Below are 57,671 nucleotides of genomic sequence, written 5' to 3' on the forward strand. Positions count from 1 at the left end.
GGGGCGTGGTAACCTTTGGGTAGCGATGTCTGAGGAAACGCCCAACCAACCCGAACCGCCGCACCGCGTCATGATCGTGGTGGGGTCGCACCTGCGTGCCGAGGAGGCCGACCGGCCGCTCGCGTACCGGATGGTTGAAGAGATCGAAGAGTGGAAAGAGCGGCATGAGGCGAAGCTCGGCGTTGAGATCGAGCCCATCGTCTGCACCGATCTCTGGTACCTGAATCACGAAGACCTGCGTTCCCTACCCACGATCTGCATCGGAGGGCCAGGAGTGAATGCTTTGTCGGCCTACCTCGCTCAGCACCTGTCCGATGAAAACCGCGAAGCGGATGTGCTGTTACAGATCGACCCCGATTTCACGGACTTGCAGGCGTGCATCTGGGGAACCGACCACGAACTCACGTCTCACGGCTTGCAGCTTTTTGTTGATCGGTATCTCGACGCCTATCTCCGTGCCGTGGCCACGCAGGTCGAGCCGCGGGCGGAGTGAGAAGCGGCCCGGCAAGCGGATGGATCCTGAAAGGGCGCGGCGTATCTGAGCCGACTCGGTGACGATAGGTTTTCAGTACACTACTCCAGCGATCGGGTCAGTTACCTCGACGCCTGGAGTTTTGAATCATGGCACGCTTTCACCTGCTACTTGTCTGCACCGGCAACACCTGTCGCTCGCCGATGGCCGAGGTGTTGGCGAAGAAGATCCTCGAAGACCAGCCGGGTGTGGTGGTTGGCTCGGCGGGGGTTTTTGCGGGGCCTGGCCAACCCGCGAGCGCCGAAGCCGTCGAGGCCATGAAGGCGATGGGGCTCGACCTCAGCCAGCACCGCTCTCAGCCGTTAACGCCCGAACTCCTGGAACAGGTCGATCAGATCTACACCATGACCGAGTCCCATCGTCAGGCGGTCTTGGCACAAGCCCCCGGGGCGATCGACAAGGTTCAACGGCTAGATCTGGACGGCGACATCAGCGACCCGTTCGGTGCAAGTCTTCCGGTGTATCAAGAAACCGCCGAGCAGATCAAGCGGGCTCTGGAAGCCAGACTCAAGCAGTAGCCGGGGCGGGAAAACCAGCGCATCTTGTCGTCTCGATGGAATCGGGGTGCGGCTTTCGTCCTGCGCGTTTATGATGGAACCTTATTCCACGGAACCGCCTGACTATGCCTGATTCTGCCCACCGCGTCCGCCTCGAAGGCGTCGATTTCTCCACCGCATTCCCGACGCTGCGGCTGTTTGAATCTTTTCGGATGGCGCTGCAGCCTTCGAAAATTCTTTTGGGGCTGCTGATGCTCCTGCTGATTTATTTCGGCGGGGTGGGCCTGGACTTTATCTGGGGTGAACAGCAAGGCGACAACGGCCGGACCTACCGCATCTTCGAGTCCACGCTCAATCTGGAGCTGGCTTACTTCCACGCGTTAATCAACTCTGCGGCGAGCCTGGACCTTGGACTGGCTGCGCTGTCGAACCCCGCGTCGACCAGCCCGGGCATGATCGGGGCGCTCCACGGGATGATCGTGGATGCGCCCGCAAAAGTCTGGGCACAGCACCCCGCCTTCTTTGTGATCCTCGTCTCCTACGTCCTCACCATCAAGATGGTGCTTGGCGGAGCGATCGCCCGGCTCGCGGCGACTCAGGCCTGCGGCGGGATAAACGTGGGCCTCTTCGAAACGGCACGATTCACCGGTCCCCGCGTGGTCTGGTACGTGGTGTCTCCGCTGATCCCGCTTTTCGTCGCGGGGGTTATCTGGCTCGTGCTGGCGGTGTCGGGTTGGGTCTTGTTCAACCTGCCGGGGCTGAACGTGATCGGCGGATTGCTGTTCTGGCTGATGCTGTTTGGCGGGTTTGTGGCGGCGTGCTGCGTGGTGTTCGCCGCGTTGGGCTCGGGGATGTTGCCGTCGGCGCTCGCGGTCGAAGGCACCGATGCGTTTGACGTGGTGTCTCGAGTCTTCACCTTCCTGCTGTACCGCCCGGTGCGTTACCTGATCCTCACGGCGGTCATGCTGGTCTACGGCGCTTTCACCTATCTCATCGTGGGCTTGATTGTGTTCCTGACCCTGTGGTTCACCCGCTCCGCCGCGGGCATCTGGGTGGACGGCTTTGATCAGCTGCTTCCGGTGGCTCAACTCGGCCAGCCTCTGGGGGCACTCGACACCGAAGGCCTGTCGACCTCCGAGAAAGCCACGTCGTGGCTGATCCGCGTCTGGTCGGCGCTCTTGTTTGGCGTCTCCATCGCTTACGCCGCCAGCTACTTCTTTACGGCTCAGACGTGGCTTTACCTGCTGCTCCGCCGTGATGTCGACGGCACCGACTTCGAGGAATACGCGGCGGAAGAAGATGCGGGGCGAACCGTCGTCCCGTCCTCGGCGACGGCCAGTGAAAAGATCGATCCCGATGGGCCCGGCGACACCGGCAGCCAAGACGATGCGGATGCATAACCCCACGCGCCGCGGTTTCCTGGCGGGTTGGTTGTTCCTTCTGGTCAGCCTTGGATTGATGTCCTGCGGCGAGCCGCGGGAAGCCGGTTTCTCCGACGATCAGCTCCGCATTGTTTCGCTTGCCCCCGCCATCACGCACACGCTCAATGAAATCGGCTTGCGCGACGCGATCGTCGCGGTGGGCGAGGGCGATGAACTGGCGGCTTTGGGGACGCCCAGCCTCGGCCGGTATGTCGATCTGGACCTTGAGCGACTGGCCACGTTGGCTCCGACACATGTGCTTGCCATGACCGGGCAGGCCGGTCTGCCCGAAGGTGTGAATCGGATGGCCGGGCAGGGGCGTTTTGTGTTGGTGGACCTGGCGTATCCGGGTGGCGTGGAGAGCAGCATCGGATTTATCGATGAGGTCGGCGCAGCCATCGACCGGGAGGACCGCACGTCACCGTTGACGCAGGGCATGCGAGAACGCCTGGCGGCGATCGCGGAGCTGACCGCGGAGCGTGAGCGTCCGAGGGCGCTAATGGTTTTTAATCTGGAACGCGTCATGGCGTCGGGGCCAAACACGGTCAACGACGCGTTGCTGCAGATCGCGGGAGGAGAAAACGCCGCTTCGGAAGCGACCGTGACCGCGCCGGTTTACGACCGCGAGGCCTTGCGGGCGTTGGCCCCCGAAGTCATCTTCTTGCTCATGCCCGGCGAGCCGCCCCTCGACGGGGCGGACGATCCCCGGCTGTCGGGATTGCGTGGCTTGGGCATCCCGGCCGTGGAGAACGAACGGGTGTATCTGCTCAACGACCCGGCGGTGCTGATCCCCGGCCCGTCGATGGTCTATACGGCGGTGTCGATGGCGGTTGCCTTGCACCCTGACCTTGCGGAACCGATCGCGGAGGTTTTCCGTGACCACCCGTGACCGTCCATCGGACTTCAAAGTGCTCGCGGCTTTGCTGGGCGTGTTTCTGCTGGCCGCGGCGTTGCGTCTGTTGATTGGCACTTCGTCTTTGGGGTTGCCCGGCGGGGATGCAGGATGGGAAGTGTTGGCTCTGCGTGGTGATCGACTGGTGACCGCGTCACTCGTTGGCGCCGCCTTGGCGGTTGCGGGGGTCGCGTTGCAGGCGTTGCTGCGGAACCCCTTGGCGGAGCCGTTCATCCTGGGGCTGTCGACTGGGGCGGCGGCGGGGATGGTGGGGCAGCGTCTGCTGGCCGCGGCACTCGGGGTCTCGTTGGGATTCGGTTTCGGTGGGGCGGCGTTGGGGGCGGGGGTATGCATGATGATCGTGTACCTCGCCAGCCAACGGCACGGGGTGCTGGACCCGTTGGGGCTGTTGTTGACGGGGGTGGTGCTGAGCACGATCAGCGGAGCGTTGATCATGCTCGCGGTGCATCTTCGGCCGGATCTGCTCCGCGTGGAATTGAGCCAGTGGATGATGGGGTATCTCAGTGAGGATCGCGGGGCGGTGGTGTCGTGGGGGCGTGGCCTGCTCGACCGGGATGCGGGTTGGCGGGTCGGCTTGCCCTGGGTGTTTTTCGTGGTGGCGGGAATCTTCGGGCTGGGGCTGGGGTATCTGCTGCGTCAGGCCAAGGCGATGGACCTCGCGACGCTGTCGAGCGTTGAGGCGCGGGCGTTGGGGGTGAACCTCCACCGCTTGCGGCGGGGCTTGTTTGGTGTGTCGTGTCTTCTTGCAGCCGGTGCGGTGGTGCTGGCGGGGCCGATTGCGTTCGTGGGCCTGGTGTGTCCTCACGTCGCCAGGCTGCTCGTTGGGCCGAGGCACCGCGGGTTGCTCTGGAGCTCGGCGTTGCTGGGCGCGACGCTGGTAATCCTGGCCGACACGGTCGGAGCCGAGCTGGCGCGTCGTCTGGGCGTGGGGGTGGTTCCGCTGGGTGTGTTCACCGCGATCGTTGGCGGCGGTGCTTTTCTCTGGATGCTAAGACCGCACCTCGGGCGTGGGGTCGAGTGAGCGGGAAGAACGATCCGCAAGTTTGGGTTAGCATAATCCGCGATGACCGAATCAGATAAGACGCATCATGCCGCTGACCGACTGATCGAGGCGTGCCGTAGCAAAGGCGCCCCGGTGTGTGTGGGTATCGATCCCGTGTTGAACAAGTTGCCCGATAGCCTCGGCGGTCTCGAGCCGATCGCGGCGATCGAGAAGTTTTCGCTGGAAGTGATCGAGGCCGTGGCCGAGCACGTCCCGGCGATCAAGCCGCAGATCGCGTGCTTCGAGCGCTACGGCAGCGAAGGCTACGCGGTGTACGAGCGGGTGGCCACCGCGGGTCGCGAGGCGGGCTTGTTCGTCATCGGCGACGCCAAACGCGGCGACATCGGCACCAGCTCGGCGCACTACGCCTCGGGCCTGCTGGTGGGCGAGGAAGACAGCGCGGTGGGTTGCGATGCCCTGACCGTGAACACCTACCTCGGCATGGACGGCATCGAGCCGTTCTTCAAAGCGGCAGCGGCCACGGGCAAAGGGCTGTTTGCTCTGGTCCGGACGTCCAACCCCGGCGGCGACAAGCTCCAGGGGCTCCGGCTGGAAGATGGCCGGAGCGTCGCGGAGGCGGTGGCGGATCAGGTGGCCGATCTGGGGTGTGGTGAACTCGGCTCCAGCGGGTACTCCCTGCTGGGCGCGGTGGTGGGTGCGACCAAGCCCGAGGACGCCGTGTCGCTGCGGCAACGCATGCCCCAGCAGATTTTCCTGGTCCCCGGCTTCGGGGCGCAGGGCGGTTCGGCGGACGACGTGCGGGCCTGCTTCAAGCCCGACGGAACGGGGGCGATCATCACGGCGAGCCGTTCGGTGATCTACGCCTACAACCCGGCCGACACCGATTGGCCCGACGCGGTGACCCAGGCGGCGATTGACTTGAAACGGCAGATCGCCGAAATCCTGTCCTGACGCGGGTTGTCGAGTCAATGAGTTCGCAGCCTGCCCCGCTTATGCGACTCCTCCGCCTTCGATTCTCAACAACGAACAACTGCCATCTGCCATACTTGTTGTCGGCAAGTCCCGCCCGAACCCAGTTAACCCGTGAGGAATTCAATGCATTCCATGTTCAACGATCTTCTGACTGCTGTTCCGATCACCGCCGCTTTGAGTGGCAACCTGATCGCCACCTTGATCTTCGTCGCGATTCTCGTGGTCCTCGGTTTCATCGTGATCGGGATGTACAACAAGCTGGTGTCTTTCCGTGAGCGGAGCAAGAACGCGTTCGCCCAGATCGATGTCCAACTCGAACGGCGTTACGACCTGATCCCCAACCTCGTCGAGACCGCCAAGGGCTACATGGCCCACGAAAAGGAAACCCTTGAATCCGTGATGGCGGCCCGCGCCTCGGCGACCCAGGCCCGTGTCCACGTCGGCGGCGACCCCAGCAACATGGCGGCCATGGGCGAGCTCGCCTCGGCGGAAGGCGCTCTCACCGGTGCGCTCGGGCGCCTGATGGCCGTGGCCGAGGCCTACCCGGACCTCAAGGCCAACCAGAACATGATGCAGCTCACCGAAGAGCTGACCGCGACGGAAAACAAGGTCGCCTTCGCTCGCCAGGGCTACAACGACGCCGCGACCCGGTACAACGAGTACAAGCAGCAGTTCCCGCCGGTGCTCATCGCCAACATCTTCGGCTTCAGCGACTCGGCGTATCTCGATCTGGACGACAGCCCCGAGAAACGCGAAGCGGTCAAGGTTCAGTTTTAATCCGACGCCGCACCCGAGCCTATGGACTTTTTTGATCACCAGGATGTCGCCCGCAAGAAGACCGGCCGGCTGGTCTTGCTGATGTTCCTCGCGGTGGTTTCCATCATCGCGCTGATCTACGGCGTGGTGCTGATCGCTGCGATCCAGCTCCAGGGGCAGTCGGTTTCGTCGGGCGCAAACGGCGTGCACAGCTTCGGCACACCCGACTTGCCCTACCTCACGCTCCTGGGTGCCACCGCGGTCGGCGTGCTTGTCGTGGTGGGTAGCGGCTCGCTCTTCAAGACCAGTCAACTCTCGGCGGGCGGCCGGGTGGTGGCCGAGTCGATGGGTGGGCGGGTGATCGAGACAGACACGACCGATCCCGACGAGCGGCGGGTGCTCAACGTGGTCCACGAGATGGCGATCGCGTCGGGGGCACCGGTGCCCGCGGTCTACATCATGGATCAGGAAAACGCGATTAACGCCTTTGCTGCGGGATGGTCGCTCGACGACGCCGTGATCGGCGTCACACGCGGCTGCGTGCAGCAGCTTACCCGTGATGAATTGCAGGGCGTGATCGCTCACGAGTTCAGCCACATCCTCAACGGCGATATGCGGATCAACCTCCGCCTGGTGGGCGTGATCTTCGGGATCCTCGTCATCAGCGTGATCGGCGGGGTGGTGATGCGGTCGATCTTCTACTCCGGCGGAACCCGGCGACGCAGCAGCAACAACAAAGACGGCGGCGGGGCGGTCATCGCGATCTTCCTGCTGGGCCTGGCGATGTACATCATCGGCTACGTCGGCGTGTTCTTCGGCCGGCTGATCCAGGCGGCGATCTCACGGCAGCGGGAATTCCTGGCCGACGCCTCGGCCGTGCAGTTCACCCGCAACCCCGACGGCATCGCGGGAGCGCTCAAACGCATCGGGGGATATTCCGCGGGCAGCAAGATGCAGAGCGCCCACGCCATCGAACACAGCCACATGTTCTTCGGCAGCGCCGTGACGAGCTACCTCGGCGGTGCGTTGGCAACCCACCCGCCCCTGCCCGAACGTATCCGACGGATCGATCCGAGTTGGGAAGGCGGATACCCCGAAGAGCGGCACATCGCTCAGCACTGCGAAAGCCTCGCGGCAGGAGCCGCGGGTTTTGCTGGGGCTTCGGTGGCGGATGAAAAGCCCAGCCAACCGAGCGCGGCGATGGGGTTCTCGCCAAGCGAAGGCACGGCTTCGGCGTTTGAGCAGATCGGCGCCTTGACCCCCTCGCACATCCATCACGCTCAGCATCTGATCGATGCGATGCCCAATGTCCTGCGTTCTGCGGCACAGACCTCGACCGGTGCACAGGCGGTGATCTTCGCACTGCTTCTGGATCGCAAGGACGGCGGGACCCGGGCCAACCAGCTTGCGTATCTCGATGCCAAGTCGCTCGGGCCGGTCGCGGCTTTGACTCATCGGTTGGCGGAACCGGCCGGCGAGCTGAAGACCGAGATGCGTTTGCCGCTGGTCGATCTGGCCCTGCCCGCACTGTCCCGGCTGCAGCCCCAGGCCTTGGAGCAATGGTTCGTCCACCTCGATGCGCTGGTCGCGGCCGACCAGCGGTTGGATTTGTTCGAGTGGGCTTTGCGGCAGGTGGTTTGGCGCCATCTGGCCGCGCCGTCTCGTGGCGGCGGGGGCAAGAAAAAGCTCGCGTCCGGTCGGAACGCGTTGTCCGTGGTCTTGTCGGTCCTCTCGCGGGTCGGGGCGGGTAACGCGCGGGATGCGTCGCGGGCCTTCGAGGCGGCGGCGGAGCACGTCCCCCAGCTGGGGCTCGAACTGTTGCCCTCAGAGAGCGTTTCGATGTCACGGCTGACCGAAGCGGTGGACGAGCTCTCGGGCCTGGAGCCCAAGTCCCAGCGGCTGGCGATCGAGGCGTGCGCCTCCGCGATCGCCTCGGATCGCCAGGTGACCGCACGGGAAAGCGAGCTGTTCCGGGCGGTCGTGGAAACGCTCGGGGTGCCGGTTCCTCCGCTGCTCCCGGGGCAGAAACTCATCTGACAGGCCGAACGCAAAGTTGGGCTTGGGGCGTGTCGCGTGGGGGAGGTGAATCCTTTAGAATCAGGCGATTCGCTGGCGGTGCCGGGGTCTTTCCCGGCAGACATTCTCGCACCCCAAGGTCTATGCCCATGAACACCCCGGTCTTTTCTTCACTCTGCCTGACGGGTCTGCTGACCCTGTCGTTTGGATGCAGCCAAGTCAACCGTCTCTACGAGCAAGACACCGGCGAGATGGCCGAGGTCCCCGGTCCGCCGCCCGCAGAGACCTCCTCGCAGTACGCTGCGGAAGAGGATGTGGCGTTCATCGAGCCGATGGACGCGGGTGATGAGGACGCGATGCTTTCCGACGATGTGGATGCGATCGAGCCGCTGCCCGAACCCGAGCCCGCGGCCCCCCGCACCTACACCATCCAGAAGGGCGACTCCTTCTGGAAGATCGCCAAATCGGTCTACGGCGACCCGATGCGCATGAAAGACATCGAAGCGGCCAACCCCGATATCGACCCCAAAAAACTGAAAATCGGCGACGAAATCATTCTGCCCGAGTGATTCCCGACCGAGGGCGTTGCAGTGCGGTCTGAACGTATTGCCCTGTCGGCTACCCCGGGTGCCAGCCCCGTCGAGACGGGGCTGGCAATACGATACTCAGCAAGTAAACTATTTAAGTTCGCTGTGCCCGCTTCGTGTATCTCAGTTTGCCACGAACATACGACTGTCTTCTGCCGCGTCAGGCATCCGCCACCCAATCCTGCCATCTCTTCTTGAACAGGCTCACACATGCAAACCGTTGACTGGATCATCATCGCCGCCTTTGGTCTCCTGCTGGTCGGCATCGTGATCTTCACCAACCGTATCACCAAATCGGTGGCGGGCTTTCTCTCTTCCGAACGATGCGCAGGACGGTACCTCTTAACCATCGCCAACTCGATGGCCTTCTGCTCGGCGATCGGCATCGTCGGCGGCTTCGAAGGCACCTACCGCAACGGCATCACCAGCATCTGGTGGGGCATGCTCATGATGCCCATCGGGACCATCCTCGCGCTGACCGGGTGGGTCACCTATCGCTACCGCCAGACACGATCGCTGACGATGGCGCAGTTCCTCGAGAAGCGCTACAGCCGTAAGTTCCGGATCTTCGCGGGCTTCGTTGCGTTTATCTCGGGCATGCTCAACTGCGCGGTCTTCCCGCTCGTGACCGCGCACTTCCTGGTCTACTTCCTCGATCTGCCGCAGGTGACGTATTTCACGCTCGGGCCATGGGAGTGCGGCACGCACTTCTTGGTCATGCTGGTGATGGTGAGCCTCGGTGTGATCCTGGCGATCTCTGGCGGCCAGATCACCATCATGGTCACCGACTTCTTCCAAGGCACGATCGGCACGGTCGCTCTGCTGGCGATGATTGCGCTGCTGCTCTCGACCGTGGGCTGGTCGACCTTGATGACCACACTCAAGGCCTCGGAAGACATCCGGGTCCTGGAGACCACCGGTGGCGACCAGCTGGAATATCCGGTGTGGTATCAAGAGCGGGTCGCCCCCGTGCGGGAACACCACGCGGCGCTCGAGGCGGCGATGCCCGGTGTGTTTGAGGTGCTCCGTGACAACCCAGAGGTCTTCGATGCGTTGGGCCAGGGCGTGGAAGAAGCCCGCGTGCTGGCGGCCGAGAAACGCGAGCTGGACCTGGTCGGCCTCGAACTGGCCGCAGCAGACTACGAAGAAGACGCGGACCTGGCGAAAGCCCTTGAGACCGGGGTCGCTGAGGCCAAAGCCGTTGCTTTGGACAACGCGAACGCGTTGTTGGCCGACGATGACGCGGAAAACGACTCGAAGGCCGAGGCGCTTCTTACCTTGGCGAATGGCTCGGCGGTCCTGACCCAGGCCGCGCGGAGTTACCGCTCCACACGGCTGCTGGTCAACGAAGACTACCCCGACATGGTGCGGATCCTCGAGCGGGCTGAAGACGCTTCGATGATGAACCCGTCGAAGCTCGGCAACGAGGGAGCGTTCAGCGTGCCGTTCTTCATCATGATGGGCCTGATCATGATCAGTCAGGTCGGCGTGTGGCAGGGCGGATCGGGCTATCTCACTGCGGCACGCACGCCTCACGAAGGACGGATGGGCGGCATCCTCAGCGGCTGGCGTTGGATGACCATCACGCTCGGCAGCGTCGCGGCGGTCACGCTCATCTACTGCACGATATGGAACGCAAATTACGTCCAGGAGCAGCAGGCGATCCAGGAGGCCGCGCAAGCTATCCAAGACCCGCTGCTGCAGAGTCAACAGTTTGTGCCGACGGCTCTGGGCATTGTCTTGCCCGCCGGTCTTATGGGTTTGTTTGCTGTCTTCATGATCGGCGCATCGATCTCGACCGACGACTCCGCTTACCACTCCTGGGGTTCGATCTTCCTGCAGGACGTGGTCATGCCGTTCCGCAAGAAGCCGTTCTCGACCAAAGAACACCTGCTCTACCTGCGGCTGGCGATTATTGGTGTCGGGTTGTTTGCGCTGTTCTTTAGTTCGCTATGGCGGCTGACTGACTTCATCAACATGTGGTTCCAGATCACCGGGGCGATCTACACCGGCGGGGCGATGTGCGCGATCGTTGGCGGCCTCTATTGGCGTCGTGGCACCACGGCGGGGGCCTGGGCGGGCATGCTGGTAGGCAGTTCGCTATCGCTCTACGCAATCTATTTCCTCAACGGTCGCAACCTCGTCGCCGAGGGCATCAACCTCTTTGGGCTGATCCACCTGGAGCTGAAGAACATCCCGATCCTCAGTGTTGTGCAGAGCACCGAGGTACCCTACAAGGTGCCTCGCTGGATCATCGGCGTTGGGGGGGAGCCGATCAACGGCCTGCACTTGGCGGTGATGAACATCCTGATCTCGATCGGTGTGTACACCTTGGTGTCGACGCTGACCTGCCGCGTCCCGACGAATCTCGACAAACTGCTGCACCGCGGTGAGTACGCGATCGATGACGACAAGACCGCCGCCGCCAAGGAAGCCGAGAAATCCGGCAAGCGGCGTAACATCCTTCGCATGATCGGGATCACGGACGAGTTCTCCAAGTTTGACGTGTTCCTGTACTGCCTCTCGATCACATGGACTGCCATGCTCTCGATTAGCTTTCTGTCGATCACCACATGGTTCTTGTTCTTCCAGAGTGCCGAAGAACGTAACAACAGCGCTGAAGCCTGGTATACGGGTTGGGCCTGGCTGCTGGGGATTCAGGGGCTCATGGCGGTGATCACCGGTATTTGGTACGCCTGCGGCGGCGCACGCGACCTGGTCCGGCTGGTGCGTGCGGTTCAGGGCAAGGCGGTTGACGAGGCCGATGATGGTTTCGAGCAAACCAAACCCGCGTTCGAGAAAGAGTGATATTTGTTCTTAGTCAAGGAGTCGCTTGATGCTTAGCTCAAACGGTTTGAAATGGATTGCCGGGGTCTTGTGTGCTGCGGTCTTGCCGACGACGGCGGTGGCGGAACCCGCCGACGAGGTGGTGTTGAAGATCGACCCGTCGATCCAGCGTTCGATTGGGGGCATCAGTGCGTTGGACCGCGACGCGGTCTTCGCGATGTGCGACCCGGGAACGGGATTCGACAAACGGATCGACTCGCCGGACCGCATGAAGTTCCTCCTGAGTGAGTTGAACGTGTCGTTCGGCCGCCGACTCGGCCCGATCAACGGAGTTGTGAAGTGGGGGCCGGGTGTGGATGAAGATCCCAGCCGACCGGGCTTTGCGGATATCGCGAAGCTCGAGCAATCGCTCAAACCAGACCAGCCGGGTGATCTGTTCCGAGGCCTGTCGGGCGGCAGGCTGGACGTTGTCGCCCACGGCAACCACAACGCCTACCCCGAGTTCATGGGCCAAGTCACCACGGACGCCGCTCAGGAAGGGCACAAAGCGCAGTATCTGCCGGAGAACATCGAGGCCGCCGCCGAGCTCGCCGCGGTTGTTTTTGAGCAGAGCTATACCGATTTCGACCGCCCCCATTACTTCGAGCCCGTGAACGAGCCGCACTGGTCGTTCTACAGCGATCCGCACATGGCCAACTGGCACATGAAGACGATGGAGGCGGTCAAGAAACGCACGCCCGAGGTGTTGGTCGGCGGGCCCTGCTCCAGCGTCGCGTATTTCTACAAGCGCAACTTCGGAGCGTTTGGTGGGCTTAAGACCTTCATGGAGCACACCGAAGGCAAGATGGACTTCTACTCGTTCCACGTGTACGACTACCTGCGTTGGGAAAACGAAGAAGTGACAGGCCGAATCACCGGCGGCCTGCCCATCGAGGGCGTCCTGGACCTCGTCCAGTCCCACTCGTATCACACCTACGGGCAAGAGTTCCCCCTGGTGATCTCCGAGCACGGCGGATACTTCCTGGAAGGCGTTGTCCCGGAAATCGCTGCGAAGTATCTGCCCCCGGGTGAAGGCTTCGATCACACGATGCGTGTGCGGTCGATCGCGTCGCACGTGCTGGTCAGCGCGGCGATTGCGAACACGCTGTCTTTCCTGGAACACCCCCACGTCGTCAAGAAAGCGGTGCCGTTCATCTTGCTCGAGTCGATGAACTGGGACCCCGAGTACTACTCGACCGCCTACGTGCCCTACAACTTCACGGACAAGAACAATTGGGTCGAGTCGCGCAACCTCGACTTCTACCGTTTCTTCCGCGACCTCAAGGGTGAGCGTCTCTGGATTGATGGAGGTGACCCCGACCTGCAAGCGGTTGCATTTATCGAAGGTTCGATCATCCGCGTGGTAGTCAACAACCTAAGCGATGAGCCGCATACCCTGTCGCTGCAGTTGCCCGGCACAGAAGATCATGCGATCCGTCGTTATGGGCGCAACGACGACTACACCCCTTCGCTGAAAGAATCTTCGTTGTCGTCGCTGGAAGGCATCCAGATCGCTGGCCGTGAAGCCGTCGTGATTGCCTCGGTTCTGGGGGAAGAAGTCGAAGCCCAAGCCACCATCAACGAGGTTCCGTTCTACGCCGAGGACATCCAGGTCGTGGCCGAGCCCGGCAAGCCGATGCGTTTTGGCGTCGAAGTCGATTCTCCCGAGAAGGTGGTCAAGGCGACCTTGCGTATCGGTGTGACGCGTCCCCCGACGGCGAGCCCCGATATACGGGTGAAGATCAACGGCCGGGAGGTTGACGTGCCGCTGGAGGATTCCGCGGGGCGTTATACCAACGCGGATGAATACGCCTCGACCAAGATCATTTCGATCGACCCCGGCCTGCTGAAGGCCAAGAATCGGGTGATCGTCGCGTTCCCCGATGAGCAGGGCGGTGCCATCGGGACGGTGGTGATCCGTGCGGGTTACAAGCAGTGATGCGCGGCGAGAATCAGGCTCGACCATTGCCGGTTTGTGTAGAATGTTGACCGGATGTGCGGCAGGGATGTCGCCGTCCGAAATCCCTGTCCGCGTTTGAGTTGCGGCTTGGTTTCCTCACATCTCTGTTGTTCAGAAGTTCATTCATGCCCACGACCAAGCCCAACATCTTGTTCATCATGTCGGACGACCACGGCGCTAATGCCATCAGCGCTTACGGCTCGCGTCTCGCTTCGGTGTTTCAGACTCCCAACCTGGATCGCATCGCGCGTGAAGGGGTACGGCTGAACAATTGCCATTGCGGCAACGCCATCTGCACGCCGAGCCGGGCGACGATCTTCACCGGGCAACACAGCCACATCAACGGGGTCCGCACGCTCAGCGATTCGCTGGATACCGAGGCAACGACCTACCCCAAGATGATGCAGGCGGCGGGCTACCAAACCGCCATCTTCGGGAAGTGGCACGTCCACAGCGAGCCGCAGGGATTCGATCAGTACTACGTGCTCCCAGGGCAGGGCTACTACTCCAACCCCTTCTTCATCGGCCCCGATCACGACTGGGGCGAGAGCTACAGCCACAGCGACCCCGGCGGCGACCGTCACGAAGGCTATGTGACCGACCTGGTTACCGACTTCACGCTCGACTACCTCAAGAACGTGGACAAAGATCGCCCGTTCATGGTGTGCTGCCACCACAAAGCCCCGCACGACGACTTCGAATACCACCCGCGCCACGAGTACATGTTTGACGGCGTCACCATCCCCGAGCCAGACAACCTCTGGGAAGACCACAGCCGCCGTGACCCGTGCACCCGCCATTACGGCACTTCCGTTTCGGACCGCAACCCGTTCCGCAACGCGATCATCCGCATGAGCCAGCCCGACTACGTCACGGGGCAGCTCGACGTGACCGGCCTCGACGCGGAAGGGCGGACCAAGGCCGCCTACCAGAAGTATCTGAAAGACTACATGCGGACCTGTGCCGCGATCGACGAAAACGTCGGGCGTCTCCTGGACTACCTGGACGGATCGGGTCTCGCGGAGAACACGCTGGTCGTTTACACCTCGGACCAAGGCATGTTCCTGGGCGAGCACGATTACATCGACAAGCGTTGGATCTACGAAGAGGCGTTGCAGATGCCGATGCTGGTGCGTCTGCCCGGAGAGATCCCCGCGGGTTCGCAGAACCAAGACCTGATCACCAACGTGGACTTTGCGAGTACGCTGCTGGATTACGCCGGGATTGCATCCGACCCGGGCATGCAGGGTCGATCGTTCCGTAGCAACCTCCAGGGGCAGACGCCGGAGGATTGGACCGATGCGATCTACTATCGCTATTGGATGCACATGACCCACCACCACAACCCCGCGCACTACGGCATCCGCACACAGCGCTACAAGCTCATCCACTTCTACGGCCTCCCCCTCGACGCGACCGATGCGTTGCCGTATTCGACGCCGCCGGGCTGGGAGCTTTACGACCTGGAGAAGGACCCGGACGAAAACCACAACGTCTACAGCGATCCGGAATACGCAGACGTGGTGGAGAAACTTAAGGCCAGGTTGTTCGAGCTCAAGGCCGAGCTTGGTGATGAGGACGAGAAGTATCCCGAGGTCATGGCGCTGCCCACGCGCTGAGCGATCTTTCCGTTATTCAAAAGTCATTCTGACCGTATCAATTTTTTCTTGGAGACGACTATGCGACGTTTCGTGATATGTGTTTTGGCTACGGCGTTGAGTCCCTTGGCCGCCGCGGAGTTGGAGCCGGTTCAATTGACCGTCTCACCCGATACGGTCCGCTCGATCGGCGGGATCACCACCCTCGAGCGTGAGAAGTACATCACGATCCACGCCACCCCCGGCGAGCCGGACATCACCGAAGAGCAGCGTATCTACATCGAAGAGGAACTCGAAGCCCACTACGGCCGCGACGGCGGTGTGCAGTCGGGTCAGCTCCAAGTGACCCCCGCCGACCCCGCCAACCCACGGATGCCCGACGTGGCTTTCCTCAAAGAAGCCGGGGCCAGCGCCATCGCCGAACGTGCAGCGATGCCCGAGCGGTACCGGCCCGAGTCGATGCGCGAAGTGGTGCTTTGTACCCACCCCGAATGGATGATGGGGATCGAGAGCAACGACTACGCCGAATTCGGCCCGAAATCTGCCGAGGCCGCAGCCGAGTTCTGCGCCAACTTCCTCAAATACTTCTACACCGATGAGGACCGCCCCAAGTATTACGAGGTGTTTAACGAACCTTTTGTGAAGTCGAAGAAGATCGGAACCAACGTCGAAGAAATGTCCCACCAGCACGTGGTCACCGCACGGCGAATCAAGGAGCTGACCCCCGATGTCTTGGTGGGTGGCTACTCGGCCGCCTGGGCCGAGGTCGAGGCACGGAACTTCGAACACTGGAACAACTGGCAGAAGGCCTTCATGGACATCGCCGGGGACGACATGGATTTCTTCGCGACGCACCTGTATGACGGCGTCAACGTCAAGGGCACCCACGCCGAACGCACGGGCAGCAACATCGTGGCGATCATGGACCTGATCGACGCGTACAGCTACATCAAGTGGGGCGTGGCCAAGCCACAGATGATTTCGGAGTACGGCAGGATCATCAAGCCGCAGACCGACAAGGAATGGCCGAACCGCCTGAAACGGGAAGTCCCGGTGCTGGGCTCGTTCAATGGCATGCTTATGATGTATCTGGACCACCCCGACCGGATGCTCAAGACGGTGCCCTACATCCTCGGGGTGGGCAGCTGGACCTACGGCATCGAGGGCGGGATGCGGAGCACCGAGGAAGCGCCTTCGGACTTCCTGCTGTTTCGCCGCAGCGGCGACAACTACGTCACCACAGGGCTCGAGTTGTTCTACCGCTTCTGGAAGGGTATCGATGGCGAACGCCGACTGACCACGGTCAGTGACCCCGACATCCGCAGCCATTACTTCGCCGACGGCTTGCGCCATACCCTGGTGCTCCACAACATGGACACCGAAGAACGGGCGGTCGCGCTGGATGGTTTTGATGGGTTGGACATCGCCAAGGTTACCCTGCGTCGTTTGACGGCTGAGAACGAGGCGCCGCTACTTTCGGAGCAAACACTCTTCGGCCTCCCGGACGAGATTTCGATCGGCGTGGGCCAAGCCGCAGCACTGCTCATCGATCTGCGCAGCCCTTACGAAGCCGAGCGTGTGCAGACCGAGACGCGGGTTTATGCTTCGGAATACCTGAAAGCGATCGAAGCTGGCCAGCCGATCGAGTTTGTCTTCGAAGGCCTGCCTGCCGGTGAGGGCGACGCTGTTCTCCGCTTGGCCATCGGCCGTGTCCCCGGGCTGTCGTTGCAGCCCAAGGTAGAAGTCAACGGCCAAACGCTTGAGGTGCCGGTCGATTGGTCGGGTGGCGATCAGGCCGGCCGTCCGACGTTCTTCGGCCTGATCGAGGTGCCGGTGCCCGGCGATCTGCTCGATGACGCCGCCACGACTTTCACGCTGACCTTCCCTGATGCGGGTGGCAAAGTGGCGTCGGCGGTGCTGCGGGTTGACCGCGTCACCACCAAGTAATGATGTGTGGGCTTCATGTCCCACACTACCGTTCGTGTAGATAGGATTGCAGGTGTTCCGTGAATCGGAACGCTTGTTTTATCTTCGCAAAACTTACATCCTCCAAGAGGTTCATATGTCTGGTTCATCCCCTAACGCTGACTCTGCATCGCCGACGAATGTCCTGGTTTTTATCGCGGATGACATGACCTACCGGGCCATCGGTTCGCTGAACAACCCCGAGGTAGAGACGCCGAACCTCGACCGCCTGATCGCGCGGGGGACGACGTTTACCCACGCCCACCACCAGGGGTCTTGGCAGGGGGCGGTGTGCATGCCCAGCCGCGCGATGCTGCATACCGGGCGGATGCTCTATCACTGCGGGGGCGAGGCTTGTGGCGATTACCCGCTGCTGGGCCAGGAATTCGGGCGGCAGGGTTACGACACTTACATGGTCGGGAAGTGGCACAACTTCGAAGCATCCCAAAAGCGAAGTTTCAAAAAGATCGGCGACAACGATCAGGGCGGGATGTTCTACTCCTCGACCTTCAACTTCAGCAAGCTCCATCCCGATGGCGACCTGACCCAGTCCGCGTATCTGCGCCCTTCGCCGGGCAATGTCTGGGAGCCGGATGACCGCGGCCGCGCGGGCCATTGGCTTGAGCACGAAGCAGATCCCACCGGCTACGAGCACAGCAGTACCCGGTGGACCCGGAACCTCATCGATTATCTGAAGGTTCAGAGCGAGTACCCCGAGCAGCCGTTCCTGGCTTACTGCGCGTTCCATGCTCCCCACGATCCCCGCCAAGCGCCGACGGAGTACCTCGAGAAGTATTCGTTAGAGGATGTCGAGCTGCCGCCCAACTACGCCCCCGAGCACCCGTTTGACCAGGGGGATTTCAAGTTGCGCGACGAGCAGCTCGCGCCTTGGCCTAGGACCGAGCACGTGGTGAAGGTACACCGCCAGGAATACCACGCGATCCTCACCCACATGGACATGGAGCTCGGGCGTGTGCTCGACACGCTCGATGCGAACGGCCAGGCCGAGAACACCCTGATCGTCTTCACGGCGGACCACGGCCTGGCGGTCGGTGAGCACGGGCTCATGGGCAAACAGAACATGTACGACCACTCGGTCCGGGTCCCGTTGATCTTCGCCGGGCCGGGCGTCCCGCAGGGCAAGATCTGTGACGCGTTGGTGTACCAGCACAGCGTGTACGCTACCGTGGCGGAACTCACCGGCGTTGCGGCTCCCGATACCGTGCAGTTCCCTTCATTGGCGCCGCTGATCCGAGGCGACGCCGGGGCCGAGCCGCCGCACGACACCGTCTTCTCATGCTACCGGCACTTCCAACGCATGTGCCGCAACCACACCCACAAGCTGGTGCTTTATCCGCACCTCGGGCGTTGGCAGTTGTTCCACAACGCCGAAGACCCGTTCGAGACCGATGACCTGGCGCTCCACCCCGATGCGGTCGAGGCGTATCGCGATGTGTATGAGCCGTTGTTTGCGGCGTTACGCGGCTGGCAGCAGGCGGTGGGGGACCAGATGTACCTGCAGCCGAGCGATTACGGGCTCGGCTGAGTTGGCCGCTCAGGCGATGCCTGTGTCGATCGACTCTGATTGTGCGCAGGTGGGCTTCACGAGTCGGCGGGAGCGGGTCCCATCGAATCCCGGACCGCGAGGTCGGGTTTGATTAGGATGCGCTCGCGTTCGCTTTGCTGATCGCCTTCTTTGATGCGCTGCAGCAGAAGCGAGGCGGCGCGGCCACCGATTTCTTCGGGGAGTTGGTGGAGCGTGGTCAGTTTGGGGTCAAGCAGGGTCGCGATGGGGTTGTCCGCGAAGCCGACGACCGAGAGGTCGCCGGGGATGCTGAGGCCCATTTCCTTCGCGGCGCGATACACGCCTCGGGCCAGCTGGTCCATCGTGACGAAGATGGCGGTCGGGCGCGGGTTCAACGTCAGCATCTTCATCGCCGCGTCGTACCCATCGATGTCAAAACGCCAGGGCTCGGAGATGCTGACACATGTGGCGTGACGGTGTTCCGCGACGCGCTTCTCGAAACCTTCCCGCCGGAAGTACATGCCGTCCGGGAACGATCCGGTGGTGATCACGCCCAGGTGTTTGTGGTTTGCTTCGAGCAGGGCGTCGGCCGCCATCTGGGCGCCGCCGATATCGTCGGTGCCCACAAAGTCGATGTGGTGGGTCTCGGCCTGGGGCTCAACATCGACCGAGACCACGGGCACGTTACGATCCAACGCCTCGTTGAGGTGCCGCTCCCACAGCGCCTCGGCAGAGGGGCGGAGCAGAATGCCGTCGACGCGTCGGTCGATCAGCGAGTGGATCTGATCGAGAACCGGCGTCACCTTGCTGGGCATCAGCACGATCGGGACATAGTTGGCTGTCGACAGGTTGTCGTGGATCCCGTTGAACAGCCGGGCGTTGAACGCGTCTTGCATGAAATTCATCAGCACGCCCACGGTCATGGTCCGGCCCTTCTGGATCCCGTGAACCAAAAGGTTGGGGCGGTAGCCCATTTCGTTGGCGATTTTCAAGATGCGCTTGCGGGTTTCATCCGAGATGCGTCCGGAGCTGCCCATGGCGATGGAAACAGCCGCCTGGCTAACTTTTGCGCGTTCTGCGATGTCTTTTAAGGTAATCGGCATAGAAATGTGAATGTGAGGATAGAGAAAGGCACAGAAGCTTAAGCAACGCTTAAGGTGCCATCTCACATTCTAGCGAAGAAATCGCTTGTGTGTTAAGGATTTATGTCGATTTCGATAAAGTTTTAAGCAAATTCAATGCGCAACGGCCACGCCAGATCACCCGGCAGGGGGCTCGGGGGTTGTACGTGCAGGCCGTCCGGCTGGAGCGACCACTCGACTTTGTCGTTGTAGCCGAGCAGGGTGACATCGGCGATGGACTCGCCCGACAGGCTCTTGGCGACCCAGGGTTTGCCGCCCGAGGGGCGCCCCAGCGAGATGGCGTACACCACATTGTCGCGTTGCGTGTAACGGAAGTCCTCTGCGCCGAAGCTGATTTTCTGTTGCAAGCCCATCTCGCCTTCGCCGATCTGAGTCGGCCCTTCGCCGAACACGCGCCAGGGCCGGGTGCCGTAGATCGCCTCGCCGCAGGTGTTGAGCCACTTGCCGACCTGTTCGACGGTCCAATGGGTTTCGTCGTCGAGCGAGCCATCGGGGCGCTGGGTGTAGTTCAGGAGAAGGTTGCCGTTCTTACTCACGATGTCCGCGAGCATGTGGATGATCTCAGCGGGGGTCTTGTACTTGCTGGAGGGGTTCCAGAACCACGGCCCGGAGGAGGTGTCGGTCTGCCAAGGCTCGTCGATGATGCTGCCCAGCACGCCGTGCTCCAGGTCTTCGATGCCCGCCCCGGCTTGATATTGGCCGAGATACTTGTCGAACCCGGGGCGACGCCCGGGGACGTTCTTGTAGGTATAGACGCCGTCGGCGGCCTGGTTGTAGAAGTGGGCCATCACATCGAGACCAGCCTGCTCGAAGATCCCGCCATCGGTATAGAACATGTCCGGCTGGAACTGATCGATCGCGTCGATCATCCGCGCCTTCCAATTCTCAACAAAAAACGGCGAAGGGTTCTGGGGATAAGCGGCTTCCGTGTCGTCGTGGGGCTCGAAGTACAGGCTGGCGTTCGCCGGGTCGTTGCCGTCGTAGGGGACCCCGGCGTAGGGGCCGGTGGAGTCGGCGCCCTTATTGGTGTTGAACCAGCCGTAGCTCCAGGTGAGGTGCTCGGAGAAACCAAAACGCAGCCCCGCGTTGCGAGAGGCCTTGGCGTATTCGCCGAGGATGTCGCGCTTGGGGCCGCGGTTAACCGAGTTCCAGGGGTGGTGTTTAGAGTTAAACAGGTCGAAGTTGTCGCAGTGTGAAAGCATGCCCATGAAGTACTTCGCGCCGTTGTCGGCGTAGAAGCCGATGAGCTCTTCGGTGTCGAGCTTCGACGCGGTCCACTTCTCGATGATGTCCTTGTAGCCCACCTTGGAGGGGTGGCCGTAGGTCCGGCAGTGGTACCGGTATTCGGGCTGGTCTTCCATGTACATGAACCGGGCGTACCAGTCGCCCTGACCGGGCACCGCTTGGGGGCCCCAGTGTGACCACACCCCGAACTTCGCATCACGGAACCAGTCGGGGCAGGAGAAGCGGGAGATCAGGGAAGGCCAATCGGCCGCGATGGGGGAGGTGGGCTGAGCCATGGGGTTTCTCGTGAGTTCAAGGGGATGCAATAAGGGGCAAGATCATACTTGGGATGCCGTTGAGATGATAGTCTAATTTCAAATACGACAAAATATTTTTACAAGTAAAATCTAGGCAGGGCGGGCCAGAACGGGGTTCTGGGCGAGGGTGTCGAGAGTTTTGAAAGCCAGATCGCCCGACAAATACGGGGTAACATACGCTCAGAATCCATCGGCATCGATCTGTTTTGTCTCCGCAGAGGTTCCAACATGACTACCCGTGATTCGTCCCCGTGTTGCTCTGTTTGTCATGCGGCGATTGTCTTTTGTTTATTGCTTATCTTCGGCACCGCTCCTATGTCCGCTCAGCCCAACACCCCTCCTCAAGCTCCCGCCACCCAACGCCCCAACATCGTCTGGGTCATCACCGACGACCAGGGGTACGGTGACCTGTCCTGCACCTCGAACCCCGTGGTCAAGACGCCGCAGATCGATCGCTTCTACGAAGACGCGATCCGTCTCACCGACTTCCACGTCGGCCCCACCTGTGCCCCCACCCGGGCCGGGCTGCTGACGGGGCTGTACTCGGGCAGCACCGGGGTCTGGCACACGATCGGCGGCCGCTCGATTATCCGGCAGTCCATCACGATGCTGCCCGAAGTGCTGCGTGACGGCGGCTACGCCACCGCGATGTTCGGCAAGTGGCACCTGGGCGACAACTACCCCTACCGCCCCCACGACCGCGGCTTCGAAACCGTCATCCACCACCCCGCGGGCGGCATCGGCCAGCAGCCCGACTTCTGGGGCAACGACTACTTCGACGACACGTACCTTGTGAACAACGAGCCGCGCAAGTTCGAGGGGTATTGCACCGACGTCTGGTTCGATCAGGCCGGGAAGTTCATCGAAGACCATGTGACGAACAACTCCGAAGAGCCGTTCTTCTGCTACATCGCGCCCAACGCCCCGCACGGCCCGTACAACGTCCCGCCCGGATACGCTGACCCGTACGCGGGGAAAGTCCCGGACCACGTGGCACGCTTCTACGGCATGATCACGAACATCGACGAGAATTTCGCGCAGCTCCGTGAGTTGCTCCAGCGGCTGGCGATCGAAGACAACACCATCGTGATTTTCATGACCGACAACGGCTCGTCCTGCCCGATGATCGACCGCAAGACCGGGGCGCCCGAGCCGGGCTTCAACGGGGGGCTCCGGGGCGGCAAAGGATCGCCCTACGACGGCGGCCACCGCGTGCCGGTTTTCATCCGCTGGCCAGACGGCGGCCTGACGGGGGGGCGGGACGTCGAGGCGTTGACCGCGAACATCGACGTGATGCCCACGCTGCTGGACCTGTGCGGCGTCGAGGCGTCACGGCCGCTGGACATGGACGGGCACAGCCTCCGCGGATTGCTCTACGGCAACGTGAAGTTGGAGGATGTGGAGTCCCGGGTCGTGGTCACCGATTCCCAGCGTGTCTTGGAACCGGTCAAGTGGAAAGACAGCGCGGTGATGACCCGGCGTTGGCGTCTGATCCAAGGCGATAAGCTCTTCGACATCCTGGAAGACCGGGCCCAGCAGAACAACCTGGCTGCGGAGTTCCCCGAGGTCGTCGAACAACTCCGGCAGGAGTACGAGGCGTGGTGGGCTCACGTATACGCGGGGTCGGAGAAGCCGATCCCGTTGCCGGTGGGTGACCCCGAGGGGCCCAAGACGGTGCAGCTGAACTCGCACGACTGGCGATACGCCGATTCGCAGAACGATGTGGTCTGGAACCAGAAACAGGTCCGGCAGGGCGTGGCGTACACCGGCTTCTGGGAAGTGGATGTCGTCACTGCGGGCCGGTATCAAGTCGAGCTGCGGCGTTGGCCACGCGAAGACCGCGAGCACATCGCGCCGCCCGGCGATCCCGGCAACGAGCCGTTGGTGTGGAACAAGAGCGACATCGACCCCAGCTACCTCGACTGGTACTCGGGCGACACGCCGCTCGACATCGCCCAGGCGTCGCTCGTGGTGGGCGAACAGCAATTGACCCAAGCCGTCACGGATAAGCAGGGGATTTCGGTCTTCGAAATCGATCTGCCCGAGGGCTTCACTCACATGCGTGCGGAGTTCGAGCTAGCGGGCGGCGAGTCGCTCGGGGCGTACTACGTCTATGTCACCCGGCAATCGGATGCCGGTAAGTAAAACGAATCACGCTCTTGGCGTTGCATCATTCAGCAGACGGTGGGAGTGACGAGTCCTTGGGCCGATGGTCCATGTCTAAATAGCCATACGCCGCGGGCAAATCGAGGCTGGCGATCTGCGGGCCCAGAGCTCGAAAGAGCCTTTGGAACGAGAGCTGATTCGTATCGATTGCTTGACGTAGGTGCGGCAGGAGCGAGGTGTGGTACAGCCCTGGGAAAGGCTCGAATCGGCCCGAGTTCAGATAGACCGCCGCCATTCGATCTTCCGTGGCGAGGTCAATCAGGGGTGCGATCAGGTCGGCCGAGCCGTGGATCAAGTCGCAGCTGCTCAGCAGGACCCAGCAGGGTGAGTTGTCATCTCGAACGTCGTCTGCGTGAAGAAGGGCGGTCATCAGGCCCGCCAGCGGACCCGCGTTGCTCACCGCGTCGGCGATGGTGGGATAACCCAGATCATCGTAAGCGCCCGCGCTGCGGGCGACGATGGTGGTCGACGCGCTGAACGGTTCGAGAGTTGTGGCGACCCGGCGCAGCATCGCTTGCCCCGCGACAAGGTGCCGGGCTTTGTCCGAGCCAAAGCGTCGGCTCTCGCCACCGGCGAGGATGTAGTGAGGGAATCGTGTCGAGCGCGACGTCATACAACAGATTGTAGATCGCGGTGGATCGCACGGGCGGCCGCGAGCCCTTCATGGATCGCCCAAACCACCAGCGAGGCACCGCGTCGGCAATCACCAGCAACGTAGACGTTTTGATTCGCACTGCGATAGTCCTGGTCGGTGAGTCGGCCGCGCTTGTCCGTCTCCAGGCCGAACGCCGCGGCGAGCGGGGGGGTGTCGTGTCCAACAAAACCGATCGCCAGCAGGACCAGGTCCGCGGGGAGGATGCTCTTGGTCTGGTCAGCCAGATTTAGAACTTCCACGCCGCTTACTCCGCCGGGGTTAGACGGGATTGGCGTATCGCCCACCATACTCAGCGGCTGGACCTGGTACTCACGCGGGTCGCGACCGAAGCGGGTGACGCCCTCGGCGTGTGCGTAGTCGAGCGTGTAGGTGTTCGGTGGGCCGGGCCAGGGGGCTGTATCCGGGCGTTCATCCGGGGGTTGTTCCCGGCGGGTGATGTTGAGTAGCGAACGACAGCCTTGGCGTAACGCGGTGCCGATACAGTCGGCGCCGGTGTCGCCGCCGCCGATGACGATGACATCTTTACCGGCCGCATCCAGATCGGGCGCGGGGCCCGATGCGTCGAGGTGTTGGCGGGCCGAGGCGGTCAGGTAGTCCATCGCGTTGATCACGCCCGGCAGGTCCATCCCGGGGACATCAAGCGATCGGGCGCGTTGGGCGCCGACGGCAAGGAGAACCGAATCGAAATCGCGGGTCAGTTGCTGGGGATTGATGTCTTGGCCGATGTTGGCGTTGAGTCGGAAGTTCACGCCGGAGCGCATCATCAGGTCGATGCGTCGAAACACCACCGACTTGTCCAGCTTCATGTTCGGCACGCCGTAGGTGAGCAGCCCGCCGGGCCGGTCCGAGCGCTCGAACACGGTGACCTCGTGGCCGAGTCGACACAAGGTGTCTGCGGCGGCCAGCCCCGCGGGGCCCGAACCGATGACCGCGACGCGTTTGCCCGTAGGCGCGGGGGCGACCGCCGGAATAACCCAGCCTTCGTCAAACGCCCGGTCGATGATCGCGCGTTCGATGCCTTTGATCTGGACGGGTTTTTCGTTGATGCCGAGGATGCAGGCGTCCTGGCACGGCGCGGGGCAGACGCGGCTGGTGAACTCGGGGAACGGGTTGGTTTCGCTCAGCCGATGGTACGCTTCTTTCCACCGATCCAAACGAACCAATTCGTTCCACTCGGGGATCTTGTTCTGGATCGGGCACCCCTGACCGTATCCCGAGTCGGGCATACAGAACGCTGCGCCGCAATTGAAACATCGCTCACCCTCGGCCTTGGCGGCTTCGGGGCTCGCCTCGGTGTAGACCTCGTAGTAATCGTTCAATCGGATCGCCGAGTCACGCGAAGGCATGACCGTAAATTCGGCTATCTGGTGATTGGGCGATTTGGTGATGGGCATGTTGGGGTCGAATCAGAATCAGGTGGCGCGGATGCCAATCGGATGGATTAATTCCAATCGCCAATTCGCTAAATCACGAAATCGCAAAATAATCAATACACGTCCCGCTGGTAGCGGTGTTCATCCACGAGTTTGTCCATGTAGGCCTGCACCCCGGCCTCATCGAACTGGCCTTGCTCGGCGATGATGTCGCGCAGAGCCTTGTCGACGTCGCCCGCCATGCGCGAGGCATCGCCGCAGATGTAGAAGTGGCCGCCATTCTCGAACCAGGCGAAGACCTCGGCGGCGTTCTTCCGCATGAGGTCCTGGACGTAGACTTTTTCGTCCCCGTCACGCGACCAGGCGAGGCTGAGTTTGCTCAGCGTGCCGTCGGCCTGCATCTCCGCGAGCTGTTCGCGGTAGAGGAAGTCGGTCGCTTCGTGCTGGTCGCCGAAGAACAACCAGCTCTCGCCGACCTCAGCCCCCGCGGCCTTGCGGGCCTGGCGTTCTTCGAGGAAGGCGCGGAACGGCGCGATGCCGGTGCCGGGGCCGCACATGATGACCGGCGCGGTGTCGTTGTCGGTGAGGTGGAAGTGGGGGGCTTTGTGGACGTAGACCCCAACCCGTCCGCCGAAGCCGCAGCGGTCGGCGAGGAAGGTCGAGGCGACGCCCTTGCGGTCGCTGCCTTCGAGCTTGTACCGGACCGCGCCCACGGTGAGGTGGACCTCGCCGGGGTGGGCCTTGGGGCTGGAGGCGATGGAGTAAAGCCGGGGCTGGAGCGGACGCAACGCGTCGGCCAGCCCCTGGGCGGGGACCTGGGGCTCCCACTTACGCAGGGCATCGATCAGGTGCAGCCCCTTGACGTCTTCAACCGAACCCTCGATGCCCAGCGCATCCAGGGTGCTCTGCGTCAGGGTGACGACGTCGAGCTTGGCCTGCAACGCGAGGCGGATCGGGCAGGTCTCGCCCTTGAGCAGGATGCGGTTGGTGCCGGTGATGCCGGTGAGGGCGAGGATTTCCTCGACGAGGATCGGGTCGTTGCTCGGCCAGAGGCCCAGGGCGTCGCCGACCTCGTACTCCAGGCCCGAGCCCGAGAGCAGGATTTCGACGTGGTTGACTTCCTTGGACGAGCCTTCGCCGTTGAGGTTTTCGACGTGCAGGACCGGAGCAAAGTACGGGTTGTTCTTGTCCCATCCGCCGACGGCGTGTCCGTCGTCTTCATCCTCTTCGAGGCCGACGGGCAAGTCGCCCGCCGCGTCGATCAGCGTTTGGCTGGCGAAGAGTGATTCGGTCCAGCCGGCGTAGTCGTCTTCGTAGGCGACATCACACTCCACGCGGTCGGCGATGCGGGTTGCGCCGAGCTCGGACAGGCGGTCGTCGATGTCGTTGCCCGCTTTGCAGAAGTGGGTGTAGCTGCGGTCGCCCATGGAGCAGACGCTGTACTCGAGGTGGGCCAGGTCGGGGGCGTCGTCGGCCATGAGCTTCGCGGTGAACTTCATCGCGTTGTCCGGCGGGTCGCCCTCGCCGAAGGTCGAGCAGATGATCAGCAGGTGCTTGATGTTGGCGATCTCGTCGAAGTCAAAGCTGTCGAGGGCCGCGACATCGGGGCCGAAGCCCTGGGTGCGGGCTTTCTTGCGGAGCTGCTTGGCGAGGGCTTCGCTGTTGCCCGACTGCGAGCCGTAGAGGATCGTCATCGGTGCGCCGGGCGCATCGGGCTGAGCCGCAGCGGCCTGGGCGTTCTTGACCGAGACGAGTCCGGACAAGAAGCCTTCGACGAACTTCTGCTGCTCGGGGTTGAACGGGGCTTCGCCGGGAAGCGTGATCGGTTGGGGGGGAGTGGCGGTACTCATGAGGAGGTCACCTCCGCGAGGGGGGCGTCTTTCAGGAAGAGTTGTTTGAGGGCGTCGTCGTCGTGACGGCGGGTGAAGCTGAGGAAGGTCTCGTCGTCTTCGCGGTTTTCAAGGTAGGTACCGATGACGCCTTCGAGGAAGGGGTTGAGTTCGTCGTAGGCGACCGGGCCGGTGAGGGGGCGGGCGATGCCCTGGTCGTGATCGCTGCCGCCGCCGAGCACGACGTTGTAGGCCTCCCGGCCGTCTTCGGTGGACGCACCGACCAGGCCGATGTCGCCGATGTAGTGCTGGGCACAGCTGTGGGTGCACCCGGTGAGGTGGATATTGATCGGCGAGTCGAGCTCGAACTTGGTTTGCAGGTGTTCGACGGCGGCCTGGCCGTGCTCTTTGGTGTGGGCCGAGGCGAACTGACAGGCGAACTTGCCGGTGCAGGCGACGACGCCCGCGGCGAACGACGAGGCGGACACGTCGAGGCCCAAAGCGTTGAGGTCGGCGATGGCCGCATCCACCTGATCCGCGGGGACGTGGGGGATGAGTACGTTCTGCCAGACGGTAAGGCGGATGTCGCCTTGGCCGTACTTTTTCGAGATCGCTGCGATACCGCGCATCTGCTCGGGCGAGAGCCGGCCTAGCCAGAGCGACACGCCGAGGAAGCGGAGGTCTTCGCCGTCGGGGCCCGGTGCTTGCGGGTGCACGCCGATGTGCATCTGGCGGTCGATCGGGCCGCGGGGGTGGGTCGCATCCTCGGGGAGACGCAGGAGTTTGAACGGCAGGCGTTCTTCCACGGTCTCGGTGAACTTGGTGTGGCCCCAGTCGTCGAGGACGTATTTGAGGCGGGCCTTCTTGCGGTTGGTGCGGTCGCCGTTCTCGGTGAACACGTCGAGGGTGGCGATCGCGAAGTCGTTCATCTGGTCGGGCGTGCAGGCGAAGCCGGACGAGATCGCGAAGTCGTGGTGCCCGGTGATCCCGCCGAGCAGGATGCGGATGACGATGCCGTCGGGGCAGGCTGCGGCGACCTCGGGGTTGGCCGCGAGGTATTCATCGGTGAGCTTGTGGGCGACGAAGCCGATGTCGTTGGTGTCGACCACGGCCGAGATCACGCCGCCGCCGTCGAAGGCGATGTTGAACTTGCGCGGGATGCCGTGCAGCGAAGGCGTGTTGAGGATGTGCAGGTGCAACGCCTTGGCGTAGGGCGAGAGGTCCATCAGCTCCTGCGGATCGAACCCGGCCGTGGGGTTGGCGGTGATGTTGCGGACGCTGTCGGCCCCCGAGCCCTTGCAGGTCAGGCCCAGGTCATAAAGACCTTCGAGCAGGTTGATGATGTTCTGCGGCTGGATCTCGCGGACCTGGAGGTTGCCCCGCGTGGTGACGTGGGCGTAACCACCGGCAAGGTTCTCGGCGAGGTCGCCCAGGCCCTCAAACTGATTGGCGGTCAGCTTGCAGGCAGGGATGCGCATCCGGCACATGAAGCCGGGCTGCGCGGGTTGGACATTAAAGAGGCCATGGTGCTTGAACATGAAGGTGTCGCCACCCTCGGGCATCTTGGCCTCGGCGGCGTGGGCACGCAGCTTGGGCCACATCTCGTCGGGGTGCTCGGCGAGCTTGAGCTGTTCCTGGGTGCACAGGTCTTCGAGCGGGGTGCCGAACACCGAGATGCGAGCGCCGTTTACATTCCCGCCGTCGCCTGTCTCGTCAGCGTGCGCAGCTTTATAGACCGTGTTGAGGTCCATCTGGTCGAGCATGGAGGCGAGATAGTCACGTTGCTCATCGGTGAACCCATCGAGGGGGGCGTGAGCGAGTGAAGATTTGCCGTCACAAGGCATGACGTTCTCCTGAAAGCATGGGCGACGCGGTGTGAATCAAGTAGGGGTGAGTCGCCGTTTCCATATGAAATACAAAGTCCGACCTCGAAAATGCATTCGGGGTCGGACGCCGTTGTCCTGTAGGGATGTCTAACGTCGGGATTGTAGTGCAATCGTTGTGCCAATCGATACCCCAATTCAGCGAAGTGCGTCCACGCCGCGGTAAGCGTCGAAAACGGTCGAACGGCTCTTCCGTGGGGTGACAAACAACTAGGCAGTTTCGATGCCTCGTTGAGTGACTGCTGCGAAAATGCGCATCGCTTGGGCGTACTCGTCGAAACCATGCCCAAACAATTTCAACCGAGCTTGAACACGACAAATCGGAATAAATGCGGGCTAAATCACGCGGTTTGGCTCTGATCCACTGCGCGACGGCCCGGCAATTTTCGCGACGATGACGGATTGGCACACCGCTTGCCACGTGTCCCTCGGCCACACGAAGTTTGTGTGGACCCTGCCTACCTTGCATTCAGGACAAAGGCGTCCTGCAGTCGGACTCGTTCCGTCTCTGAACGCCTCTGTTGCGATTCACGACCTCTCGACTCCGGCGAACAAGGCCAAGCTAACGCAACCCTGCTGCCCAGCTTTCCCTATTTTCCCTGGAGTTTGTCACTATGTCCGAATCGTCCGTCACCCGCCGACGCCCCATGTGGGCCCGCACCCGCCAGCTGTTTTCTACGCTGGCGCTTGTCGCTGCCGTGGTTTCCCCCGCCGCCGCTCAAGAAACCGAGCCGCTCGATGTCGAGAAGGATGAGCTGAAGTTCGGCTTCATCAAGCTCACCGACTGTGCCCCCATCGTGATCGCCAAAGAAAAAGGCTACTTCGAAGACGAAGGCCTCTCGGTCGAAGTCATCGCCCAGCCCAACTGGAAGACCCTGCTCGACAATGTGATCTCCGGCGAACTGGACGGCGCTCACATGCTGTCGGGTCAGCCCATCGCCGCGACCATCGGCTTCGGCACCAAGGCGCACATCATCACCGCCTTCACCATGGACCTCAACGGCAACGGCATCACCGTGTCGAACTCCATCTGGGAACAGATGCAAGAGAACGACTCGGCTCTCGATATGCCCCAGCCCTCGCACCCCATCACCGCTGAAGGTCTCAAGCCGATCGTTCAGGAATACATCGACGACGGCAAGAAGCTGCAGATGGGCATGGTCTTCCCCGTGTCGACCCACAACTACGAAATCCGCTACTGGCTCGCCGCCGCGGGCATCCACCCCGGCATGTACACCGCGACCGACATCGGCGGCCGTACCGACGCCGAAGTCGAACTCTCCGTCACCCCGCCCCCGATGATGCCCGCGACCCTCGAGTCCGGCAACATCCAGGGCTACTGCGTCGGTGAGCCGTGGAACCAGCAAGCCGTCGCCAAGGGCATCGGCGTGCCGGTGACCACCAACTACGACATCTGGAAGAACAACCCCGAGAAGGTCTTCGGCGTGTCCAAGAAGTGGGCCGACGAAAACCCGCAGACCATGCTCGCCGTCACCAAGGCACTGATCAAGGCCGGTAAGTGGCTCGACGAAACCGACGCCGATGGCAACTTGGTCAACCGTGTCGAAGCCGCTCAGATCCTCTCGCGTCCCGACTACGTCGGTGCAGACTTCGACGTCATCAAGAACTCGATGACCGGCACCTTCATCTTCCAGAAGACCGACGTCCGCGAGATGCCCGACTTCAACGTGTTCTTCAAGTACCACTGCACCTACCCCTGGTACTCGGACGGCATCTGGTTCCTGACGCAAATGCGTCGCTGGGGCCAAGTCACCGAAGCCAAGCCTGCTGAGTGGTACCACGAGCAAGCCAAGGAAGTGTACAAGCCCGCGATCTACCTCGAAGCCGCGAAGCTCCTGCTCGAAGAAGGCTTCATCGAAGAGGCTGACGTGCCGTGGGACACCGATGGCTACAAGCCCGCCACCGCCGAGTTCATCGACGGTATCGAGTACGACGGCAAGGACCCCCTGGGCTACCTCGCCAAGCACGCGATCGGCCACAAAGACTAATTCGACTTTCCTAACCGCGCTCCGCCGTGTTTAACGGCACGCCGGGGCTTTTCCCAAACCCGACTCACTGCCCGCCTCCTGAGACCCCGCCATGCTCAAGAAACTCAAAACCATCCTCCTCAAGATCGTCGACTTGACCGCCCTAGGCTTTCTCGAGCCTTACGTGCGACTGTGCTACGGCGAAGAACCCAAGAAGCAGCTTAAGCTGATTGCTCAATTCAGTGCCGTTCCCATCGCGGCCATCGCCTTGTTCATCACGATCTGGGCAATCCTTGCTCCTATGCACAAAACCAAGTCGGGTAGCGTCCCTACGCCGATGCAAACGCTGAGTGCCTGGAATTCCATCCAGAATCAACACGATCAAGAAAATGCTAAGGCCGAAGCGTACAACCTGACCGGCGAAGCCCGGCTCGAAGTGGTTGCGGCGGCTGAAGCCCGTCAGGCCGAACTCGTGCCTTTGGTTGCCGAAGCAAACAAAGGCGTGGACGATGCCCGTGAGGCTGAAGCGGCCGAGAAGGCCGAGCGGATTGCTCCGCTGCAAGCCAAGCTCGACGAGATGAAGGAAGCCGCCGACACCGAGGAGGAGGCCCGGCTCAGCGAGATTGAGGCCCGTGCGGAGGCACTCGACACGAGCGATGCCGCGGCCCGCGACCAACTCAAGGCCGACTATCTCGCCTTCGACGCCTGGGAAGAAGAACAGAAGGACGCCCAGAGTGATCTGAAGGGAGCGATCAAGCTGATCCAGGACGAGAAGACCCCCGAAGTTACCGCGGCGTTGTTGTTGCAGAAGCAGCGCAACGACGAAAAGCAGTTCATCGACAAGCTGATTGAGGTCGCCGGTGAAGACAGCCGTGAGCTGTCACTGGCCGAGACCGAAGCCAAGCTCTCCGAGCTGGAGGTTGCCTACGCGGGGGCCAGCGGCGCGGATACCTTTAAGACCCTGAAGAAGATCGTCCGCGAACAGAATAAGCTCGCCAAGACCGAGGACCGCATCTACGCCAAGCCTTGGACGCTGCCGATGCAGATCTTCCGTTCGATCCTGTGTGTGTTCGCGGGCTTCCTGGTGGGTGTGGCGATTGCGGTGCCGATCGGCGTCTGCTGCGGCCTGTCGCGGACTTTCATGGCGGCGATGACCCCGTTCATTGCTTTGTTCAAGCCGGTGTCGCCGATCGTTTGGCTCCTGATCTTCATGATCGTCGTGGGCGGCTTCTTCCCCGACCCCGACAAGAGCGTGGTGCTCGAATCGCTCACCGCCTTCACCAACTGGATCACCGGATGGATCCCGTTTGTTGGCGACATGGTGACCGACTTCGACATCAACATCGCCTTCATCGCCTCGGCATTGACGGTCTCGATGTGCTCACTCTGGGCGACCATGGTCAACACCGCGCTGGGTGTCGCCTCGGTGGACAAGGACCACATCAACGTCGCCAAGGTGCTGCGTCTGGGCTTCTTCAGCCGTCTGTTCAAGATCGTGCTCCCCTCGGCCCTGCCGCTGGTGTTCGCGGGCATGCGGATTTCGTTGGGGGTCGGCTGGATGGTGCTGATCGCCGCCGAGCTGCTCGCCTCGTCCGAAGGTTTGGGTAAGTTCACCTGGGACCAGTTCAACAACGGGGCGACCGACTCGTTCGCCAAGATCGTCTGCATGGTCTTCGTGGTCGGCATCATCGGCCTGATCCTCGACCGCATCATGATCATCTTCCAACGCCTCGTGAGCTTCGAAGGCTCGGTCGCGACGATCTGATCATATCGACGTTCCCCCGTTAGCCCCGGGCTCTGCCCGGGGGCGCACTACCACGAATTACCGCCCCCGGGCAACCCCGCGGACAAAGGAAAGAAATGGCTTACCTCGAATTACAAAACGTCAGCAAGGGCTACGGCCCGCCGAGCAACCGCTACGAGGTGCTCGAAAACGTGAACCTGTCGATCGAGAAAAACGAGTTCGTTGCCGTCATCGGTTTTTCGGGCTCGGGCAAGAGCACGCTGATGTCCCTTCTCGCCGGGCTCGAAAAGCCCGACACGGGCAAGGTCATACTCGACGGCGAAGAAGTCGCCCAGCCCGGCCCTCGCCTGGGCATCATGTTCCAGAACTACTCGCTGCTGCCCTGGCTTTCGGTCGCGGGCAACCTCGAGATCGCGGTGAAGCAGGTCTTTCCCGAGATGCCGAAGAAGGAACGGGCCGAGTACATCCAGCACTACATCGACATGGTCACGCTGACCAACTCGGAATACAAGAAACCCGCCGAGCTTTCCGGCGGCATGCGTCAGCGTTTGTCGCTCGCCCGGACCCTGGCGATGAAGCCAGACGTGCTGCTCCTCGATGAGCCGCTCTCGGCGCTCGACGCGATCACGCGTTCGGTCCTTCAGGACGAGATCATCCGCATCTGGGAAGAAGACCGCCGGACCGTGGTGATGATCACCAACGACGTCGACGAAGCCGCGCTCATGGCCGACCGGATAGTTCCGCTGACGCCCGGCCCCTCGGCCACCCTGGCCCACTCCTACCCCGTTGAGCTCGAACGTCCCCGTGACCGCACGACCCTCAACTTCAACCCCGACTTCAAGAAGCTCCGCCACGAGGTCTCGGGCTTCCTGATGAGCCTGAACGAAGACGCCAAGAGCCTCAAGTTCAACAACGAGCTCACCCTCCCCGACCTCCAGCCCAAAGACTTCCGCACCCACTACACCACGGTCGGTTAGATATTTGGCGATTTGGTGATCGAGTGATTTGGCTAATGTCAAGCAAGTTACCGATCTCGTTCGCCGCAAATAAAGCTCCGTACCTGACAACAATCGCTATATCACCCAATCGCGAAATCACCAAATGGAACAGCTCCAACCTAGTGCAGCCAACCAAGCCGCTCGCGACGCCAAGTACGTCGAGATCGTCAACCTGGTCAAGGCCTACCCCAACCCCCTCGGCGACCCGATCAAGGTGGTTGACGGCTACAACCTCACCATCAAGAAGGGCGATCTCATTTCCGTGATCGGCCACTCGGGCTGCGGTAAATCGACCGTGCTCATGATGCTCGCCGGCCTCAACCCGATCACCTCCGGCGACGTGCTTGTTGAAGGCGAAGTCATCGAGGGCCCCGGCCCCGATCGTTCGGTGGTCTTCCAGGCACCCTGCCTCCTTCCGTGGATGACTTCGTTCCAGAACGTCATGCTCGGCGTGAAACGCTGCTACCCCCACGGCACCAAGCAGGAACGCAAAGAGATCGTCGAGTACTACCTGAACCTCGTCGGCCTGTCCGACTCGATGCACAAGTACCCCCGCGAGATGTCCGGCGGCATGCAGCAGCGTGTGGGTATCGCCCGGGCGATCGCGTTGCGGCCCAAGCTCCTGCTGCTGGACGAACCGTTCGGCCGTCTCGACTCGCTGACCCGGATGGACCTGCAGGACACCATCCTGGGCATCCTCGACAAAGAACGCATCACCACCATGCTCATCACCCACGATGTGGATGAGGCGGTGTACATGGCCGACCGCGTCTGCATGATGACCAACGGCCCGCGGGCTAAGGTCGGGCAGGTGCTCGATGTTCCATTCGAGCGTCCCCGCAAACGCCAGGAGATCCTCGCCTCCGACCTGTTCTACGACCTGCGTGGCAGCCTCGTCGACTTCCTCGCGAAAAACGAGAAGGAAAAGCCCGGCGACAAGCCCAAGGTCGTCGAGCCGCAAGAAGACGTTTTCGAGTCGCCGAGTGTGACGAACGAAACCTTCAAGCAGAAGGACACCGAGTTGCAGTTGTTTGCCGCGATGCCAGCGCACGCCTAAGGCTCTTCCATATTTTTGTTTGATGAGTTGCCCACGATCATGATCCAGAGCCCACCCATGACCCAGACCCTCCTCGCCGCAGCCGAGCTGTGGCGTCCCAACACCCAGTCGAGCACGATCGATTTTCAAGCCGGCTTCTACGGTGAGTGCGAAACGCTGCGGGGGGTTCCCTCGCAGAGCGCCATCGCCCTGGATCAGGGGCCGCTTGGCCAGGTCGCGTCGACCGGTCAGCCGATGATCATCGAAGAGCTGTCGGAGTTGGGGTTCCTGGTGGCCGAAGCGGCCGAAGCCCACGGCCTCGGTGCCGCGGCGTTGCTGCCCAGCTACACCCAGGGCAAAGTCGAGTCCATCCTTCTGATGTATTTCCGCCGAGGTGCCGACGCCAAGTGTGCGGTGGAGCTTTGGGCGGGCACCAAGGGGCGGTTTGAACTCAGCCTCGATCAGTCGTTCCACCTGGGGCTGGACCGTTTCGCACGCATCAGCCATTACGTGAACTTCCCCAAGGGCGCGGGGCTCCCGGGTCAGTGCTGGGAGACCGCGTTGCCCAGCATCGTGCCGGACCTGGCCACGGCCAAGGGTTTTCTGCGTTCTTCCGGCGCCGAGAGCGATGGGCTCGCGGTCGGACTGGGGCTGCCGATCATGCAGCGGACCGAGCTGCGGTCCGTGTTCCTGATGCTCTCCTCGGCGGCAACGCCGATCGCGAGGGTGCACGAAATCTGGATGGAAGACCCCGAGAAGCCCGGCGTCCTGACGCGGAGCCAGGGCGTCTACGGCGGATTGGTCGACCTGGCCAACGCCAGCAACGAATTGGTGTTCGCGGTTAGCGACAAAGACGGGCTGCCTGCCCGGGCGTGGTCCTCGGAGCAACCGGTGCTGCTCGACGGGATCGAAGCCATGAGCGAGGCCGGCCTTAAGCGTTTCGATGCGGTCCGCGATGCCGGCCTGAGTTACGCGCTGGCTTACCCTGTGGTGGTGGTGGACAGTGTCCGTGCGGTGGTGCTCTTGATGGGTTAATGGTGATTACGTCGCTCAACGTTATCCCGGATGTCGACTATGCTCCCGACACAGCGGAGCACATGACACGCGCAACCTGCCCGTATTGCGGCGTGGGCTGTGTCGTCGAGGTCAAGGTGCAGGGCGGACAGATGAAGTCGATCCACGCAGATGTGGAGGCGGCACCGAACTTCGGCATGATGTGCCCGAAGGGCGCGTTGCTGTTCAAGTCCGATGATGCTTCCCGGCGTCTGACCGAGCCGATGATCCGGGATGAGAAGGGCGGGCCGCTTCGCCCGGCGACCTGGGCCGAGGCGATCCGCAAGGTGGCTGATGGCATCAAGGACACGCTGACGCAACGCGGGCCCGACGCGGTGGCGTGGTACGGCTCGGGCCAGCTCGACACCGAGGCGTCGTTTCTATTCACCAAGCTGTTCAAGGGCTATCTGGGCAGCAACCACACCGATACCAACAGCCGTCTGTGCATGAGCAGTGCGGTGGCGGGCTATGTTCGTAGCTTCGGCAGCGACGGGCCGCCGACGTGCTACGAAGACATGGACCTGGCCGACACGTTTTTCCTGATCGGGGCGAACATGACGGCGAACCACCCGGTGCTGTTCAACCGCATCCGTCGGCGTCGCGCCACACACGAGGGCACGCGGATCATTGTCGTCGATCCCCGGCGGAGCAAGACCGCGGAGTTCGCGGACCTCCACCTGGCGGTGAAGCCCGGCGGGGATGTCGCACTGCTTCGGCTGCTGGCCAAAGCCGCGCTGGACCGTGGCGACCTCGATCTGGATTACATCGAGCAGAGCGTTGAAGGGTTTGCCGAGTTGAAGCAGCAGCTCGATGAGCTGGACGTCGACGCGATGCTGGACGCTTGCGGCGTGCCCGCAGCGGACATCGAGCAGGCGGCGGAGTGGATGGGCGGCGGCCGCAAGCTGTTGAGCTGCTACTGCATGGGGACCAACCAGAGCAGCCGGGGGACCGACAAGAACACCGCGCTGATCGACCTGCACCTCATGCTGGGCCAGGTCGGCAAGCCGGGGGCGGGGCCGTTCTCGCTCACGGGGCAACCCAACGCGATGGGCGGCCGCGAGGTGGGCTACCTCGCTCACCAGCTCCCGGGGTACCGCAAGGTCACGGTGGACGCCGACCGTGAGGCGCTCGAGCAGGCCTGGGGCCTTGCCGAGGGCAGCATCGCTGCGGAGCCCGGTCGGCCCGCGGTCGAGATGTTCGACGCCGCGGCGCGGGGCGAGCTCGGCGTGTTGTGGGTCGCGTGCACGAACCCGGCGGTGAGCATGCCCGATCTGGACGTCACGCAGCACGGCCTGCGGGAGACGCCGTTGGTCGTGGTGCAGGACTGCCTGAAAGACACCGAGACCGCGGCCTATGCCGACGTTTTGCTGCCCGCTGCGACGTGGGGCGAGAAACGCGGCACGATGACCAACAGCGAACGCCTCATCACCCGTAGCGATGCGGCGTTGCCCATCCCCGGTGAAGCACGGACCGATTGGAAGATCGTCTGCGATATTGCTCAAGCCATGGGATTCCACGGCTTCGACTTTGCGGACAGCGACGAGGTGTGGGACGAGTTCCGCCGTTTGACCGCCGATACCCTCTGCGACATGACGGGCATCACCAACGAGCAGCTCGATCAGCACGGCGGTACTCACTGGCCGTATCCCGCAGCCGCCGAGCGCCCCACGCTTCGGCGTTATGTGGACGGCGTGTTCCCCACGCCTTCGGGCAAGGCCCGTCTCAGCACCGCGAGCTACGAGCCCACCGCTGAAACCGCTGACGATGAATACCCGCTGAACCTGACCACGGGCCGTGTCGCTCAGCACTGGCACACCCGCGGTCGGACGGGACACGTACCCGAGCTCAACCGCTTTGCCCCGCACCCGGTTGCGGACGTGCACCCGTCCGATGCGGGAGGGTTTGGGCTGGTCGATGGCGATCTGGCGTGGGTTGAGTCTCGGCACGGCCGCGCTTTGGCCGAGGTATCGGTGACAACCAACACACGCCCCGGCCTGGTGTTTCTCCCGTTCCACTTCGGCGATACACTCCACCCCGAAACCGCGGCCAACTACGCCACGCACCGCGTGGTCGACGCGATTTCCAAGCAACCCGAGCTCAAGCACGCCGCCTGCCGCTTGGTCGCCGCACCCAACGAAACGTTCGCGAACCTCGACGAGGGGAGCCGAAACGCATGAGTACGCCCCAGAAACCCCTACGCATCATGATTGCCGATGACGACGCCGCCCGTGCGCAAACGCTCTCGGCGGCGCTGGCGGAGACGGGCTACGAAATCGTGGCGGTGACCGGGGGCGACACCCACCTGCACACGCTTGTGGCCGACAGCGAACCCGATCTGGTGCTCATCAACACCGAATCGCCCAGCCGTGACACCCTCGAACAGCTGACCACCATCCACCACAAGCAGCCGCGCCCGGTGGTGATGTTCGCCAGCGATGAAGACCGCGACACCATCCGGGCCGCGGTGAAAGCGGGCGTCTCCGCTTACGTGACACACGGCATCGCCAATTCGCGGGTCGCGTCGGTCATCGAGACGGCGATCGCCCAGTTCAACCAACACCAGAGCGTGGTGGATGAGCTCAAGAAAACCAAACAGACACTTGAGGAGCGGAAGGTTCTCGACCGGGCCAAGGGCATCCTCATGAAACGACGGTCTTGCTCGGAGGAAGAAGCTTTCGCCTTGCTCCGCCAGGCCGCGATGAATCACAAGAAACGCCTGGGCCAGGTCGCCGAAGAAATTGTTCAAGCGGCGGCTTTGCTGGATGCGGATGCGGGCGTTGTTAAAGGAGTCAGGCCATGATCGACCAAGCAGAACCGATAGTCATTGAAAAGCCGGATCTGCAGATCGGATTTATTCCGCTCTCCGATTGTGCGCCGCTGGTCGCCGCTTACGAAAAGGGTTTCTTCGAGCACGAAGGGCTGCGGGTGACGCTGTGTCGTGAGCGCTCGTGGGCCAGCATCCGGGACAAGACCGCCTTTGGCGTTTACGACGCGTCGCAGATGCTCTACCCCATGCCCCTCGCGTCCACGCTGGGGGTCGGCGGTGCGGCGGTGCCGATGATGAGCGCGTTGTGCCTGAGCCTGGGCGGGAACGCGATCACCGTCAGCGAATCGCTCTACGCCGAGATGCTTTCCGCAGCGGGCGAGGCGGGGCTCGATGAAGAACGGTCGGCATTCGTGCTCAGCGACGTGATCAAGCGTCGGGCCCAGAACGGCGAACCGGCCATCACGCTGGGCTGCGTCTTCCCCACGAGCACCCACCACTACGAACTCCGCCACTGGCTCAGCGCCGCGGGCGTGGATTGCGATCTGGATGTCCGCCTTCAGGTGGTTCCTCCGCCGGACATGCCCGACGCCATGCGGGAAGGGCGGATCGACGGATTCTGCGTGGGCGAGCCCTGGAACTCGATCACGGTCCAGCGGGGCTGGGGCCGGATCGTTATGACCAAACACAAGCTGTGGAACAACGCCCCGGAGAAAGTCCTCGGCGTGACCACCGCCTGGGCCGAGCAACATCCGGCCACCCACCTCGCACTGATCCGCGCGATCATCGCGGCCTCCGCCTGGTGCGACGACGAAGCCAACCGCGAAGAGCTGGCCCGCATGATTGCGTCCGAGCACTACGTGGACGTGCCCTACGAAGCGGTTCGTCCCTCGATGATGGGGCAGCTCAGCCTGTCGCAGAACGGCCCGGTTTGGGACTGCTCGGACTTCATGGTCTTCAACCGCTACGCCGCGAACTTCCCCTGGGTGTCCCACGGCCGGACGTTCCTGGAGAAGATGGCCGACGCGGGCCAGATCGATCCGAACGACCACCCCGCACAAGAATACGACCGGCTCGCGGCTCAGGTGTTGCAGCCCAACCTCTACCGCAAGGCGTGCGCAGAGCTGGACTTGCCCTACCCGCTGATCGACCACAAGCCCGAAGGCGTGCACAACGAGGCGTGGAGCCTGACCCAAGCGACACGGCCTATCGTAATGGGCCCCGACCAGATATTCCCCAGCCAGGCCTCGCCGGTCGAGGTGTCCTCCGACCCTTGATCGCATGAACCGGCCTCTTCCTGAGTGAAGAACCCCACAGTTTGTTCATCCGCAACGGCGCGGACCCCTAACCACACCCTCCGCTCGGCGGCACGGCCTGTGTTGCGCCCGAGCGGATACTTTTATTTGAAAGAGAGTTTTGTGATGAGTTTGTTTTCGAAGTTTCGACCTAGCCTGGTCCCGTACACGTTGTGTATGGGCGCGGTTGCGTTCCCTGCGTTGGGGCAGGCTGAGGGAGATGCCCCGGCAACATTGGAAGACGATACGACGCAAACCTTTGCCGACGCGATCATGTCCGGCACCGTGAAGCTGAACGTCCGGGCCCGGGCCGAGATTGTCGAACAAGACAACCTCGACAACGCCTACGCCTACACCATCCGCACCCGCCTCGGTTACCTGACCGAAGAATACGAAGGCTTCCAGTTTTACGTTGAGTTCGAAGACGTGACCGCGGCCGACGACGATCTGTACAACGACGGCCCCGGTGAAAGCACCGCCGGCCTGAACCGCGCCGTCGTCGCCGACCCCGAGGTGACCGAGCTCAACGAGGCTTGGGCCCAGTACAGCAACGCCGAACTCGCGGGCCTCAAGGTGAAGGCCGGCCGTCAAGTGATCGCGCTCGACGACCAACGCTTCATCGGCCACGTCGGCTGGCGCCAGGACAACCAGACCTTCGACGCCGTGCGTGCTTCCAGCAACCTCGGGCTCGAAGGCTTCGATCTCACCGGCGGCTACATCAACCGCGTGAACCGCATCTTCGGTGAAGAAGCCGACTTCAAAGACACCGAAATCGTCTTCGTCAACGGCTCCTACAAGATCAAGGACGTGGGCAAGCTCACCGGCTTCGGCTACTTCCTCGACATCGAAGATTCGCCCGCCAACTCCAACGACACCGTGGGTGTCCGTCTGGCCGGCAGCAAGCCCCTGGGCGATAGCGGCATGTCGCTGGCCTACGCAGGTAGCTTCGCTTACCAGGAAGACACCGGCGACAACCCGACCGACTACGACGCCATGTACTACGCCATCGACCTGGGCCTGAAGGTCCCCGAGACCGGCACGTTCGGCGTGGGCTACGAAGTCCTGGGCTCGGACGACGGCAACTTCGCGTTCCGCACCCCGCTCGCGACCCTGCACAAGTTCAACGGCTTCGCGGACGTCTTCCTCGTCACGCCCGCCGACGGCCTGGAAGACTTCTACATCTACTACGGTATCCCGTTCCCCAAGGAATGGAAGATGAAGGGTAAGCTGGTCTACCACTACTTCGGTGGCAACGACTCCATCGGCAAGTTCGGCCAAGAGTTCGACGCCGTCGTGACCAAGAAGCTCAGCAGTAACCTCAGCCTGGGCGCCAAGCTCGCCTACTTCGACGGCGACGAGGCCGGCTTCGCTGACCGCACCAAGCTCACCATCGACCTCACGTTTGCGTTCTAATTCGAACCGCATTCGTGAAACACCAAAGCCGCGGCGAGTCATCCTCGTCGCGGCTTTTTTATGTCTCGTCTGAAGTAGCTGTCTGACTAAGCCCGGCGTCGGTAAAGCACGCCCGCACCCAGGAGAAGCAGCAGGGCGCTGCCGGGCTCGGGGATATTCACGTTGGCGCCGAGCCCGCTGGCGGACTGCCCGAAGTTGTCCTGCCAGACCGTATAGTCAGCCGCATCGATGACCCCGTTGCCGTTGCCATCCGCGGCCAAGTCGGTGGTCGAGCCGAAGCTGTCCTGCCAGACAGTGTAGTCCGCCGCGTCGACCACGCCGTTGTTGTTGTAGTCGCCCGCCAGCGCGATCGCGAGCGATTCGGTCAGCGAGACGCTGTCGACCCACACGGCTCCGCCCTGGTTGTTGGGCTGAATAAACTCGAAGCCCACGTTCACGGACACCGCGTCGGAGGGCGCTACCCCCGTGAGCTCACGGAGCAGCCAGGTGTTGTTGTTGATCGAGCCGTCGGCAATCACGCCGCCCTCGCTGCCCAGCGAGTTGTTGTTGCCGTCGAAAAACTCCATCCACATAACCAGCAGATTGTTGGTGCCGGTGATCGAGTCGTTGCTGTTGATCCGGACGTTGGCGCTCAGCGTGTATTCGCTGTCGCCGGTGACCGAGACGCCGCTCTGGATGAGTTTGCTCGAGGCGAAGCCGAAGAGTTTGATTGCGTGGTCGCCGAAGCCGTCGAAGGCGTGACTGCCCTCGGGGTCGTGGCTTTCCACGAAGGTATTTCCGGTCCGTAGCCAGCCGTTGGAGTTGTTCGAAAACTCGCCGTTGGTCAGCAGGTTGGTGACGTTGCCGGTCTGCTGATAAGCCCGGACGTAGTCGATGTCGAAGGTGTTGGGGAACTGGGTTGTGCCGTCGGGGTTGCCGTCGAAGAACCCGCCGACGGCCGTGTTGAGGATAACGCTCATCGGGGTGGAGGAGATCGGGGCCATGTCGGGCGTGACCGTGAAATGGTTGACCCCATCCACGAAATAACGGATCGCCCGCGTGTCCCACTCCACGGCATACTCGTGGAAATCGTCGGCCCACGGCCCCTGGCCCGCGGGGGCGTGGTATTCCCCGAAGACGAATTGGCTGAAGTTGGGCACGTTGTTCCAGTGGTAGGCGCTGCTCACCACGTTGGGGCGAGACCCGCCGTGCTCCATGATGTCGATCTCGCCGCCCAACGGCCAGGGCGTATCACGCGGCAGCAGCCACGCCGCCGGCCAGATCCCTTTGGTGGTCGGGATGCGGGCCATGACCTCGAATCGGCCGTAGGCCTGGCTGTAGTTGCTTTCCAGGCGGGCCGAGCGATACGCCTTGCCATCCAGGGGCTCATCCGTTGCCGTGATCCGCAAGACCGACCTCCCCTCGGTCTGCGCGATCGCGGCTTGTTCGGGAATGTAGTACTGGAGCTCGTCGTTGAAGCTGTCCCGACGGGTAAGCACATCCCAGTCGGTCGTGTTGATGCTCGGAGCATCGAACTCGTCGGCCCACGTCAACTGCCATTGCGCCGTTAGCAAACTTGGCCTAGCCGTAATTAGGATCACCACGGCTAGACCAATATGCTTGGCTCGATAACCTCTTCTCATGAAATACACCTGTCGAGAGACTAATTCAGGCTGTCAGAGCGATAGGTTTTGTAAATTGAACGAATCAGTCGGGGCGGACGTTCTTCTTCAGCAGTGTGCCGCGTTGATTGATCTGGGCGTGACCGTCACCGAACAGGCCGTTGACCGAACCTTCGTCACTCCCATCAGACTTATCGCCCGCTCCGTGACGCCAACGCAGATCGCCTTCTCCATCACCGAAATTCCGGTCCTTATTAGCACCTTCAATAATCGGGTCCTCATTGTCCGCACTACCAGAATTGTAGTAGTCGTCGGGACTCCAAAGGTCTGCTGGTGTCCTGCCGCCTCCATCAAGACGGTCAAGCGCAGCGTAGCTATCGCCATCATCTTGGCTGGGATTGCCGGTATTCTGCATCGCGTCTGCAATGAACAAGATTTCGGTTGGGCGTTTCATTTGATACATCGGATATTGACCGAGAGCCGTCGCAAATCCATTGAACCAGACCGGGAAGATGAGTGGGTGTGCACCGTAATGAAGGCGGCCGCTATCAATGATCGCTGAGGGGCATTGCATGACGGGGCTGGGCAGGTTTTTCCCGCCACCGACATAGGTGTTGGCAGCGTCTCCGGAGATATAGGCAGAAACTTGTACCACCCAATCACTTTCTTGATCTCCTGCGGCGCCTCCGCCATAGAAGCTGACGGGAAGAAGTTCATCGTGATCCTGGGCGTACGCATAAAGACCAACGCCGATCTGACGCAGGTTCGAGAGGCATGCCATATCACGGGCAGAACTGCGGGCCGCCCCTAGAGCGGGGAGCAGAATGCCGATGAGCAGGGCGATGATGCTGATCACAACTAGCAGCTCAATCAGGGTGAAGGCGGAGCGTGTTTGGGGCTGATGGAGTTTCATGATCCAATCCGGGGGATGGGGATGGGGATGGGGATGGGGATGGGGGTGCGGGGTGGTGCGGGCACCGAACCAACGCGATAGTGCATCTAAAAAGCTCGATGCACGCCGCTCAGCGTGGATCGAGTAAACGCTTTATGGGTTACGGGTCAGCTCTAACATTACGAACAAGAAATTCGCCTCGTCCCACACTGCTGGCGTGTCCATCAGCAAACAAGACATTTACATTGCCACTATCGCTGCCGCTTTCTTTTCCGCCCGCACCGTGGCGCCAGCGGGGTTGTGCGAGGGCGAGAGCGCCATTGGCGCTGCCATCCACGTTTGGACCTTCGTTAATCGGGTCGTCATTGTCGGTGTCAGTAGAGTTATAGAAGCTTGGCGGAGTCGCGAAAGTGGCACCGTTGATGCCGTCCATCGCCGCGTAAGCATCGCCGTTGTCTTGTTGGCCCGAGTCAGCGACCCAGAAAATTTCGGTAGCTCGCTTGTGGAAGTCGAGGTTATAGAGCTTGTTAAGGGGGGGATTGGCAAAGTTACCGTTGAAGTACACGGGCATGGTCAATTTGTTAGCGCTGTAGTGGGCCCGACCGTCGGGTAAAACCGCGGCGGGACACTGGAAGACTTCGCTCTGTCCGGTAATTTCGCCGGTGACGGGATCCACATATTCTTCGGTGGTCCGGCTGGAGTTCGAGGTGATGAATGCGGAGATGAGCGTGGTCCAGTCCGAGGTGTTGGGGCTGAACGACGAGTTGTCAAACGAGGGGGGGAGAAGCAGGTTGTTCTCATTGGCGTAGGTGTTGAAGCCGATGGAAATCTGCCGCTGGTTAGACAGACAGGCCATGTCGCGAGCCGTGCTCCGCGCGGCACCGAGGGCGGGTAGGAGGATGCCGATCAGCAGTGCGATGATCGAAATAACAACGAGCAATTCAATGAGGGTGAAGGCTTTGGTTTGGTGTTTCATGGGAAGGGTCCTGAGTCGAAATGAGTGAGTGGTGGCGAGGCGTTAAGCCGGTCAGCCGCCGTTAAGCGGCTGGCCGGGGAGTGATGGTGTCAGTGGCTGCGGCGACGGCCGAGCACGGCCAGGCCACCCAGGCCGACGAGCGCGAGGCTGGCGGGCTCGGGGATGACAGCGAAGCTGATGTTGTCGTAGTTGACACCCGAAGCCTTGAAGTTATCAGCGGTGTTGCTGAAACCGAATTGCAGGATCTGGCCGTCCAGAGCGGGGTCGCTCAGGTCGATCTGCAGGCTCAGGGTGGTGACGCCGGCACCCAACGAGCTCGTGTCCACCGTGATGTTGTTGGTGGCGGCGAAGCCGCTCAGCGGGTCGAGGGTGCGGATGAACGCGTCGGCCAGCGTGGTGGGGTCGATCGTGTTCGCGTCGGGCGAAGCGACGAACGAGAATTCCCAGATGCTGCCGATATCCGCGGCACTGATGGTCTGTTCTTGGAACACGTTGACATTGATGCGGCGGTTGGTGCCGTTGCCGTGGTCGCCGTTGGCATAGTCATTGAAAATGACCAAGCCTTGATCACCAACTGGAGCAGCAGAGCTATCGCTGATTACCGAGATATTGGGATTGGCGATGTCATTCGGAGCCGGGAAGACGCCGTAGTTGTAAACAGGGGTGGTTCCATCAGACTGGAACACGTTGACGAAAAGACCCCAGCCGTCGATATCCAGCGCGGACGTGTTGGTGCGGTCCAGGCCTTCGAAGTCTTGGCTGTAGCTGGAGAGTTGGGCGACGCCCATGGGGGCGACGGCCGCCGACAACAAGCCGGTACAAACAAAAGCAGTTAAACGATTCATGACTCTAATACCTCCAAAGGGAACGGGAATGATTCGGGAAATGCTTGAAACATGCCTTGGCCGGGTGTTACCCCGGCCAAGGCGAAATTTAGGCCGAAAGGCTTAGGCCTTGCGACGACGGGCCAGCATGGCCAGGCCACCGAGGCCGACCAGTGCCATCGAGGCGGGTTCGGGCACGGTCACCGAGACGTTGTCGTAGAACATGTTGGTGCCACCGGCGGGGCCGTTGGTCGCACCGAGTTGCAGGGTCACACCACCGCTGACGTCGCCGGTGATGGTCCAGTCAAAGGTGAAGGTGGTCCACTCTTCGGGATCGCCGCTGATGGCCAGGGGGGCACCGCCGAGGATGCCGCCGCCGGAGGTACCGCCGCCCGAGAGCTCTTGGAAGAACTCAGCGAACGCAACGCCGCCGGGCACCGCGTACGAGCCGCGGGCGTCGAACGAGATGGTGACCTTGTCGCCGATGGCAACTTGGCCGATGCCGATGTTGGCTTGCTTCCACAGCGAGTTGCTCAGGGCAACGTCGTTGTTGATGTTACCGGCGTAGGTGCCGGCGGAAGGGTTCGAGGTGGTCACGGACTGTTGGCCGGGGCCGGTTTCGAACTGGGTCCAGCCGGTGAGGTCGCCGGTTTCGAAGTCACCGTTGGTGGTGAGTTCGATTTGGGCCGAGGCGCTGGTGCTCAGCGCGGTGGCGACGGCGGCCGCAGCCACAAAACGAGTGGAGAGAGACAAAAGATTCATTTCAAATTCCTCCAGATGGGAAGGTGTTAACCCCAGCCTGTTTTCGGGGATGGGGAAGAAAAGTGTGCAAACGCACGGAAAACAAAAACATTTAATGTTGTGATACGCAGATGAGTGGCCGACGTAGATTCAGATGGGCGATAAGATGGGATGTGAGCAGGGCAGTCGTGTTTTGCTCAACCGGTCGTTTCGTCGTTGCAGCGGCGAAGCGACCTTTTTCTTATTCCCTCACTAGGGGTAGTGATCACGTCATTCGGCCCTCCTTTCGACCGATGGTGAAGCGGTGGAGTGATGGACTTCGAGCCATGCCCGTCGCGCTTTACGCACGGGCAGTGTTTCTCCCGGGCCGTTCTCGATGACTTCGTGCAGAGCGGTCATCGCCTCCTGGCCGATCGCGCCGGTGTCTTGGCACACGGCGGTCATTTCGGGGTAGATATCAAAACGAAGGTCTCCGTCGTCGAACCCGATGATCGAAATGTCTTCGGGGACGTTCAGACCCAACGCACGGGCTTCTTTGAAAGCACCGGCGGCGGCGGCGGGGTCGGTAATGAAAATCGCGGTGGGGCGGTCGGCCATCGAGGCCACCCGCCGCATCAGTTGCTCGCCACCCGTGCGGTTGGCGTGGGCCCGGATCACGAGCTTGCGGTCGAGCGGGATGTCGTGGTCGCTCAGGGCTTGTTCGTAGCCCGCGAGGCGGTCGGCGTGGTCCGAGTCGTCCACGATGTTGAGGCAGATCGCGATCCGGGTGTGCCCCAGGGCGATGAGGTGCTCGATCGCTTCACGGCTGGGCTCACGCGAATCCGAATAGATGAAACGCATGCTGGGGTGTTCGAACCGGTCACCCACGACGACCGAGGGGAAGCCTTCTTCGGCAATCGCCAGGCAGATGTGCCGCGTCGAAAGGGTGGTGCGGAGGACAGCGCCGCGGACACCTTTACGCATAAACATCTGGGTGTAGGTTTCGCCGGGCTGGAGTGACCGCTTGGCGTCGAGCACCATGAGGTCGTAGCCGTATTCTTCGATGCCGGAGGACATGCCCCACATCACCTGAGAGTCGAACGGCGAGCCCAGGGAGGATTCGCCGGTGTAAAGCAGGGCAATATTGGTCGTGGATCGCTTGCTGACGGGGGCGACATAGCGGGCATCGTTGGCAGCGGCCAAAACACGCTCACGGGCCTTTTGGCTGACGCGAGGGTGGTTGTTCAGGACCCGTGAAACGGTGGTGATGGAAACACCTGCTTCTCGGGCGATTTGGCGAACGCTGGACATGCCTGGACCTTAAAAGACGGGAAAAACAAGGAGTCTTGAGTCAGAATGACGTATTAAAATGAAACTGTTTCACTCCTGTTGCACGAATTCTAATCCGATGTGGCCTATCTGTCAAGAAATATGTGAAAAATCAGGCAATGAAAACAATTTACAGAAATGATGCTGAAATATTGAGCAATCTACATAGGCATAGATTTCGAATACTAGTCCCCCAGATTCGGTTTGGCTGGTGAATTGAGATGAATTCTGATGGGGTGCGGTGCTCAGGTGGCGGAGCCTTGACATGGGCCGCGGGATCCGAGGAGAATCCTATTAGAACAGTTGGACTCTTCTACTTGCATCGGTTGTATTCGCTCTATCGCTTTCTTCCAGTTTTCAGGGGTTTGATCATGAAAGTTTTGGCCGTTTTGCTTGTCGTCGTCATCGTGGGCGTGGCTCTGCTCGTGAAGTTCGGGGGGGTCACCGATTTCGACCCCGCTGCGGGTGCGGATGAGTTCATCTCGCAGGTTCAGCCGGGTATGAGTTGGCAGCAGGTCGTTGACATCAGACCTCCGAAAAAATTTGCGGCCTTCTCGAATAACCCTAATCGGCTGCATGGGCCGATCGTCAAATTCGACGAGGCGGCATTCGCGACCAAGATCCAGAACGGTTCCTACAACCTGGGATTCTTTTTTGAATACCGGTTTGATGCCGAAAACGCCTACAACGTGAACTTCGATGAGCAGGGTAATGTCACCAGTGTCGAAGAACTCATGACCATGTCCGATCTCCTTGGCGGATGAGCTCCCAGACGTCATGCGTAACGGCCGTTTGAATGTGAGCGATGGGTTAGCCCGCGTCTAACGCTTTCCCCGCAACGCAGTTGGGGTTACTGTGGGCACCCATGACCTCTCCATCACCCCAGCGGATGTACGGCAGGCAACGCGAGTTTTACCGCTACTGCCTCTTTGGGCTGATCCTGACGATCCTGGCTGTCTTTCTGATTTGGCCGATCTTCCTGACGGTGCGCGGCGGCTTCGAGGACGAGGCGACCGGGGCTTTCACCCTCAAGTATTTCATTGGCGATGGCGTCGGCGTGCTGCGCGACCCGCTGTACCGCCAGGGACTATTCAATGCCCTGATGATCGCGGTGGCGACGACGCTGCTGTGTCTGATCGTCACGCTGCCGATGGGTGTGATCGCGGCGAAGTACGAGTTCCGCGGCAAGGCGACGGTCAGCGCGTTGGTCTTGGTCCCGCTGATCCTTCCGCCGTTCGTGGGTGCCATTGGCCTGCAAGCCCTGCTCGGGCGTTTCGGGGCGATCAACTCGCTGCTCGCCAAGCTAGGGCTCATCGACCCGGCGGGACCGGGCATCGACTTCCTCGGCGGGGGGCTGGGCGGGCGTTTCTGGGCGGTCGTCGTCATGGAGGCGCTTCACCTCTACCCCATCCTCTACCTCAATATCGTTGCGGCGCTGTCTAACCTAGACCCCTCGCTTGATGAAGCGGCGCTGAATCTCGGTGCGGGGCGGTTCAAGCGGTTCTTCCGCTGCACGCTGCCGCTGATCCTCCCGGGCGTGTTCGCGGGTGCCACCATCGTCTTCATCTGGAGCTTCACCGAGCTCGGCACCCCGCTGATGTTCGAGTACAAAACCGTCACCCCCGTCCAGGTCTTCTACGGCCTGACCGACATCGAGGCCAACCCCCGGCCCTACGCCCTGGTCGTGGTCATGCTCGTCGTCGCCGTGGCGCTTTACCTCATGGGTAAGTTCGCCTTCGGCGGCCGCGCCTACGCCATGCAGAACAAGGCCACCGCCGCCGTCGCCACCCAGCGGCTCACCGGGCTCAAGGGCCTGGGCGCGATCCTGTTCTTCGGCGGGATCACGTTCCTCGCTGTGCTCCCGCACCTCGGCGTGATCTTCTCGTCCATCGCGGTCGACGGCACGTGGTACCGCTCGATCCTGCCGCAGCAGTTCACGGGCGAGCACTTCGCCGGGGCGTTGTCGCACCAGCTCGCGATGCAGTCGATCCTCAACAGCCTGATCTACGCCTCGGCCGCCATGTTCTTCTGCATCCTGCTCGGGCTGGCCATCGCCTACCTCACCGCCCGGATCAAGATCAAGGGCGGCTTCGTGCTCGACGCCCTGGGCATGCTCCCGCTCGCGGTGCCCGGCCTGGTGATGGCGTTCGGCTACGTCGCCATGAGCCTGCACTGGCCGTTCCCGCAGATCGGCAGCTGGCTGCAGGTCACGATCGCCAACGAAAACACCGAATCCATCTGGTATCAGCTCGGCTCGCTCATGTCCGTGCGGGGTCAGGCCCCGAACCCGCTGATGTTCCTGGTCATCGCCTACACCATCCGCCGCCTGCCCTACATCCTCCGCTCCGCCGCGGCGGGTCTGGAGCAGACCTCGGGCGACCTCGAAGAAGCGGCATTGAACCTCGGCGCTTCGCCGATGACCGCGATCCGCCGGGTCGTCGTGCCGCTGATCATGGCCAACCTCATCGCGGGCGGCATCCTCGTCTTCAGCTTCGCGATGCTCGAGGTCAGCGACTCGCTGATCCTGGCCGAGAAGGAACCGCACTACCCGATCACCAAAGCGATCTGGACGCTCTTCAACCGCCTGGGCGACGGCCCGTACATCGCCAGCGCGATGGGCGTCTGGGGCATGGCCCTGCTGACCGTCACTCTGGTCGGCGCCAGCGTCCTCATGGGCAAGAAGCTCGGGGCGATCTTCAAGGTTTAAAACGTGACCGAATCAATTCCATCCGGTGGGCCGGGAGAGACAAACGAGCCGGCTTCGGTTGGTTTGGATTGCGATGTGTGTGGGTACGATCTGACGGGATCACGTATCAGCGGGGACTGTCCGGAGTGTGGGGCTGAAATCAATCAAGGCCTCGCGCCCATTGGTGTGAGGACCAGTGTCATTGTTCTGATCCGTTTGCTGATTGTATTCGCATGTCTCATGCAGCTTGTAGGTCTGGTATCAAGCGTAGCTCAGTTGGTCGCTGCATCTTTGGGTATGACGGTGAATATCTGGGATTCGGCTCAATTTCGATCCGTGATTGGATCACGAATCATCCCGAAAGTGTTCTTTCTGCTGATGTGGGTAGTGATTTGGTTTTTGGTGCCTTGGATTGCGCGAAAGATAGTGCCGGAGGATGGAGTGCTTGGCCGTACGGTTCGTCTCTCGCCAATCAGCTTGCTGTCGGCGGGCATTATTTTGATCGGTGTGACTTACACGGTCAGTGGCTTATCGCAATTGATCCGGCTTCCATTCACGTCGTTCTGGCAAGAGATGTCGTGGGACAGGTTTGCTGAGCAAGGCCTCTCGCAGCTGGTTACATACGGTTTTACGCTGGCAATTGGCCTGATCATGGTTTTCTCCAAGAGTTTCCGTAGCTGGCTCGGCACGGGCTTGTCGCGATCCTAGGAATGCCAAGTTTTTGCGGGATGCGGTACCATCTCCGCCATGCCTGACACCCTCTTTGATCGTTTTCCCGTGTTCTGGGAAACCCCCGAACTTACGCACATCAACCGTCTGCCCGGCCGGAGCCCGCTGACGCCGTACTCGACGCTCGCGTCGGCCAAGCGCAACGACGCGGCCAAGAGCCCTTGGGTCCAATCCCTCGATGGCGATTGGAAGTTCAAGATGTTCGATCGGCCCGAGGTGGTGCCCGCCTGGGCGGTGAAGCCTGGGGCCAAGGACAACAAGTGGGGCAAGATCCCCGTGCCCTCGAACTGGACGCAGCACGGCCACGGGGCCCCGCAGTACACCAACGTCCAGATGCCCTTCGAGAACACGCCGCCGAACGTGCCGAAGGAGAACCTCACCGGGGTCTATCGACGCACGTTCAAGATTGCGCCCGGCTGGGACGGCCGCCGGATCGTGCTGCACGTCGGCGGGGCGGAGAGCGTGCTGTGCATCTGGATCAACGGCACGTTCGTGGGCATGAGCAAAGACTGCCGGTTGCCCAGCGAGTTTGATGTGACGCCGTTCGTGACCAAGGGCAAGAACCACATCGCCGCGGCGGTGATCAAGTGGTCCGACGCGTCGTATGTCGAGGACCAGGACCAGTGGTGGCTCGGCGGGATCTTCCGCGAGGTGCTGCTGTACACCCAGGAGCACGCCTACATCGAGGACGTCTTCGCCCGGGCCCACCTCAACACCGACAACACCTCCGGCCAGCTCGACGTCGATGTGAAGCTCAACTTCACGACGATGCCCGAGAAGACCTACCACGTCGTCGGCACGCTGGCCGACCCGTCGGGCAAGGCGATCAAGACGATCAAGGCCGATCACATCATCGATAACCAGTACGGCAGGCATGCCAACGCCACGGCCATGGCCGCGTCGTTCCGCAAGGTCCTGCCGTGGTCGGCCGAGTCGCCGTCGCTGTACACACTGGTGGTCTCGCTGCACGAAGACGACGGCAAGGGCAAGCCCAAGGCCCGCGCGATCGAGCACGTCTCGTGCAAGGTCGGCTTCCGCCGGGTGGAGGTGCGTGACCGCAAGCTGCTGATCAACGGCCAGGCCGTGATGATCCGCGGCGTCAACCGCCATGAGCATGACCCGGTCACGGCCAAGGCCCTCAGCACCGAGTCGATGGTGCGCGACATCCTGCTGATGAAGCAGCACAACTTCAACGCGGTGCGCAACGCCCACTACCCCAACGACCGCCGGTGGTACGAGCTGTGCGACCAGTACGGCCTGTACGTCGTGGACGAAGCCAACGTCGAGGCCCACGCCAACTACGACTCCATCTGCCGCGACCCGCGCTGGCACGACGCCTTCGTCGACCGCGCGATGAACATGGTCAAGCGCACCAAGAACCACCCCAGCATCATCTTGTGGTCGCTCGGCAACGAGTCGGGCTACGGCGAGAACCACGACGCCATGGCGACCTGGATCCGCGCCTACGACCCCACCCGCCCGCTGCACTACGAGGGCGCGGTCCGCAACACCTGGAAGCAGATCGATACCGCGATGGAGCCCATCGGCCGCCACGTCACCGACATCATCTGCCCGATGTATCCGGACATCGAAGAGTTGATCAGGTGGTCCACGCTCGACCGCGACGATCGGCCGTACATCCCCTGCGAGTACCAGCACGCCATGGGCAACTCAAACGGCTGCCTGCAGGACTACTGGGACACCTTCGAGAAATATGACGGACTGCAGGGCGGCTTTATCTGGGAATGGATCGACCACGGCATCAAGCAGACCACCGCCGACGGCCAGGAGTTCTACGCCTACGGCGGCGACTTCGGCGAGAAGATCCACGACTCGGAGTTTGTGTGCGACGGCCTGATCGGGGCCGACCGCGAGCCACACCCTGCGATGGCGGACTGCCACAAGGTGCAGCAGCCCGTGGGCTTTGCGTTGACCAACGCCAAGCGTGGCCGTTTGAACATCACCAACAAGAACTACTTCACCGACCTGTCGTGGCTCAGCTTCCGCTGGGTGATCGAGGTCGAGGGCAAGCGGGTTGCGACCGGCACGATGAAGCCCGCGAAGATCCTGCCGCAGAAACGCGCGGCGGTGACTCTCGACTACGACCTCTCGGAGCTGCCCGAAGGCGAAGCGTTCCTCACGGTCGAAGCACTCTCGGCGAAGAAGACCGACTGGTGTGCGAAGGGCCACCGCGTCGCGTGGGAGCAGTTTGCGCTGCCGGCTGCCAAGTCTAAGCGTGTGGCCAAGCCCGCAGCGCCAAAGGTCAAGCAGCCCGTTGAAGTCAGCGAAACCAAACGCAACATCCGCGTGTCGTGCGCTGTAAATGGCATTGAACTCAAGTTCAACCGCAGCAAGGGCCAGCTCAAGTCACTGTCGGTGAACGGCGAAGCGCTGATCACCGAGGGGCCGAAGCTGAACCTCTGGCGTGGCGTGACGAGCAACGACGGCGTGAAGGGCAAGCCCGAGCAGTGGCACTCCGAATGGAAGCCGCTGGGGGTGTGGTGTGTCGCGCATTTGGACAAGCCCCGGCTGTCGCAGACCGCCGAGCCGATCATCGAGCTCAAACGCGGCGGCGTGGTCGCGGTCACGCTGCATCACCAGTGGGTGTTCGACGGCCGTGACGACGACGCGAGCGTGGTGCACCAGCAGGTCTGGACGCTGCGTCCGACGGGCGAGCTGCACGTCGAGAACCTGTTCGACATTGATAAGCGGCTACCCGACGTGCCTCGGGTCGGGGTGATCTTCACCGCGGCCAAGGGTCTGGAGCGGCTCGACTGGTTCGGCCGAGGCCCGGGCGAGTCGTACTCGGACCGCAAGACCGGCAAGGCGATCGGCAAGTTCCGCTCGACCTTGAAAGACGAGTACGTCCCGTACGTGCTGCCGCAGGAGCACGGGCTGAAGGCCGATGTGCGGTGGTGTGCGTTGTCGGATGACGGCAAACGTTCGCTGCGTTTCGATGCGGACAAGCCGATGTATTTCTCGGCCAGCCACTACACGCCGATCGACCTGACCAAGGCCTACCACACCTACGACCTCAAGCCCCGTGCGGACGTCACGGTTTGCCTGGACGCGGAACACCGCGGGCTGGGCACGCGCAGCTGCGGCCCGGACACGCTCGACAAATACAAGGTGTTCCCCGGAACGTACCGGCTGGGCTGTTCGATCGAGGTGTAAAGTCCCGCCACGCGGTTTGCCGAGATAAGCGGGAAGGTCTGGGTATACTCCACAGACGGCCACGTCGGGGATGTTTCGTGGCCACAGACTTTGTTGTTCAGCGTTTAGTTCTGGAACGAGACTTTAGCGATGCCGCGTGATATCCCCGTTGGAAATGGCCAGATGCTGGTGACGTTCGACCAGCACTACCGCGTTCGGGACCTGTATTTCCCGCACGTGGGGCAGGAGAACCACGCCGGGGGGCCGTGCCGGTTCGGGGTGTGGGCCAAGCTGCCGGGGGACAACGGCGACGAACGCCGCAAGGAACGCGTCTACTGGTCCGACGACGGCTGGGACACGAGCCTGAAGTACGAATACGACACCCTCGCCACGGACGTGACGATGCGCCACGACGCGATCCAGGTTGAGCTGCGCTGCAGCGACGTGGTGGATTTCAACCGCCCGGTGATGGTCCGCCGGATCGAGGTGGTCAACCTCACCGAGCAGGAGCGCGAGGTCCGGCTGTTCCACCACCACGACTTCCACATGTTCGGCAACAAGGTCGGCGACACCGCCTACTACGACCCGCAGCTCCGCAGCGTCATCCACTACCGCAAGAACCGCTACCTCATGTCCTGCTTCTACCTCGACGGCGAGCAGCAGACCGACGAATACGCCTGCGGCACCGCAGGCTTCGGCGGGGCGGAGGGCACGTGGCGCGACGCGGAAGACGGCAAACTCGGCAACAACCCGGTCGCCCAGGGCGCGGTCGACTCGACGATCTGCGTCCGCGCGACCCTTCCGCCGGGCGGCATGCGGGTGGTGTACCTGGTGATCGGCGCGGGCTTCAGCTACGACGACATGGACACGATCCACAAGTTCCTGCACCGCGAGGGGCCGCAGGGCTCGATCGACCGGACCAAGGCCTACTGGAAGCTCTGGCTCGCCGCGTCACGCACCGAGGTCACCCCGCAGGACGAAGGCGAACCGCTTGAGGGGGCGGGCCTGTCGTCGAAGGTGCTGGACCTGTTCAAGCGCTCGCTGCTATTGGTACGCACTCAGATCGACAACGACGGGGCGATCATCGCGGCGAACGACTCGGACATCATGCAGTTCAGCCGGGATACGTACAGCTACCTCTGGCCGCGCGACGGCGCGTTCGTGGCGGATGCGATGGACGCGGCGGGTTTCCCGGATGTGTCTCGCCAGTTCTACCGGTTTTGCCGCGATGTGCTTTCGCACCGGGGCATGTTCCTGCACAAGTACAACCCCGACGGGTCGCCCGCGTCGTCGTGGCACCCGTGGGTGGATGCGAAGGGACGGCCGCAGCTGCCGATCCAGGAAGACGAGACGGCGCTGGTGGTGTGGGCGCTGTGGCGCCACTTTGTCCGTTACCGCGACATCGAGTTCACCCGCCCGATGTGGGTCGACCTCGTACGGCCCGCGGCCGACTTCATGGTCCAGTTCCGCGACCCGGATTCGAAGCTGCCCCTGCCCAGCTACGACCTGTGGGAAGAGCGTTACGGCGTCCACGCGTTCACCGTCGCTACCGTCTACGGCGGGCTCAAGAGTGCGTGGCAGTTCGCGGTCTGCTTCGGCGACACCGTCCGGGCCAAGCGGTACGCCCAGGCCGCGGAAGAGGTGCGTGAGGCGTTCTGCAAATACATGTGGAGCGACGAGCACGGCCGTTTCCTGCGGCGGATCATGCCCGCCGATCAAGACCGCACCGCGCGGCTCATGGGCGATGTGTTTGCGGGCCGGGTCCCGCAGTCGCAGTTTCAGCCGGGCTTTTCCGAAGCGCTTGACGATGTGGGGCTTGGCGAAGATACGGAACAAGAATCCACGCCCGCAGTCGAATACGAGCAAGACGACAACATCGATGCGTCGATGTTCGCGATCTTTGCGCTGGGCCTGCTGCCGACCGACGACGAGCGGGTCGTAGCAACGATGGAGAAAATCGAAGCACGACTCACGGTCAAGACCGAGGTCGGCGGCGTCGCCCGCTACGAGGACGACTACTACCACCAGGTCACCGATGATGTGGAAAACGTCCCGGGCAACCCGTGGTTCATCTGCACGCTGTGGATGGCGGACTACCTCATCGCCAAAGCCAAGACGGTGGAAGAGCTCGAGCCCGCCAAGCGGTACCTGGAATGGGTCGCGGACCGCTCGCTGCCCTCGGGCGTCCTGGCGGAACAGGTGCACCCGCAGACCAACGCGCCGCTGTCGGTTAGCCCGCTGACCTGGAGCCACGCCACGGTGGTGGCGACGGTGGTGCAATACCTCGCGAAGCTGGAATCGCTGTCGCCCGGCGGTTCGGCAGACGATTCCCTGGCCCGATCGGTGCGTGGGGCCGGCTTGGCCGGGGCGGATCGTACGCCCACGACGGTGCTGGAACCGGTGCCGGAGATTTAGGGAGTAGGGAGATAGGCAGTAGGCAGTAGGGAAGACGCAAGCGATGGCGTTTGGGGGATAGTTCGCGCGTGCTTTTCTGCCTCCCTACTCCCTATCTCCCTGCCACTTACCTCCCTGCCTCCCTTACCCACATTTGCAAGGGTCAACCCCCGCTCTTATCCTGCCGCATGTATGCAGCCGCAGTTGGTCTTGTACATCGCGTCGGTGGTGGGAGCTATTGCCCTTTTCCTGCTCATGCCCAAGCCGGGCAAGGACTTGCGCGTCCTCGGCGGGGTGCTCGGAGCGGCGGCGCTCGGGGGCCTGTGGCTTGTGCTGGTCCCGCTGTTTCTTTTGAATGACGACGGCGGCCTGGATACCGGGTTCAGCGACGGCCAAACCCCTTTTTATTACGTGTTCAGTGCGATCGCGATCGCGGCGGCGGTGCGGGTGATCACCCACACCCGGCCGGTGTACGCGGCGTTGTGGTTTGTCATGGTCGTGATGTCCTCGGCGGGCCTACTGCTGACGCTCTCGGCCGAGTTCATGGCCTTCGCCATGCTGATCATCTACGGCGGGGCGATCCTGGTGACGTACATGTTCGTCATCATGCTCGCGACCCCGCCGCGCAGCTTCGAAGAGAAAGACGACGGCCCCGAGTACGAACGCTTCGCCAGCGAGCCCATGTGGGCTGCCGCAGCGGGTTTTCTGCTGCTGGCCGTGGTGCTGAGCGTGTATTTCCAGCCGATGCAGGCCAACCCCGACGCCTTGGCGGTCAGTGACGCCGTTGTTGCGGAGACGATCCTGCCCGGCCGCAGCAATGCCGACGAAAACGCAGCCCTCGGCACGCCCTCCGGCAATCCGGTGGTGCTGGATGAGAACGACCAGCCGGTCGTACAGCTCACCAACGTCGAACGCG

42 protein-coding genes (1 of these 42 cut by a window edge) are annotated in these 57,671 nt (G+C 62.2%); 30 read left to right on the plus strand and 12 right to left on the minus strand.

Annotated elements, in window-relative coordinates; genetic code table 11:
- The first annotated feature begins 25 nt into the window (after positions 1-25).
- The 14 genes from HNQ40_RS15390 to HNQ40_RS15455 all read left to right on the plus strand — a co-directional run bounded on the left by HNQ40_RS15390 (position 26) and on the right by HNQ40_RS15455 (position 18,592).
- Entirely contained in the window at positions 26-493 is a 468-nt protein-coding gene (locus HNQ40_RS15390; RefSeq protein ID WP_184678714.1) for a hypothetical protein, read from the plus strand.
- 128 nt (positions 494-621) lie between these two features.
- Positions 622-1,050, plus strand: coding sequence for a low molecular weight protein arginine phosphatase (locus HNQ40_RS15395; protein ID WP_184678715.1), 429 nt, complete (start codon positions 622-624; stop codon positions 1,048-1,050).
- 104 nt (positions 1,051-1,154) lie between these two features.
- Positions 1,155-2,429, plus strand: coding sequence for a hypothetical protein (locus tag HNQ40_RS15400; RefSeq protein WP_184678716.1), 1,275 nt, complete (start codon positions 1,155-1,157; stop codon positions 2,427-2,429).
- Positions 2,422-3,339, plus strand: a complete 918-nt coding sequence (locus HNQ40_RS15405; protein WP_184678717.1) for an ABC transporter substrate-binding protein — start codon at positions 2,422-2,424, stop codon at positions 3,337-3,339. The genes HNQ40_RS15400 and HNQ40_RS15405 overlap by 8 nt, the downstream gene beginning before the upstream one ends.
- Positions 3,326-4,384 (plus strand): FecCD family ABC transporter permease, encoded by a 1,059-nt coding sequence (locus tag HNQ40_RS15410; protein WP_184678718.1) that lies wholly within the window; start codon positions 3,326-3,328, stop codon positions 4,382-4,384. The genes HNQ40_RS15405 and HNQ40_RS15410 overlap by 14 nt, the downstream gene beginning before the upstream one ends.
- A gap of 42 nt (positions 4,385-4,426) precedes the next feature.
- Positions 4,427-5,317: an orotidine-5'-phosphate decarboxylase gene (gene pyrF, locus HNQ40_RS15415; RefSeq protein WP_184678719.1), complete on the plus strand. Its 891-nt coding sequence runs from the start codon at positions 4,427-4,429 to the stop codon at positions 5,315-5,317.
- Between the two features lie 153 nt (positions 5,318-5,470).
- A complete protein-coding gene (locus HNQ40_RS15420; RefSeq protein WP_184678720.1) occupies positions 5,471-6,115 on the plus strand; it encodes a LemA family protein in 645 nt (214 codons plus the stop codon).
- 21 nt (positions 6,116-6,136) lie between these two features.
- On the plus strand, positions 6,137-8,131 hold the full coding sequence (locus HNQ40_RS15425; RefSeq protein ID WP_184678721.1) for a M48 family metallopeptidase: 1,995 nt from the start codon (positions 6,137-6,139) through the stop codon (positions 8,129-8,131).
- A gap of 128 nt (positions 8,132-8,259) precedes the next feature.
- On the plus strand, positions 8,260-8,679 hold the full coding sequence (locus HNQ40_RS15430) for a LysM peptidoglycan-binding domain-containing protein (RefSeq protein WP_221435565.1): 420 nt from the start codon (positions 8,260-8,262) through the stop codon (positions 8,677-8,679).
- Between the two features lie 228 nt (positions 8,680-8,907).
- Positions 8,908-11,505 (plus strand): sodium:solute symporter family protein, encoded by a 2,598-nt coding sequence (locus HNQ40_RS15435; RefSeq protein WP_184678723.1) that lies wholly within the window; start codon positions 8,908-8,910, stop codon positions 11,503-11,505.
- Positions 11,506-11,533: 28 nt separating this feature from the next.
- On the plus strand, positions 11,534-13,462 hold the full coding sequence (locus tag HNQ40_RS15440) for a beta-agarase (protein WP_184678724.1): 1,929 nt from the start codon (positions 11,534-11,536) through the stop codon (positions 13,460-13,462).
- 146 nt (positions 13,463-13,608) lie between these two features.
- Positions 13,609-15,102, plus strand: coding sequence for a sulfatase family protein (locus tag HNQ40_RS15445; protein WP_184678725.1), 1,494 nt, complete (start codon positions 13,609-13,611; stop codon positions 15,100-15,102).
- Between the two features lie 96 nt (positions 15,103-15,198).
- Positions 15,199-17,028, plus strand: coding sequence for a hypothetical protein (locus tag HNQ40_RS15450; RefSeq protein WP_221435566.1), 1,830 nt, complete (start codon positions 15,199-15,201; stop codon positions 17,026-17,028).
- Positions 17,029-17,143: 115 nt separating this feature from the next.
- Entirely contained in the window at positions 17,144-18,592 is a 1,449-nt protein-coding gene (locus HNQ40_RS15455; protein WP_184678727.1) for a sulfatase-like hydrolase/transferase, read from the plus strand.
- A 56-nt stretch (positions 18,593-18,648) separates the two neighbouring features.
- Here the strand turns inward: HNQ40_RS15455 and HNQ40_RS15460 are convergent, their stop codons facing one another.
- Positions 18,649-19,674, minus strand: coding sequence for a LacI family DNA-binding transcriptional regulator (locus HNQ40_RS15460; RefSeq protein ID WP_184678728.1), 1,026 nt, complete (start codon positions 19,672-19,674; stop codon positions 18,649-18,651).
- Between the two features lie 122 nt (positions 19,675-19,796).
- A complete protein-coding gene (locus HNQ40_RS15465; protein WP_184678729.1) occupies positions 19,797-21,233 on the minus strand; it encodes an alpha-L-fucosidase in 1,437 nt (478 codons plus the stop codon).
- Positions 21,234-21,569: 336 nt separating this feature from the next.
- On the opposite strand from HNQ40_RS15465, the gene HNQ40_RS15470 reads away from it, so the two are divergent.
- On the plus strand, positions 21,570-23,399 hold the full coding sequence (locus tag HNQ40_RS15470) for an arylsulfatase (protein WP_184678730.1): 1,830 nt from the start codon (positions 21,570-21,572) through the stop codon (positions 23,397-23,399).
- Between the two features lie 25 nt (positions 23,400-23,424).
- On the opposite strand, the gene mobA is transcribed toward HNQ40_RS15470, so the two are convergent.
- The 4 genes from mobA to HNQ40_RS15490 form a co-directional block, all read right to left on the minus strand.
- Entirely contained in the window at positions 23,425-24,033 is a 609-nt protein-coding gene (gene mobA, locus HNQ40_RS15475; RefSeq protein WP_184678731.1) for a molybdenum cofactor guanylyltransferase, read from the minus strand.
- Entirely contained in the window at positions 24,030-25,469 is a 1,440-nt protein-coding gene (locus HNQ40_RS15480) for a glutamate synthase subunit beta (protein ID WP_221435567.1), read from the minus strand. Before HNQ40_RS15480 ends, mobA begins: the two co-directional genes overlap by 4 nt.
- Positions 25,470-25,561: 92 nt before the next feature.
- Complete coding sequence (locus tag HNQ40_RS15485) at positions 25,562-27,298, minus strand: diflavin oxidoreductase (protein WP_184678733.1); 1,737 nt, start codon at positions 27,296-27,298, stop codon at positions 25,562-25,564.
- Positions 27,295-29,121, minus strand: coding sequence for a NirA family protein (locus tag HNQ40_RS15490; RefSeq protein WP_184678734.1), 1,827 nt, complete (start codon positions 29,119-29,121; stop codon positions 27,295-27,297). The genes HNQ40_RS15485 and HNQ40_RS15490 overlap by 4 nt, the downstream gene beginning before the upstream one ends.
- A gap of 653 nt (positions 29,122-29,774) precedes the next feature.
- Between HNQ40_RS15490 and HNQ40_RS15495 the strand changes: the two genes are divergently transcribed.
- The 9 genes from HNQ40_RS15495 to HNQ40_RS15535 all read left to right on the plus strand — a co-directional run bounded on the left by HNQ40_RS15495 (position 29,775) and on the right by HNQ40_RS15535 (position 41,451).
- Positions 29,775-31,169, plus strand: coding sequence for a CmpA/NrtA family ABC transporter substrate-binding protein (locus tag HNQ40_RS15495; RefSeq protein ID WP_221435568.1), 1,395 nt, complete (start codon positions 29,775-29,777; stop codon positions 31,167-31,169).
- 91 nt (positions 31,170-31,260) lie between these two features.
- On the plus strand, positions 31,261-32,913 hold the full coding sequence (locus HNQ40_RS15500; RefSeq protein ID WP_184678735.1) for an ABC transporter permease: 1,653 nt from the start codon (positions 31,261-31,263) through the stop codon (positions 32,911-32,913).
- 95 nt (positions 32,914-33,008) lie between these two features.
- Positions 33,009-33,869: an ABC transporter ATP-binding protein gene (locus HNQ40_RS15505; protein ID WP_184678736.1), complete on the plus strand. Its 861-nt coding sequence runs from the start codon at positions 33,009-33,011 to the stop codon at positions 33,867-33,869.
- A 124-nt stretch (positions 33,870-33,993) separates the two neighbouring features.
- Entirely contained in the window at positions 33,994-34,947 is a 954-nt protein-coding gene (locus HNQ40_RS15510) for an ABC transporter ATP-binding protein (RefSeq protein WP_184678737.1), read from the plus strand.
- Between the two features lie 57 nt (positions 34,948-35,004).
- Entirely contained in the window at positions 35,005-35,961 is a 957-nt protein-coding gene (locus HNQ40_RS15515; RefSeq protein WP_184678738.1) for a hypothetical protein, read from the plus strand.
- Positions 35,962-36,023: 62 nt separating this feature from the next.
- The gene (locus tag HNQ40_RS15520) at positions 36,024-38,156 is read left to right on the plus strand and encodes a molybdopterin oxidoreductase family protein (protein WP_184678739.1); all 2,133 of its coding nucleotides are present in this window, start codon (positions 36,024-36,026) and stop codon (positions 38,154-38,156) included.
- Positions 38,153-38,779, plus strand: coding sequence for an ANTAR domain-containing response regulator (locus tag HNQ40_RS15525; protein ID WP_184678740.1), 627 nt, complete (start codon positions 38,153-38,155; stop codon positions 38,777-38,779). The genes HNQ40_RS15520 and HNQ40_RS15525 overlap by 4 nt, the downstream gene beginning before the upstream one ends.
- Positions 38,776-40,020, plus strand: a complete 1,245-nt coding sequence (locus HNQ40_RS15530; RefSeq protein ID WP_184678741.1) for a CmpA/NrtA family ABC transporter substrate-binding protein — start codon at positions 38,776-38,778, stop codon at positions 40,018-40,020. The genes HNQ40_RS15525 and HNQ40_RS15530 overlap by 4 nt, the downstream gene beginning before the upstream one ends.
- Positions 40,021-40,164: 144 nt before the next feature.
- Positions 40,165-41,451 (plus strand): alginate export family protein, encoded by a 1,287-nt coding sequence (locus HNQ40_RS15535; RefSeq protein WP_184678742.1) that lies wholly within the window; start codon positions 40,165-40,167, stop codon positions 41,449-41,451.
- A gap of 86 nt (positions 41,452-41,537) precedes the next feature.
- Here the strand turns inward: HNQ40_RS15535 and HNQ40_RS15540 are convergent, their stop codons facing one another.
- The 6 genes from HNQ40_RS15540 to HNQ40_RS15565 form a co-directional block, all read right to left on the minus strand.
- Positions 41,538-43,004, minus strand: coding sequence for a family 16 glycosylhydrolase (locus HNQ40_RS15540; RefSeq protein WP_184678743.1), 1,467 nt, complete (start codon positions 43,002-43,004; stop codon positions 41,538-41,540).
- A 133-nt stretch (positions 43,005-43,137) separates the two neighbouring features.
- Positions 43,138-43,965, minus strand: coding sequence for a DUF1559 family PulG-like putative transporter (locus HNQ40_RS15545; protein ID WP_184678744.1), 828 nt, complete (start codon positions 43,963-43,965; stop codon positions 43,138-43,140).
- A gap of 139 nt (positions 43,966-44,104) precedes the next feature.
- Complete coding sequence (locus HNQ40_RS15550) at positions 44,105-44,920, minus strand: prepilin-type N-terminal cleavage/methylation domain-containing protein (RefSeq protein ID WP_184678745.1); 816 nt, start codon at positions 44,918-44,920, stop codon at positions 44,105-44,107.
- Positions 44,921-45,009: 89 nt separating this feature from the next.
- A complete protein-coding gene (locus HNQ40_RS15555; protein ID WP_184678746.1) occupies positions 45,010-45,765 on the minus strand; it encodes a PEP-CTERM sorting domain-containing protein in 756 nt (251 codons plus the stop codon).
- A gap of 102 nt (positions 45,766-45,867) precedes the next feature.
- The gene (locus HNQ40_RS18130) at positions 45,868-46,506 is read right to left on the minus strand and encodes a PEP-CTERM sorting domain-containing protein (protein ID WP_221435569.1); all 639 of its coding nucleotides are present in this window, start codon (positions 46,504-46,506) and stop codon (positions 45,868-45,870) included.
- A 249-nt stretch (positions 46,507-46,755) separates the two neighbouring features.
- Positions 46,756-47,775, minus strand: coding sequence for a LacI family DNA-binding transcriptional regulator (locus HNQ40_RS15565; RefSeq protein WP_184678747.1), 1,020 nt, complete (start codon positions 47,773-47,775; stop codon positions 46,756-46,758).
- Positions 47,776-48,110: 335 nt separating this feature from the next.
- Here HNQ40_RS15565 and HNQ40_RS15570 point away from each other — a divergent pair, with 335 nt between their 5' ends.
- The 6 genes from HNQ40_RS15570 to HNQ40_RS15595 all read left to right on the plus strand — a co-directional run.
- On the plus strand, positions 48,111-48,557 hold the full coding sequence (locus HNQ40_RS15570; protein ID WP_221435570.1) for a hypothetical protein: 447 nt from the start codon (positions 48,111-48,113) through the stop codon (positions 48,555-48,557).
- 101 nt (positions 48,558-48,658) lie between these two features.
- Positions 48,659-50,500, plus strand: coding sequence for an ABC transporter permease (locus tag HNQ40_RS15575; protein ID WP_246402903.1), 1,842 nt, complete (start codon positions 48,659-48,661; stop codon positions 50,498-50,500).
- Positions 50,501-50,503: 3 nt separating this feature from the next.
- Positions 50,504-51,187: a hypothetical protein gene (locus HNQ40_RS15580; RefSeq protein WP_184678749.1), complete on the plus strand. Its 684-nt coding sequence runs from the start codon at positions 50,504-50,506 to the stop codon at positions 51,185-51,187.
- A gap of 39 nt (positions 51,188-51,226) precedes the next feature.
- Complete coding sequence (locus HNQ40_RS15585; RefSeq protein WP_184678750.1) at positions 51,227-54,382, plus strand: glycoside hydrolase family 2 TIM barrel-domain containing protein; 3,156 nt, start codon at positions 51,227-51,229, stop codon at positions 54,380-54,382.
- Positions 54,383-54,511: 129 nt separating this feature from the next.
- Positions 54,512-56,776, plus strand: a complete 2,265-nt coding sequence (locus HNQ40_RS15590) for a glycoside hydrolase family 15 protein (protein ID WP_184678751.1) — start codon at positions 54,512-54,514, stop codon at positions 56,774-56,776.
- A 171-nt stretch (positions 56,777-56,947) separates the two neighbouring features.
- A protein-coding gene (locus HNQ40_RS15595) for an NADH-quinone oxidoreductase subunit J family protein (protein WP_184678752.1) crosses the window boundary here: on the plus strand, positions 56,948-57,671 show its 5' portion. Its footprint extends 182 nt past the window's final position; only the first 724 of its 906 coding nucleotides appear in the window; it begins with the start codon at positions 56,948-56,950; its stop codon lies off the right edge, out of view.

Origin of the sequence: Algisphaera agarilytica, assembly GCF_014207595.1 — a bacterium.
Taxonomy (GTDB): domain Bacteria; phylum Planctomycetota; class Phycisphaerae; order Phycisphaerales; family Phycisphaeraceae; genus Algisphaera; species Algisphaera agarilytica.

What these genes read in the sequence shown, in the direction of transcription:
- HNQ40_RS15420 (WP_184678720.1), top strand. Translation starts at nt 5,471, where the DNA reads ATGTTCAACGATCTTCTGACTGCTGTTCCGATCACCGCCGCTTTGAGT.
- HNQ40_RS15390 (WP_184678714.1), top strand. Translation starts at nt 26, where the DNA reads ATGTCTGAGGAAACGCCCAACCAACCCGAACCGCCGCACCGCGTCATG.
- HNQ40_RS15455 (WP_184678727.1), top strand. Translation starts at nt 17,144, where the DNA reads ATGTCTGGTTCATCCCCTAACGCTGACTCTGCATCGCCGACGAATGTC.
- HNQ40_RS15575 (WP_246402903.1), top strand. Translation starts at nt 48,659, where the DNA reads ATGACCTCTCCATCACCCCAGCGGATGTACGGCAGGCAACGCGAGTTT.
- HNQ40_RS15520 (WP_184678739.1), top strand. Translation starts at nt 36,024, where the DNA reads ATGACACGCGCAACCTGCCCGTATTGCGGCGTGGGCTGTGTCGTCGAG.
- HNQ40_RS15445 (WP_184678725.1), top strand. Translation starts at nt 13,609, where the DNA reads ATGCCCACGACCAAGCCCAACATCTTGTTCATCATGTCGGACGACCAC.
- HNQ40_RS15585 (WP_184678750.1), top strand. Translation starts at nt 51,227, where the DNA reads ATGCCTGACACCCTCTTTGATCGTTTTCCCGTGTTCTGGGAAACCCCC.
- HNQ40_RS15440 (WP_184678724.1), top strand. Translation starts at nt 11,534, where the DNA reads ATGCTTAGCTCAAACGGTTTGAAATGGATTGCCGGGGTCTTGTGTGCT.
- HNQ40_RS15500 (WP_184678735.1), top strand. Translation starts at nt 31,261, where the DNA reads ATGCTCAAGAAACTCAAAACCATCCTCCTCAAGATCGTCGACTTGACC.
- HNQ40_RS15480 (WP_221435567.1), bottom strand. Translation starts at nt 25,469, where the DNA reads ATGCCCATCACCAAATCGCCCAATCACCAGATAGCCGAATTTACGGTC.
- HNQ40_RS15485 (WP_184678733.1), bottom strand. Translation starts at nt 27,298, where the DNA reads ATGAGTACCGCCACTCCCCCCCAACCGATCACGCTTCCCGGCGAAGCC.
- HNQ40_RS15535 (WP_184678742.1), top strand. Translation starts at nt 40,165, where the DNA reads ATGAGTTTGTTTTCGAAGTTTCGACCTAGCCTGGTCCCGTACACGTTG.
- HNQ40_RS15510 (WP_184678737.1), top strand. Translation starts at nt 33,994, where the DNA reads ATGGAACAGCTCCAACCTAGTGCAGCCAACCAAGCCGCTCGCGACGCC.
- HNQ40_RS15555 (WP_184678746.1), bottom strand. Translation starts at nt 45,765, where the DNA reads ATGAATCGTTTAACTGCTTTTGTTTGTACCGGCTTGTTGTCGGCGGCC.
- HNQ40_RS15435 (WP_184678723.1), top strand. Translation starts at nt 8,908, where the DNA reads ATGCAAACCGTTGACTGGATCATCATCGCCGCCTTTGGTCTCCTGCTG.
- HNQ40_RS15430 (WP_221435565.1), top strand. Translation starts at nt 8,260, where the DNA reads ATGAACACCCCGGTCTTTTCTTCACTCTGCCTGACGGGTCTGCTGACC.
- pyrF (WP_184678719.1), top strand. Translation starts at nt 4,427, where the DNA reads ATGACCGAATCAGATAAGACGCATCATGCCGCTGACCGACTGATCGAG.
- HNQ40_RS15525 (WP_184678740.1), top strand. Translation starts at nt 38,153, where the DNA reads ATGAGTACGCCCCAGAAACCCCTACGCATCATGATTGCCGATGACGAC.
- HNQ40_RS15550 (WP_184678745.1), bottom strand. Translation starts at nt 44,920, where the DNA reads ATGAAACACCAAACCAAAGCCTTCACCCTCATTGAATTGCTCGTTGTT.
- HNQ40_RS15490 (WP_184678734.1), bottom strand. Translation starts at nt 29,121, where the DNA reads ATGCCTTGTGACGGCAAATCTTCACTCGCTCACGCCCCCCTCGATGGG.
- HNQ40_RS15495 (WP_221435568.1), top strand. Translation starts at nt 29,775, where the DNA reads ATGTCCGAATCGTCCGTCACCCGCCGACGCCCCATGTGGGCCCGCACC.
- HNQ40_RS15470 (WP_184678730.1), top strand. Translation starts at nt 21,570, where the DNA reads ATGTCCGCTCAGCCCAACACCCCTCCTCAAGCTCCCGCCACCCAACGC.
- HNQ40_RS15405 (WP_184678717.1), top strand. Translation starts at nt 2,422, where the DNA reads ATGCATAACCCCACGCGCCGCGGTTTCCTGGCGGGTTGGTTGTTCCTT.
- HNQ40_RS15465 (WP_184678729.1), bottom strand. Translation starts at nt 21,233, where the DNA reads ATGGCTCAGCCCACCTCCCCCATCGCGGCCGATTGGCCTTCCCTGATC.
- mobA (WP_184678731.1), bottom strand. Translation starts at nt 24,033, where the DNA reads ATGACGTCGCGCTCGACACGATTCCCTCACTACATCCTCGCCGGTGGC.
- HNQ40_RS15425 (WP_184678721.1), top strand. Translation starts at nt 6,137, where the DNA reads ATGGACTTTTTTGATCACCAGGATGTCGCCCGCAAGAAGACCGGCCGG.
- HNQ40_RS15590 (WP_184678751.1), top strand. Translation starts at nt 54,512, where the DNA reads ATGCCGCGTGATATCCCCGTTGGAAATGGCCAGATGCTGGTGACGTTC.
- HNQ40_RS15530 (WP_184678741.1), top strand. Translation starts at nt 38,776, where the DNA reads ATGATCGACCAAGCAGAACCGATAGTCATTGAAAAGCCGGATCTGCAG.
- HNQ40_RS15395 (WP_184678715.1), top strand. Translation starts at nt 622, where the DNA reads ATGGCACGCTTTCACCTGCTACTTGTCTGCACCGGCAACACCTGTCGC.
- HNQ40_RS15460 (WP_184678728.1), bottom strand. Translation starts at nt 19,674, where the DNA reads ATGCCGATTACCTTAAAAGACATCGCAGAACGCGCAAAAGTTAGCCAG.
- HNQ40_RS15505 (WP_184678736.1), top strand. Translation starts at nt 33,009, where the DNA reads ATGGCTTACCTCGAATTACAAAACGTCAGCAAGGGCTACGGCCCGCCG.
- HNQ40_RS15545 (WP_184678744.1), bottom strand. Translation starts at nt 43,965, where the DNA reads ATGAAACTCCATCAGCCCCAAACACGCTCCGCCTTCACCCTGATTGAG.
- HNQ40_RS18130 (WP_221435569.1), bottom strand. Translation starts at nt 46,506, where the DNA reads ATGAATCTTTTGTCTCTCTCCACTCGTTTTGTGGCTGCGGCCGCCGTC.
- HNQ40_RS15565 (WP_184678747.1), bottom strand. Translation starts at nt 47,775, where the DNA reads ATGTCCAGCGTTCGCCAAATCGCCCGAGAAGCAGGTGTTTCCATCACC.
- HNQ40_RS15400 (WP_184678716.1), top strand. Translation starts at nt 1,155, where the DNA reads ATGCCTGATTCTGCCCACCGCGTCCGCCTCGAAGGCGTCGATTTCTCC.
- HNQ40_RS15515 (WP_184678738.1), top strand. Translation starts at nt 35,005, where the DNA reads ATGACCCAGACCCTCCTCGCCGCAGCCGAGCTGTGGCGTCCCAACACC.